Here is a 50,158-nt window from a genome sequence, read left to right as displayed (position 1 = left end):
CTCCGCCGCGGGCACGACGGCCGGGCTCGTGCTCGTCGCCCTCGCCTTCGGCGGCTTCCAGGCGGCTACCGTACTGGCCGACGCGCGGCTCCAACGGCGGATCGCGGACACCGGGCGGGCCACCCTGACCTCGGTCGCGGGACTGGGCACCGAGCTGGCCACGGTCGCGGTGTTCGGCGGCTACGCGGTGATCGCCTCACGCGGCGGACACAGCACGGCCTTCGCCGTGTTCGCGCTGCCGTATCTGGTGACAGCGTTGTTCCTGATGCTCATGAGGCCATTGCGCTCGCCGCGCGGCATTCCGTAGGGCGCGTCTCGCTGCCGGCCGGCAACACCGGTCGGCAGCCACTTCGCCCGCCCAGTCACCCGGGCGTCCTGGGGAGGGAGCCATGCACCGGCTCAGCGGCCGTCCCACCACGGTCCGCGCCCGCGTCGCCGCGCCCGCGTTGCCGCGCCCGCGTTGCCGCGCCCGCGTTGCCGCGCCCGCGTTGCCGCGCCCGCGTTGCCGCGCCCGCGTTGCCGCGCCCGCGTTGCCGCGCCCGCGTTGCCGCGCCCGCGTTGCCGCGCCCGCGTTGCCGCGCCCGCGTTGCCGCGCCCGCGTTGCCGCGCCCGCGTTGCCGCGCCCGCGTTGCCGCGCCCGCGTTGCCGCGCCCGCGTTGCCGCGCCCGCGTTGCCGCGCCCGCGTTGCCGCGCCCGCGTTGCCGCGCCCGCGTTCGCTCCGGCGCCCGCCCTGCCCACGCGGCGGCCCTCGGCATCGCGTCCGCCCCCGACACGGGCGCCGAACCGGGGGCGTGCAACGAATCGCCGCCGACCCCACGGCGGACGCAACAGTTCGCTCATGGGCGCGCAACGGCTCCTTCTTGTCCGGTCGAGCCGACCGGACGTAGCGTCTGTGAGACCCCCGAAACCCCCGCGTACCGATGAGGAAAACGCATGCGCACAGCCCTGCTCCAGAGCTCCGGCCGGCCCGGATCCGTCGCCGAGAACCTCAAGGTCCTCGACGAGGCCGCGGGCCGCGCCGCCGCGGCCGGCGCCGGGCTGCTCGTGACCTCGGAGCTGTTCCTGACGGGGTACGCCATCGGCGACGACGTCACGGTGCTCGCCGAGCCCGCCGACGGCGACGCGGCCGACGCGATCGCACGGACGGCCACCCGGCACGGACTCGCCATCGCCTACAGCTACCCGGAACGCACCGACGACACGGTCCACAACTCCGTCCAGCTCGTCTCCGCAGACGGCACCCGCCTCGCGAACTACCGCAAGACCCACCTCTTCGGCAGCTTCGAGCACGAGCACTTCACCCCGGGCGACCAGCCGGTCGTCCAGGCCGAGCTCAACGGCCTCACCGTCGGCCTGCTGATCTGCTACGACGTCGAGTTCCCGGAGAACGCGCGCGCCCACGCCCTGGCGGGCACCGACCTCCTCCTGGTGCCCACGGCCCTGATGCACCCGTTCCAGTTCGTCGCCGAATCCGTCGTGCCGGTGCGGGCGTTCGAGAACCAGATGTACATCGCGTACGTCAACCGGGTCGGCCAGGAGGGCGAGTTGGAGTTCGCGGGACTGTCCACCCTCGCCGGACCCGACGGAGTCGCCCGTACCCGGGCGGGCCGCGGCGAGGAACTCGTCCTCGCCGACGCGGACCCCGCGCTCCTCGCCGCCTCCCGTGAGAACAACCCGTATCTGCGGGACCGCCGCCCCGGCCTGTACGGGCCCCGCGGCTGAACCCCGCTTCCCCCCACCGACACCTCGAAGACCGTTCGCGCAAGGAGTCCGCACCCCATGACGTCCACGGTGCCCAACGCCGTCGAGCACGCCGACGAGCAGCAGCCGCCGATCACCATGTTCGGCCCGGACTTCCCGTACGCGTACGACGACTTCCTCGCCCACCCCGCGGGCCTCGGCCAGATCCCCGCGACCGAGCACGGCACCGAGGTCGCGGTCGTCGGCGGGGGCCTGTCCGGGATCGTCGCCGCCTACGAGCTGATGAAGATGGGCCTCAAGCCCGTCGTGTACGAGGCCGACCGGATCGGCGGCCGGTTGCGCACCGTCGGCTTCGAGGGCTGCGACCCCTCACTCACCGCCGAGATGGGCGCGATGCGCTTCCCACCGTCCTCCACCGCCCTCCAGCACTACATCGACCTGGTGGGTCTCGAGACCCGCCCCTTCCCCAACCCCCTTGCCGAGGCGACGTCTTCGACCGTCGTCGACCTCAAGGGCGAGTCGCACTACGCCGAGACGCTCGACGACCTGCCGCAGGTCTACCGGGACGTGGCGGACGCCTGGAACCGCTGCCTGGAGGAGGGCGCCGACTTCTCCGACATGAACCGCGCCCTGCGCGAACGGGACGTCCTGCGCATCCGTGAGATCTGGTCGAGGCTGGTGGAGAAGCTCGACAACCAGACCTTCTACGGTTTCCTCTGCGACTCCGAAGCCTTCAAGTCCTTCCGGCACCGCGAGATCTTCGGCCAGGTCGGCTTCGGCACCGGCGGCTGGGACACCGACTTCCCCAACTCCATCCTGGAGATCCTGCGGGTCGTCTACACCGAGGCCGACGACCACCACCGCGGCATCGTCGGCGGCTCCCAGCAGCTGCCGCTGCGCCTGTGGGAGCGCGAGCCGGAGAAGATCGTCCACTGGCCGTACGGCACCTCGCTGAAGTCCCTGCACACCGACGGCGAGCCCCGCCCGGCGGTGACGCGGCTGCACCGCACCGCCGGCCACCACATCACGGTGACGGACGCGAACGGGGACATCCGCACCTACCGGGCGGCCGTCTTCACCGCCCAGTCCTGGATGCTGCTCTCCAAGGTCGCCTGCGACGAATCGCTCTTCCCCATCGACCACTGGACCGCCATCGAGCGCACCCACTACATGGAGAGCTCCAAGCTCTTCGTGCCCGTGGACCGGCCCTTCTGGCTGGACGAGGCCGTCGACGAGAACGGGAACCCGACAGGGCGGGACGTCATGTCGATGACGCTCACCGACCGGATGACCCGCGGCACCTACCTGCTCGACGACGGCCCGGACAGGCCCGCCGTCATCTGCCTCTCGTACACCTGGTGCGACGACAGCCTGAAGTGGCTGCCGCTGTCGCCGAACGAGCGGATGGAAGTCATGCTGAAGTCGCTGGGCGGGATCTACCCGACGGTCGACATCAGGAAGCACATCATCGGCAACCCGGTGACCGTCTCCTGGGAGAACGAGCCCTACTTCATGGGCGCCTTCAAGGCCAACCTGCCCGGCCACTACCGCTATCAGCGGCGCCTGTTCACGCACTTCATGCAGGACCGGCTGCCCGAGGACAAGCGGGGCGTCTTCCTGGCCGGCGACGACATCTCCTGGACGGCCGGCTGGGCCGAGGGCGCCGTCCAGACCGCGCTGAACGCGGTCTGGGGCGTCATGCACCACTTCGGTGGAGCGACCGACGCGACCAACCCCGGTCCCGGTGACGTCTACGACGAGATCGCGCCGGTGGAACTCTCCGACGACTGAGCCCCGGAGCCCCCGGAACTTCCCGGCCCCGAAGCCTCCCCCGGAACTCCCTGGCCCCGGAGCCCGCCCGGCTCGCGGCCGCCGGACCGCCCGGGTCAGTCGGGCAGGGGCGTGAGCAGCATGCGTCCGGCGAAGCCGACCGCCATGTCCAGTCGTGCGGCGAACTCCTCGGCGACGTCCGGCAGTCCGCGCAGCGCCCACAGCGCGCGAGCCGCCGTCCAGGCGGCGTCCCGGGCTCGGTCCAGGCTCCACGCAGCGAGCAGATGGGTCATCGGGTCGGCGAGCTGGAGCAGGTCGGGACCCGGCATCAGGTCCTCGCGGATGCGCTCCTCCAGCGTGGCCAGGAGGTCGCCCACGTGGTCGAACTCGTCCTCCACACGGGCGGGTTCGCAGCCGAGCGTACGGCAGGTGTCCACGACGGCGAGCGCCAGGTCGTGGCCGATGTGCGCGTTGACGCCCGCCAGCGCGAACTGCAGCGGACGTACGCCCGGATGGTGGCGGAACTGGAACAGCGGGCGCCAGCAGGCCGGTGGGCGGCGGCCCTCGGACACCGCCTCGACGGCGGCCAGATAGCGCTCGGCGAACAGCACGTCCAGGGTGACCGCCGCCCGCGTGTCCGCGAGCAGACCGGCGTCGATGCGCCGGTCCACCTCCGTCGTCACCGCGAGGTAGACGCGGTTGAAGACCGCGATCCCGTCCCGGCGGGGCAGGGCGGAGTCGAGGGCGCGCATCCGGGAGACGACGGTGTCTACGGGGGTGCGGACTTGACGGGCTTGTTCGCATTGCGCCATGAGCGCAGAGTCGCACCTTTAGTGTGGTGCCGGTGGCGGCGGGCCCGACGTTTCCCCGGATCGGGGGAACGCGCCCGTCGTGGGGGAGGGGGAGCAGCACTGTGTCAGGCTCGCGTGCCCAACGCCTGGCTGCCCGGCGGGCCGCGCGCAGAGGCGCTGCCCGGCGCGCCGCCATGGTGGCGGTCGCCTCTCTCGTGGTGGCGGTCGGCACCGCCGCCGGGGTGGTCTCTTCGGTGGATGACGGACGGGCCTCGGACGAGGCACGGGCCGAGGTGACCGCGTCGCCGCGGCTGGAGGCACTGCCCGTCGTGCCGTCGGCGTCCCCGTCGCCCGAGGCGCCGTCCTCCTCCGCGCCGGCCTCTCCCGAGCCCCGTGCGAGGAAGACGAGTACCTCGCCGTCCGCGTCGCACAGCGCGCGGGAGCCGCGGTCGGCCCCGGTGTCCCCCCGGCTCTACCGCCACCCCGAGTCCCAGGTCCTGGACTGGGTGCGGGCCCATCCCGGCGATCCGCGCCGCGCGGTCGTAGAGTCCCGCATCGGTGACCGGCCGGCGGCCGTGTGGTTCGCCGATCACTCACCGGACACGGTCACCGCGCGGGTGCGCGCGATCACCTCGGCCGGCGCCGCACGGGGCCGGGTGCCCGTCCTCGTGCCGTACACGATCCCCGACCGCGACTGCGACGGGCACTCCCGGGGCGGGGCGCCCGATCCGGCCGCCTACGACGGCTGGATCGACCGGTTCGCCGCCGGGCTGGGGTCCGGCGAGGTCATCGTGATCCTGGAGCCGGACTCCCTCGCCCAGGTCGAATGCCTCTCCGCGGGGCAGCGCGCCGACCGCTTCGCCTCACTGGCCCGCGCCGGACGGGTACTGAAGAAGGCCAACCCCCGGGCACGCGTCTACTACGACGCCGGGCACTCCGGCTGGAACGCGCCCGCGCGACAGGCCGACTGGCTGCGGCAGGCCGGGGCCGCGTCGGCGGCCTCCTCCGACGGCGTCTTCAGCAACGTCTCCAACTTCCACGACACGGCCGACGAGATCGCTTACGACCGGCAGGTGCTCGACGCGCTCGGCGGCCCGCCCGGCCTGGGTGCGGTGATCGACACCAGCCGCAACGGCAACGGCGCCCCGGCCGACGGCGAATGGTGCGACCCCGCCGGCCGCAAGCTCGGCCGGACCCCGACGCTCAGCACCGGCGAGGCCGGGATCGACGCCTACCTCTGGGTGAAACTGCCGGGGGAGTCGGACGGCTGCAAGGGCGCGCCGGGCACCTTCGTCCCTTCGTACGCCTATGACTTGGCGCGCTGAGTGCCCCCGCCGTCCGCCTCGCCCCCGCCGTTCTCGCCCCCGTTCTCGTCGTAGGCCGAGGTGCCGGCGTCGAGCAGCGGCGGCTGGGTCTTGAGATGGGCCGGCGCGAAGGCGCGCAGCGCGTGGTACCCGGTGATGACGACGAGGGTGCCGAGCGCGATGCCGCTGAGCGAGAAGGTGTCGGTGAACTCCATGGTGACGTTGCCGACGCCGATGATGATGCCCGCGGCGGCCGGTACCAGGTTCAGCGGATTGCGCAGGTCCACCTTGGCGTTGATCCAGATCTGGGCGCCGAGCAGGCCGATCATGCCGTACAGGATGACGGTGATCCCGCCGAGCACACCCCCGGGGATCGCGGCCACGACCGCGCCGAACTTCGGACAGAGACCGAACAGCAGGGCGAAGCACGCGGCGGCCCAGTACGCGGCGGTCGAGTAGACACGGGTCGCCGCCATCACGCCGATGTTCTCGGAGTAGGTGGTGTTGGGCGGGCCGCCGACGGCGGTGGACAGCATGGAGCCGACGCCGTCGGCGGAGATGGCCGTGCCCAGCTTGTCGTCGAGGTTGTCGCCGGTCATCTCGCCGACGGCCTTGACGTGCCCGGCGTTCTCGGCGATCAGCGCGATGACGACCGGCAGGGCCACCAGGATCGCCGACCACTCGAAGGAGGGGCCGTGCAGGTTCGGCAGACCGATCCAGTCGGCCTGGCCCACGCCGGACAGGTCCAGGCGCCAGTGGTCGGTGACCTTGCCGCTCGCGTTTGCGGAGTGGATCTGGCCGAAGACCAGGTCGAGGACCCAGGAGAGCGCGTACCCGAAGACCAGCCCGAGGAAGATCGCGATACGGGACCAGAAGCCCCGCAGGCACACCACCGCCAGGCCGGTGAACAGCATCACGGACAGGGCGGTCCACTGGTCCTGCGGCCAGTACGTGGCGGCGGTCACCGGCGCCAGGTTGAAGCCGATCAGCATCACCACCGCGCCGGTGACGATCGGCGGCATCGTGGCGTGGATGATCCGCGCCCCGAAGCGCCGTACCGCGAGCCCCACCAGGAACAGCGCGGCCCCGACCACGAACACCGCGCCGGTCACGGTGGCGCTCGACCCGCCCTGGGCCCGGATGACCGCGGCGACGCCGACGAAGGAGAGCGAGCAGCCCAGATAGCTGGGCACCCGGCCGCGGGTGGCCAGCAGGAAGACGATGGTCGCGACGCCCGACATCATGATCGCGAGGTTGGGGTCCAGGCCCATCAGTACCGGGGCGACGAAGGACGCCCCGAACATCGCCACGACGTGCTGGGCGCCGAGCCCCGCGGTACGGGGCCAGGAGAGCCGTTCGTCGGGGCGGACCACCGCGCCGGGAGCCGGGGTGCGTCCGTCTCCGTGCAGTGTCCAGCGGACGCCGAGATCCATGGGCTGTCGCTTTCGTCGTTCGTGCAGCGTGTCCGGACCATTGTCGGGGCTGAGCAGGTGTGCTTCGTACACCTGGACGGGCGTACTCCGGCTGTCTGAGCGTCTGCTTAGGATGAGGGCGCGCCGTTGGTTCGTGTAGGCGGCACTCATTCCGTACGCACCAGGAGTTCCGCCCGTGACCGCCGAAGCCCCGACCGCCCCCGCCCTGTCGTACGGCCGGCTGATCCCCGTGACCGTCCACTTCGACGACCTCGACGCGTTGGGGCTGCTGCACAACGCGCGCTATCCGCTGATGGTCGAGCGGGCCTGGACCGAACTGTGGGAGGAACACGGCATCCGCTTCGAGGGCGACTGGACGGCGGCCGGCGACGCCTGCAACGCGGTCAAGGAGCTGCGGATCAGCTACGAGGCCCCGGTGACCCGGACCGGCGCCTATGCCGTCCACCTGTGGCTGGAGCGGCTGGGGACGACCGGGCTGACCTACGGTTTCCGCTTCTGCTCGCGGGACGGGGCGGTGACCTACGCGCGGGGGAGCCGGGTACTGGTACGGCTGGACGCGGAGACCCTGCGCCCGGCGCCCTGGAGCGAGACGTTCAGGGTCGCGGGCCGGGAACTGCTGCGTCCGGGCGGATGACCTTCACGCGGTCCCCGGAGCGCAGCACGCCCGCGAGGCCGGCCAGACCGCACGACAACACCGTGACCAGGACGAACGACACCATCAGACTGGTCGCCTGGGCCAGCAGGCCGATCGCGCTCGGAGCGATCAGGCCCGAGGTGTACGTGATGGTCGCGACGCCCGCGATGGCGAGGCTGGGGTTGGTGCCGCTGCGGCCCGCCGCGGCGAAGCACAGCGGCACCACCACCGCGATGCCGAGACCCATCAGCGCGAACCCGCCCATCGCCGCCGCGGGATGCGGGGCGAGGACGATCAGCAGTCCGCCGGTGACGGCGACGACGCCGCTCGTGCGCACCGTGCGCACCGCGCCGTAGCGGTCCACCACCCGGTCCCCGGCGAGCCGGGCGATCGCCATGGTGAGCGTGAACCCGGTGGTGCAGGCCGCGGCGAGCCCCGCCGAGGTCTCCAGCTGGTCGCGCAGATAGACCGCCGACCAGTCGAGGCTCGCGCCCTCCGCGAAGACCGCGCAGAAGCCGATGGCGCCGATCAGCAGCGCGGAGCGGGGCGGCAGCGCGAACCTCGGCGGCGGCTCCTCGTCCTCGGCGGGCTGCAGATCGAGCACATGGCCCGCGGCGGTGACGCCCACCACCGTCAGGACACCGGCCGCGAGCGTGTGGTGCAGCCGGGCGTCCGTGCCGAGGTGCGCGGCGAGAGTGCCGGCCGCCGAGCCGATCAGGGCACCGACGCTCCACATGCCGTGCAGCCCGGACATGATCGACCGCTCGAGCCGGTTCTCCACCTCCACCCCCAGGGCGTTCATCGCCACGTCGGACATGCCGGCCGTGGCGCCGTAGACGAACAACACCAGACAGAGCGTCAGCAGGTTCGGGGCCACCGCCGGCAGGACCAGCGCGAGCGTCCACAGGGCGATCAGCCCCCGCAGCGCGGTGCGGGCGCCGAAGCGGTGGCTGATCCGCCCCGCCAGCGGCATCGCGAGGGACGCGCCGATCGCGGGGAAGGCGAGCGCGAGCCCCAACTGCCCCGGGCTCACTCCGGCATGGTCCTGGATCCACGGCACGCGCGTGGCGAACGAACCGGTGACGGCGCCGTGCGCGGCGAACACGGCACCCACGGCGTACCGCGCCCTCCGTACCTCGCGCTGCCCGTACACCTCTGCCGTCATGGTCCCGCCCCTCCCGGTCGCCCGTGGCCCTCATGCGCCGCCGTAAACTATCAGGAAGGTTGCCTGATAGATAAGGGGATTTCCGCCAGTCTCCCGGGCCGCGTACCGATCCGGTCCCGCCGTCCACCGCCCGCCGATCACGGGCAGCCGATCTGGAAGGATCACGCCATGGCCGCATCCCCCAGCACCGCCAGAGCCATCAACGACCGGAACGCCCTACGGCTGCTCCAGCAGGAAGGTCCGCTGACGGCGGCGCAGTTGAAGCAGCTGACCGGCCTGTCCCGGCCGACCGTCGCCGACCTCGTCGAGCGGCTGACCGCGGCCGGGCTGATCACGGTGGTCGGGGAGGCCGGGGAGCAGCGGCGCGGGCCGAACGCGAAGGTGTACGGGATCGTCGCCGACCGGGCGCAGCTGGCGGCGCTCGACGTACGCACGGAGGGCGTCGCCGTGGTCGTGTCCGACCTCGTCGGTGCGGTCCTGGCCGAGGCCTACGTGCCGATCGCGGTGGACGTCGGGACCGGGCCGGCCGTGGAGCGGGCGGCGGCGCTGGTCGAGCGGACGGTGAAGGAGGCGGGCGCCGACCGGCTGTGCACCGTCGGCATCGGCATCCCCGGGCTGGTCGACCCCGCGAGCGGCGAACTGCGCGTCTCCGAAGGGCTGCCGGAGTGGCACCGCCGACTGGTGGCCGTGCTTCAGGAGCGGCTGCCCAGGGCGCATGTCAGCCTGGAGAACGAGACCAACCTCGCCGCCCTGGCCGAGCAGCGCGAGGGCGCCGCCCGCGGCCGCGACACCTTCGTCCTGCTCTGGCTGGGCCGCTGCACCGGCGCGGCCGTGATCCTGGACGGCTCCCTGCGCCGGGGCGCCTCCGGCGGTACGGGCGAGATCGGCTTCCTGCCGGTCCCGGGTACTCCCGGGCTGCCGTCGGCCACCGACTGCGTCGGCGGCTTCCACTCCCTCGCGGCCGCGACGGCGATCGTGGAACTGGCGGGGAAGTACGGGATCGTGGCCGAGCCGGACACGGAACCGGCGGCAGGGGCGGTACGGGCCGCCGCCGCGAGGGCGCGCGAGGAGCCGTCCTCGGCGGACGCGCGCTTCCTCGACGCCCTCGCCGACCGCGTCGCCGTGGGGGTCGCGGCGGTGGCGGCGTTGCTGGACCCCGGATGCGTGGTGCTCGGCGGGGAGATCGGCCAGGCCGGCGGTACGGAACTCGCCGCCCGCGTACAGGACCGGACGGCCCGGATGTCACCGCTGTCCACCGAGGTGCGCGCGAGTCTCCTGGGCGGCGGCGCGGTGCTGCGCGGTGCCCTCCTGACGGCCCGGGACCGCGCCCAGGACGAGCTCTTCGGCCCGTCCGCCGCACCTTGACGCCGGGCGCCCGCCCCGCCACCGGGCGCTCGCCCCGGCCCTCCGGCTCGCGCGCCTACTTGCCGACGCGTCCACGCCCCGCCCGTGCCGCCAGGAACTCCTCGAAGGTGCCCCTGCCCACCGCGCGCTCCGGGGCGAGGTGGCCGCCGGCGCGGAAGGCGCGGTAGGCGGCGCCCCGGAGCGGAACCCTGACCACCGCGCGGCGTCGCCCCGTCGCCCGGAGGTAGGAGCGCGCCAGGGAGTCGAGCGTCCTCACCTCCGGGCCGCCCATGTCCTCGACGCGCCCCGCGGGCCCGCCCCGGGCCAGCTCGGCCAGGCGGTCCGCGACCTCGGTCACGTCGATCGGCTGGTCCTTCACATGGGACGGCAGCAGCAGCACCGGGAGCCTGCCCAGCCCTTGGAACACCGTGAGCAGCAGGTCGTGGAACTGGGTCGTGCGCAGTACGGTCCAGTCGATCCCCGACTCCTCGATCAGCCGCTCCACCGCGAACTTGGTCCGGTAGTAGCCGAACGGCACCCGGTCGACACCGACGATCGAGATGTACACGAGGTGCCCCACCCCGGCCCGCCGCGCCGCCGCGAGAAGGTTCTTCGCCGCCTGCTCGTCACCGCCGCGCGGTGTGGTCGCGCAGTGGACGACCGTGTCCACCCCCGTGACGGCCTCGTCCAGCGTGCTGCCGCCCCGGCGCAGGTCGACGGCGTACGGACGGGAGTGCCGGCTGAGCACCCGCACCTGGTGCCCGTCCGTCCGCAACCGTTCGGTCAGGTGCCGGCCGAGGGCTCCGGTGCCGCCGGTCACCAGGATCGTGGTCATGCTGCTCAGCCCCTTGGGAGATACGGGAGCTCCCCGCTGGAGCGCCCTCGTCCACAGGGACGGATCGGCGGCCCCGGATGTGACACGGGATCACGGGCGATCCCGGCGGACGGCATGGTGAGGCCCGGCGGCGGGCAAGGGCCGTCGTCACCGCCGCCGGGCCGGTCTGTGCGGAGGCCGCATCAGACGCTAAAAGGACTAGACCACTGTGGTCAATGGGTGGGCGCCGGTCGGGAGGGCGCGTTCGACGGCGTTCAAGGGGGCAGGCGGGGCGCAGGTCGGGCTGCTGTGCGCCGATTGTGCGCCGGTGGCGCGTGGTGACCGAGGGCTGGCCGTGGGCGGGCGGCGAGTACGACACCTCCACCTGTGAGACACCCCACACTCCTCGCCTGTATGGGTGGCGGCCGGGCATGGCACACTGGGCCCAGTACCAGCAGCAGCGCACTCCGGGGTCGGTGAAAGTCCGAACCGGCGGTTACAGTCCGCGACCCGGCCACTTCCAGTGGCCGGTTGACCAGGTGAAATTCCTGGACCGACGGTTAAAGTCCGGATGGGAGGCAGTGCGCGGCGGGCGGGCATTCGTGCGCGCCGCCGTATCGGTTCGCCCTGGGGGGTGAACTCCGTCCGGCGTCGCCCCGGTGTACCTGCCCGTACTTCTGTCGTCATCGACAGCCCCGGAGTCCGTGCCCGAAGAGGCAGGAGGACCCGGGAAGTGTTCACCGGAATCGTTGAGGAACTGGGCGAGATCACCGCCGTCGAGACTCTCGACGACGCCTGTCGCTTCCGTCTGCGCGGCCCCGTCGTCACCGAGGGCGCAAAGCACGGCGACTCGATCGCCGTCAACGGCGTCTGCCTCACGGTCGTGGACCACGAGGGTGACGAGTTCACCGCCGACGTGATGGCCGAGACCCTGAACCGCTCCAGCCTCGGCGCCCTCGCCGTCGGCTCCCGGGTCAACCTCGAACGCCCCATGGCCCTGGGCGCCCGCCTCGGTGGCCACATCGTGCAGGGGCACGTCGACGGGACCGGCCGGATCCTCGAGCGCGAGCCGTCCGAGAACTGGGAGATCGTGAAGATCTCGCTCCCGGCCGAACTCTCCCGCTACGTCGTGGAGAAGGGCTCCATCACCGTCGACGGCATCAGCCTCACCGTCGTCGACGCCGGACCCGACTTCTTCACCGTCAGCCTGATTCCCACCACGCTCGCCCTGACCACCCTCGGTCTCAAGCGGAGCGGCGACCCGGTCAACCTCGAGGTGGACGTCATCGCCAAGTACGTCGAGCGGATGATCGGCGACCGGGTCATCGGTGAGGGGGCCACGCGGTGAACTGGCTGAACTCCGAGGCGTTCACCCTCTTCGACCAGCACATCAAGTGGTCGGACATGATCGGCAACGTGATCGGTCTGATCGCCCTCGCCCTCGGCTGGCGACGCTCCATCTGGACCTGGCCCGCCCAGTTCGTCTCGGGCCTGATCCTCTTCGCGGCCTTCGCCACCGCCCATCTCTCCGGCAGCGCGGGCAAGCAGATCGTCGTCATGCTGGTCGCCGCCTGGGGCTTCTGGCAGTGGAACCGCGGCCGACGGCAGGCGCAGGACGGCTCCATCGCCGTCCGGTTCGCCACCAATCTCGAACGGGTTCTCCTGGCGGGTGCCGCGGCCGTCGGCACCCTCGCGGTGGGCGGACTGTTCACGCTGTACCCGTCCCTGTCCTGGGACCCCTGGCCGGATGCGTACATCTTCGTCGGCACCGTCGTCGCCATGTACGCCCAGGCCCGCGGCATGGTCGAGTTCTGGTTCGCCTGGCTGCTGGTCGACCTCGTCGGCGTACCGCTGAACTTCGCCAACGGCTTCGCCTTCTCCGGCTTCGTCTACATCATCTACGGCGCGCTGGTCCTGTGGGGGCTGCGCGACTGGTGGCTGCGCTCCCGTGAGGACGCACGGCCCGCCCTGGAAGGAGCGCCGGCATGAGCACGGCACCGATCCTGTACAGCACCGAGGACGCCGAGGACCTGACGCTCGACCCGGTCGAACAGGCCGTCGCCGACATCGCGGCCGGCCGCCCGGTCGTGGTCGTCGACGACGAGGACCGCGAGAACGAGGGCGATCTCGTCATCGCCGCCGAGAAGGTCACCCCCGAGATCGTCGCCTTCATGATGAGTGAGTGCCGCGGACTGATCTGCGCCCCCATGGAGAGCGACGAACTGGACCGGCTCCGGCTCCCGCAGATGGTCGAGGACAACACCGAGTCGATGAAGACCGCGTTCACCGTCTCCGTGGACGCCTCCGCCGCCCACGGCGTGAGCACCGGCATCTCGGCCGCCGACCGCGCCACCACCCTCCGACTGCTCGCGAGCGGCACCGCCCAGCCGGACGACTTGGTCCGCCCCGGTCACATCTTCCCGCTGCGCGCCCGCTCCGGCGGCGTGCTCGTGCGCGACGGCCACACCGAGGCGGCGGTCGACCTGGCCCGCCTCGCCGGACTGCGCCCGGCCGGCGCCATCGTCGAGATCGCCGGCGAGGACGGGCAGATGCTGCGGCTGCCCGAGCTGATCCCGTTCGCCCGCAAGCACGGCCTGACGATCATCTCCATCGAGGACCTGATCGCCTACCGCCGCTCCCCCAAGCTCTCGACTTCTCCCCCACTCTCGGCTTCGCTCGAGCGGGGGGACCCCCATGAGCAGGGGGGACCCCCATCCGAGCCCACCGTCCGCCGCGAGGCCGAGGTCCGGCTGCCCACCTCGCACGGCACCTTCACCGCCTACGGCTACCGTTCCACCGTCGACGGCGTCGAGCATGTCGCCCTCGTCCACGGCGAGATCGGCGACGGCGCGGACGTCCTCGTGCGCGTCCACTCCGAATGCCTCACCGGCGACATCTTCGGCTCCCAGCGCTGCGACTGCGGCCCCCAGCTGGACACCTCCCTGGACCGCATCCAGAAGGAGGGCCGGGGCGTCGTCGTCTACCTGCGCGGACACGAGGGACGCGGCATCGGCCTGATGTCCAAACTGCGCGCCTACGAACTCCAGGAACGCGGGCGTGACACCCTCGACGCCAACCTCGAGCTCGGTCTCCCGGCCGACGCCCGTGACTACGGCGCCGGCGCGCAGATCCTCGTCGACCTCGGGGTGCGCGGCGTCCGCCTGCTGACCAACAACCCCGACAAGTCCGACGCGCTCGTCCGGCACGGAATCGAGGTCACCGGCCGCGAACCGATGCCCGTCACCGCCGGCGAGCACAACATCCACTACCTGCGCACCAAGCGCGACCGGATGGGTCACGACCTGCCCTGGCTGGACACACCTACCGTGCCGACCTGCGGCAACCAGTAAGAGAACCAAAAGAACCACGAGAACCAAGAGAACGCCGAGGAGAGACGTGAGCGGCAAGGGTGCACCGGAACTGTCCGTACGCGACGTGGGGGACCTCCGCGTCGCCGTGGTCGCGGCACAGTGGCACGAGAAGGTGATGGACGGACTGGTCGACGGCGCCCTGCGCGCCCTGCACGACCTCGGCATCGACGAACCGACCCTGCTGAGGGTCCCCGGCAGCTGGGAACTCCCGGTCGTCGCCAAGGTCCTCGCCGGACGCGGTTACGACGCGATCGTCGCCCTCGGCGTCGTCATCCGGGGCGGCACGCCCCACTTCGAGTACGTGTGCCAGGGCGTCACCCAGGGCCTCACCCAGGTCAGCGTCGACACCGGGGTGCCCGTCGGCTTCGGCCTGCTCACCTGCGACACCGAGGAACAGGCCCTGGACCGCGCCGGACTGCCCGGCTCCACCGAGGACAAGGGGCACGAGGCGGTCACGGCGGCGGTGGCGACCGCGGCCACGCTGCGTTCAGTATCCGAACCCTGGCGGTGAGCAGGCCCCGACACCGCGTAGGGTAAGGACCACCATGTCCAAGAAGACGTTCGAGGAGCTCTTCACCGAGCTCCAGCACAAGGCCGCGCACGGCGACCCCGCCACCTCCCGCACCGCCGAACTGGTGGAAAAGGGCGTCCATGCCATCGGCAAGAAAGTCGTCGAAGAGGCCGCCGAGGTCTGGATGGCCGCCGAGCACGAGGGCAAGGAAGCGGCCGCCGAGGAGATCTCGCAGCTGCTCTACCACGTCCAGGTGATGATGGTCGCCCGCGGCATCTCCCTCGACGACGTCTACGCCCACCTGTGATCGCAGGCACCCGCCCCACCACCCACACCGCAAAGGAAGCCGACCTCATGCTGCGCATCGCACTCCCCAACAAGGGTTCACTGGCAGGCCCTGCGGCGGAGATGCTGCATGAGGCCGGCTACCAGCAGCGCCGGGAGTCGAAGGAACTGCGGATCGTCGACCCGGTCAACGAGGTCGAGTTCTTCTACCTCCGCCCCCGTGACATCGCGATCTACGTCTCCTCCGGCCGCCTCGACATCGGCATCACCGGCCGGGACCTCCTGGTGGACTCGGGTGCCGAGGCCGAGGAGATCCTGCCCCTCGGTTTCGCCCGCTCCACCTTCCGCTTCGCCGCCAAGCCCGATGTCGTGCGGAGCGTCACGGACCTCGGCGGCAGGACGGTCGCCACCTCCTACGAGGGGATCGTCGCCCGGCACCTCGCCGAACAGGGCATCGACGCCTCCGTCGTCCACCTCGACGGCGCCGTCGAGACCGCCGTCGAACTGGGCGTCGCCGAGATCATCGCGGACGTCGTCGAGACCGGCACCTCCCTGCGCAACGCGGGCCTGGAAGTGATCGGCGAACCGATCATGACCTCGGAGGCGGTCGTCATCCGCCGCACCGACGCCGCGGCCGAGCCCGACGAGACCGTCGAGCCCAAGGTGGGGCAGTTCCTGAGGCGTCTCCAGGGCGTCCTCGTCGCCCGCACCTACGTGATGATGGACTACGACTGCCGGGTCGAGCAGTTGGAGAAGGCCGTCGCGCTGACCCCGGGGCTGGAGTCTCCGACCGTGTCCCCGCTGCACAACGAGGGCTGGGTCGCCGTCCGCGCCATGGTCCCCTCCAAGGAGGCCCAGCGCATCATGGACGACCTCTACGACATCGGTGCCCGCGCCATCCTCACCACGGCCATCCACGCCTGCCGTCTCTGACCTGGACCGATCCCGGAGCCGCACCATGCCGGACACCCCCTCGGACCAGCCGTCCGACGTACCCGCCCTGCCCGCCCTGCCCGTCACCTTCCGTCCCGGCCGCACCCGCGCGGTGCTGCTCGGCGCGGCCGCCGCGCTTTTCGGGGCCCTCTCCCTGATCGCCCTGCTGCTGGAGCAGGTCGACCCGGGCGAGCGGATCAGTTTCGTGTTCACCGGCGCCCTGCTGGCCGGGGGGCTGGTGCTGCTGGCCCGGCCGAGGGTCGACGCCGACGAGTCCGGCATCACCGTCGTCAACATCGTCGGCAGGCGCCGCCTCGAATGGGCCCAGATCCTTCAGGTGAACCTCCGTCCGGGCGACCCCTGGGTCTTCCTCGACCTCAGCGACGGCACCAGCATGCCCGTGCTCGGCATCCAGCCGGGCATCGCCAGGGAACGCGCCATCGCCGACGCGCAGGCCCTGCGAGCGCTCGCCGTGGCGCGTTCCACGGCCGACCCCGACGTGTCACGGGGCTGACCCGGGGGCATCTCGGGGAGACATCCGGGTCGTCCAACCTGACGCGGTCGCCCATGTCTTGATTAATCTGGTGGGCGGAGGCGCGCCGACAGCGCCTTCGCCCCTGCCGCCCCGCCCGGTGGCCCAGGGGCTCCAGCTAACCGAGGAGTGACCCTCTCCGGCGATGGACGGATCGTCCTGCAGTACCTGCGCCGCCCCCTGTCGACATAGCGCGAACCCGTTCCACGAGGTTCGTGACCGTGCACGAGCGGCGGCACCATGACCACCCCCCTGCTGCTCCTCGCAGCCGCATTCCTGCTGATTCTCGCCAACGGGTTCTTCGTGGCCGCCGAGTTCGGCCTGGTCACCGTCGAACGACCGGACGCCGAACAAGCCGCCGCCGACGGAGACCGACGCGCCCACCGGGTCGTCGAATCACTCAAGGAGCTGTCCTTCCAGCTCTCCGGCACCCAACTCGGCATCACCATCACCTCCCTGGTCGTCGGCATGCTCGCCGAACCGGCGCTCGCCGAGCTGCTGCGCGGCCCCGTCACCGGCACGGGTGTCCCCGAGGGTGCCGTCTCCACCATCGCCGTGGTCGTCGGCATGCTGCTGGCCTCGGCCGTGCAGATGGTGATCGGCGAGCTCGTGCCCAAGAACTGGGCGGTGTCCCGGCCGCTGCAGGTCGCACGGTTCGTCGCCGGCCCGCAGCATGTCTTCGCCCGCCTGTTCCGCCCGGTCATCGCCGGACTGAACGCCGTGGCCAACCGGGTGGTGCGCACCCTGGGCATCGAGCCGGCCGCTGAGCCGGCCTCCGCCCGCACGCCCGGCGAACTGGTCTCCCTGGCCCGGCACTCCGCGCGGGCCGGCGCCCTGGAACAGGACACGGCGGACCTCTTCGTACGGACCCTGTCCCTGGGCGAGCTGACCGCGCAGCACGTCATGACCCCGCGTGTGAAGGTCAGCGCCCTGCAGTCCTCCGCGACCGTCGAGGACGTGGTGAACCTGACCCGGGCCACCGGCCTGTCCCGGTTCCCCGTCCACACGGAGCGGATCGACGAAGTCGTCGGCATGGCCCATCTCAAGGACGCCCTCGCGGTGCCCCCGCGGGACCGGCTGCGTACCCCCGTCGGCGACATCGCCCGCCCGGCGCTGCTCGTCCCAGAGACCCTGTCCGTCCGGCCGCTGCTGACGCGGCTGCGCAGCGAGCAGCCCATCGCGGTCGTCGTCGACGAGTACGGCGGCACGGCCGGAGTCGTCACGCTGGAGGACATCGTCGAGGAGATCGTCGGCGAGATCCTGGACGAGCACGACGAGCACGGCGAGCTCTTCGGCGAGGCCCCCGAGCTCGTCGCCGCCCCGCCGGAGGGCGGCCGTCCCGCCTGGGACGTCGACGGCAGCGTCCGCGTCGACACCCTGCTCCGCATCGGCCTCGACGTGCCCGACGGGCCCTACGAGACCGTCGCCGGCCTGGTCGCCGACCTGCTCGGCCGGATCCCGGCCGTCGGCGACCACGCGGAACTGCCCGGCTGGCGGCTGTCGGTCCGCCGCGTGGGCCACTACCGCGCCGAGCGCGTCCGCCTGGTCGAGGCGGCCCCGCCGCCACTCGTGGAGGCAGCCCGATGAGCGTGCTGCACCTCCTCTTCGCCGCCCTTCTCGTCCTCGCCAACGGATTCTTCGTGGGCGCCGAGTTCGCGCTGGTCTCCGTGCGCCGCAGCCAGATCGAACCGCTCGGCACCACCCGCGCCCGCCAGGTCCTGTACGGGCTCGAGCATCTGCCGCGGATGATGGCGGCGGCCCAGTTCGGCATCACCGTCTGCTCGCTGACCCTCGGAGCGGTCGCCGAACCGACGGTCGCCCACTTGCTGGAGCCGGTGTTCGAGTGGATCCGTCTGCCGCACGGCATGATCCATCCGCTCGGCTACGTCGTCGCACTCGCCGCCGTGGTCTTCTTCCACCTCGTCATCGGCGAGATGGTCCCGAAGAACCTCGCGATGGCCACCCCCGAGAAGGCCGCCTTGTGGCTGGGCCCCGGCCTGGTCTGGTTCGCCCGGCTGTGCCGGCCCGTCACGACCGCGCTCGGCGCCTGCGCCGAGACCGTCCTGCGGGCCTTCCACGTCGAGCCGAAGGACGAGGTCGAGGCCGCCTTCACCAGCGAGCAGCTGAACCGGCTGGTGGAGGACGCCGGGCAGGCGGGCCTCCTCGCTCCCGAGGAGGCCGAGCGTCTGGAGGACGCCCTGGAGCTGGGCTCCCGCCCGGTGACGGACGTCCTGCTGCCCCGTGAGTCACTGGTGACGGTCGGCCCCGAGGCCACCCCGGCACGGATCGTGGAACTCACCACCCGCACCGGGTACTCCCGTTTCCCGGTCGCCGTACAGAGCGGCGCCTTCATGGGCTACCTGCATGTCAAGGACGTGCTCGACCTGGAGGAGACCGACCGGGCCGTGCCGCAGCGGCTCTGGCGGCGCATGCCCACCCTCCGCCCCGACCTTCCGCTGGACGACGCCCTCACCGTGATGCGCCGCGCCGCCACCCACCTGGCCCAGGTGGCCGACGCGTCCGGCCGGACACAGGGCCTGGTGGCCCTGGAGGACGTACTGGAGCTGCTGGTCGGCGAGGTAAGGGACCCGGCACACCGCGAGACACCGGGCGCGCGGCCGGACACCGGGACACATCCGGACTCCGGGATGCTCCCGGGCGCCGGGGCGGACGTCGGACCGGCCGAGTCCAGGAACGGTGCCCCGGCAGGAGCGCTCACCCGCTGACCTGCGGCGTCGCGGGATCCGCCGGTGTCAGGGCGCCGGCGGATCCTGTGGACCCCGCCCGGACAGCACCTCCCCGTACGCCTGCATCAGATCCGGCAGCCGCAGCGTCGCCAGGTCCTCCCGGGTCAGTGTGCCCGGGTACGCCGGGTACGCCGACAGCCGCAGATCCCGGTACGCGCAGCTCTTCTCGTACAGCGTCCGCAGGAACCGCCCGTTGCCCAGCTCGTCGATCCACCCCTGGTCCACCACGTGACCGGCGATGGACCGCAGTTCCTCCAGCGCCTCCTCGTCCCACACGTCGCCGTTCTCCGCGGCCAGCACCTCGCCGATCGCGGTGAGTTCGAGTGGCCGGTAGGACGGGAAGTCGACGCGCGTCGTGAAGCGGGAGGACAACCCCGGGTTGGCGCCGAGCAGACGGTCCATGCCCTCCGGGTAGCCGGCCAGGATGACCACCAGGTGGTCGCGGTTGTCCTCGGCCCGCTTCAGCAGCACCTGGAGCGCCTCGTCGCCGTACGCGTCGCCCTTGCCGTACGCGGAGTTGGAGAGTGCGTAGGCCTCGTCGACGAAGAGGACCCCGCCGAGCGCGGAGTCGATCAGCTCATTGGCCTTCACCGCCGTCTGCCCCAGATACTCGCCGACCAGATCGGCCCGCTGCGCCTCCACGAGATGGTCCCCGCCGAGCAGTCCGAGGGCGTAGAAGACCCGGCCCAGGATGCGGGCCACCGTGGTCTTGCCGGTACCGGAGGGGCCGGAGAAGACGAAGTGCCGTTTCGGCGGTTGCACCGGCAACCCCTGCCCGGCTCGTAGCCGCGCCATGTTCAACTGCGCCGACAGCGCCTTGACCTGGCGCTTCACCGGCTCCAGCCCCACCATGCGCTCCAGCTCGGCGAGCGCTTCCTCCAGTAAGGCGGGGTCGGTGGGGCCCGTGGGCAGTGACGGCACCGGGTCACCGGTCCGTTCGCGCACCGAAGGCCCCGTGGCCGGTCGCGGGGCTGCGGGCTGCGGGTCCGGCTCGGACAGCATCAGATCGCGGCCCTCGGTGCCGAACAGCGGGTCGAGTGTGTCCGGGCCGTCCAGCAGGTCCGGGCCCACCCCGCCGAGCGTGAGCGAACCGAGGTCGGCGGGGTCGTCGTAGCCGTCCCCCTCGGCGATGGCGGCGAGCCGGGCCGAGGTGTCCATGAAGGCCGGGTCGACACGGTGCACGGCCCGGTACAGGGGGACCGCGGCGGCGCTGCGGCCGGTGCCCTCGTGGGCGCGCGCCAGCCAGTACCGCAGCTCCTTGCGCTGCGGCTGCTCGCTGCGGCAGCGCATCAGGGCCGCCGACAGCAGCGGTTCGGCCTGCCCGTACATCTCCAGGCGCACCCGGGCCATACCGCCGAACAGGCCCGTCTCGATGCCGAGCAGCGGATCGCCGTGCAGCGGGTCGGTGTGCCGGACCAACTGCTCCCAGTCCTTGACCAGATAGGCGCGGCAGGCGTGCAGGAAGCGGACCTGCGGGTCGGTGTCCACGGGAGGCAGACCGGCGAGCGCGCGGTCCAGTTCGGGGACGTGGCGGCCGTCCAGCCAGTGGGAGGCGTGCGCGAGCAGCAGATCGCGGGGGCTCTCCAGCACCGGCTGCACCCACCAGCCGAGCCAGTACCAGGAGTTGAGGGTACGGCGGTGGCGGGTGCGCTGTTCGCCGAAGCGGTCCCGGTGCCGGAACATGCGCAGTAGCGAGGCCGTCGTGTCGACGCGCAGCGCGTGCAGCCCGAGCCAGCCGTCCGCCATCCCCGGGTCGATCCGCACCGCGGCCCGGAACTCCTCCTCGGCCTGCGGATAGGCGCCCATGGTGTAGGCGTCCACGCCCCGCAGCCAGGCGAGGTCGGCCGGGGCCTGAGGACCCTGCGTGCCGAAGTTCATCACGTCCCCCCACAAACCGTGCTCCGTCGGTATGCCCCACCGGCCCTCGCCCGCCGGCTGCCGTGAGGCGAACCGCTTTGCTGCGGACCGGAGTTGCACGGTGCGCGAAGCGGCGTCCGTAGGTCGCACCGAAGGCATCGTACCTGCGGCGGCGCCGCCTCCGTAGGGGTGCCGTACCCGCCGAAGAGTCGAGGCGGGCGGGAGAGCCGGAGACATGTCGTGACCGAGAGTGATCGGCATATGCCGCTCGGCGGCGAGAAAAGGCGAAGAGGGCAGAACGAAGCCCCCGATCACGGGGGAACAACCGGGGGCTTCGCGTCTGCGGGCGGCTCCGAACGGCCGCACATTGAGAACGTAAGACCTGTACGGGCCCCTGGTCAAGCGAAGTTGGAGCACTCCGGCGACTTGTCCGACAAGGCCCTTCACATATTCAGCACATTGCGGATGGCCCGTCACCGTGCGTGAGCGGAGAGGGGGGTTCAGTCGTCCCGGCAGGCCCAGCGAGCACCTCGTACCCCTCCTCGCGCTCCCGCACCAGAAGGTCGGCGAAGGGGCGTGAAGGGTCCTCGGCGAAGTGCCGGCGCTCCGCCTCGACCCACCCTTCCCAGAACTCCCGCTGCTCCGCCCCGTCCCGTGCCCGCCCCCGCGACCAGGCGGCCTCCGCGGGCAGTTCCATCCACAGCAACAGCGCCAGATGGGGCCGCAGCGCCCGGCGTCCCGCTCCGACGCCCTCGACGACGATCACCGGGGCGGGCGGCAGCGGGTGCGGCTGCCCGAAGGCGCGGGCCCGCCAGTCGTAGGGGGTGTAGTGCGCCCGCTCACCGCGGCCGAGCGGACCGATCACCTGGCTCAGCAGCCGTCCGGTCCAGCCGAACAGCTCCTGGTGGCTGGCGATGTCGTCGAGTCGCAGCACCGGGGCGCCGCCCAGCGCTCCGGCCAGCCGGCCGGCGAACGTGGACTTCCCGGAACCGGCGTGCCCGTCGACACCGACGAGCCGGACGGGTCCGCAGGAGGGGGGGAGACCGCGGATGCGGGAGGCGAGATCGTGAATGGCTGATTCCTGGGGAGGGACGGGACGGCGTACGGAGGGACGGTGACGTGAGCACTCTAGGACCTGACCGGGACCCGGCGGCCGGCGCCCGCGCCCCGGAACGAGCCGCCGGTCCCTCGATCCGCCGGTGTGTGCCATTGGTCGAGTCCCATATTGGTCGGCGTGGCACGGTTCCGGGTGCTGGCGGGGTCGGCCCCGGTGTGTTCATAGTGGGCGGGCACCCGCTCCATCCGGTGGGCGTACGCCGTACGGCCCGCCGCGCTCCGGACCTGCACCGACTCCGACACCTGGGGGTCCTCCACCCATGAGCAGAGCCGAACAGCCGTCCCGCAGAACCCTTCTGGCCGCAGCGGTCGTCGCCGCCGCCGTGTCGAGTGCCGGCCCGGCGTCCGCCGGTACCGCGACCGGCCGGTCCGCCGCAGGCCCGGCAGGCGGCTCCGCGGACCCCGAACGGGCCGCGGGGGTCCGCCCCGTGGACAACAGGGCCTGGACCTCCTACAGCGACTGGCGCGGCGGCACCGCCGAGGGGACCCGGGCCGTCGCGGGCGTCCGTCCCGGCCTGGTGATCGCCAAGGCCGCGGGCACCACCGACCACACCGACCCGCACACCGGCGACACCGCCGCCTGGGAGTACGCGACCTGGACCTCACCCGTCCACCGGCTCACCGTGCCGGCGACGGAGGCGATCGCCTCCTGGAACGCGCGCACCCCCGGCGGCACCTGGATCCAGGTCGAGTTGAAGGGCACCTACACGGACGGCACCGACACACCCTGGTACGTGATGGGCCGCTGGGCGGCCGGCGACCAGGACATCCGGCGCACCTCGGTGGACGGCCAGAGCGACGGCCGGAGCACGGTGTGGACCGACACCCTCGCCGTCGACGACTCCGCTTCAGGGCTGCGCCTGGTCTCGTACCGGCTGCGGCTGACCCTCCACCGCCGCCCCGGGACAGCACTCACCCCGACCGTGTGGCGGCTCGGCGCGATGGGCTCCGACGTCCCCGACCGTTTCACCGTCCCGGCCTCCACACCCGGCCCGGCCCGGGAGCTGATCGTCCCGCGCTACTCGCAGGAGGTCCACAAGGGCCGGTACCCGGAGTACGACAACGGCGGCGAGGCCTGGTGCAGCCCGACCTCCTCACAGATGATCATCGAGTACTGGGGCGGCCGGCTCACCGAGGGGCAACTGGCCTGGGTCGACCCGTCCTACACCGACCCGCAGGTGTGCCATGCGGCTCGCCACACCTACGACCACCAGTACGCCGGCTGCGGCAACTGGCCGTTCAACGCGGCCTACGCGGCCACCTTCGAGGGCCTTCAGGGCGTCGTCACCCGGCTCGGCTCGCTGAGCGACCTGGAGACCCTGATCGGGGCGGGCATCCCGGCCATCACGTCCCAGTCCTTCCGCGAGGAGGAACTGACCGGAGCGGGGTACGGGACGTCCGGGCACCTGATGACCGTGATCGGGTTCACCGAGGACGGCGATGTGATCGCCAACGACCCGGCCTCCCCGGACAACGAGGCCGTCCGGCGTGTCTACCGGCGGCGCGAGTGGGAGAACATCTGGCTCAGGACCAAGCGGTACAACGCCTCGGGCAAGGTCGTCTCCGGCACCGGCGGCGTCTGTTACCTGTACTTTCCGGCGCGTCCCACCCCGCGCATGCGCAAGGCGCTCGCGGCCGTCGGCGTGCGCTGAACCGGTCCGTGCGGCGGGCTCCGTCCGCCGCACGGGGCCGCCCCCGCCGTGTGACCAAGCTCTCGGCCGCAAAAGCCGCCGACGGTGGCAAGGTGGACAGCGTCGCGTGGAGGTCCAGCGCGCACCACCGAGATCCGAGATCAGCGAGAAGCCATGACCGCGAACGCAGCCACCGTCACCGCTCCTGTCGCCGCCCCCCGGTGTTCGCACCGGCGGCCCCCGGGAGGATGGCCCGGACATCCTCGAGCACATCATGGGATGGGTTCTCGTGGTGGTCGTCGCGATGCTCGTGACCCGGCTCGGAATGCTCTGACCTGACCCGGGAGACGACCTGACATACTGCGGAGGTCCGCCCCCGCAGGAAACCTGGGTCAAGATTGAACATCAGTCAGCAGCCTGCCGTGCGCCCCGGCGCGCGCAGTACCGAGCGTTCGCTGGCACGCCGTGCCGAACTCATCGCCATCGGGCGAAAACTGTTCGCCGACACGTCGTACGACGCGCTCTCGATGGACGACATCGCACGCCAGGCGCATGTCGCCAAGGGGCTGATCTACTACTACTTCCACTCCAAGCGGGGCTACTACCTGTCCATCATCCAGGACTCGGTGGCCGGCCTGGTCACCTTCGCGGCGGGCGGCGTCGAACTGCCGCCCGCGGAGCGGGTGCACCGCACCGTCGACAGCTATCTGCGCTACGCCGAGCACAACCAGGCCGCGTACCGCACGATCGTCAGCGGCGGTGTCGGCTTCGACGCCGAGGTCCATGCCATCCGGGACGGGGTGCGCGAGGCGATCGTCGAGACCATCGCCGAAGGCGCCTACGGGACCAGTGACATCACGCCGCTGGCGCGGATGGGTCTGCTGTCCTGGGTGTGCAGCGTCGAGGGCGCCACTCTCGACTGGATCGACCGTCCCGGACTGCCCCGCGAGACCATGCGCGAACTGCTGGTGAAGATGCTCGGCGGGGCCATGCGCGCCATCGAGGAACTGGACCCCGCGCACCCGGCCCCGGAGCCCGCCCGCCGCGACGGCTGACGCGTCGGCCGGACCCTGCTCGTCCTTGTGGTTTGTCTTGGCCGCGCTGACCGCCGAGGTGTGCGTCTCGGCCTTGGGGATGCCGTCGCGGTCGTGGTGCCCGCCCCGGCGAGCAGTCCGGCGCCGAGCGCGGAGGCGCACGCGGCGGACACGAGTGCCCGCAGGACGCGGCGGCGGTGGGGATGGTATCCGGCGTGTCTCCCCGTGGGGGAGTGGAAGCGGAAGTTGATTGGCATGAACGCGGCGACTTTTCCGGAGCGGAACAGTAGGAGGACTGGGCCGGTGAGGTCAATGGTGCGGACCAATTTCGACGTCCGGAAAATTCTTGTAGTAAGCGGTCGTTAACGAGTGACGTGCTCGGGTTGATCGGGCATACTCACAGCTCACAGCGGCTGGTCAGCAGCTCCCGAGACCCGGGGGCGACAGCATCGGCCAGGCACCGGAACCACCCGGCGGAGCCGCCCCCACCCAAGGCGCACGTCCGCCGATGTGCCCGAACAGGGAGGAGAGCGTCGCCATGTCCGACCACGCCCCGCAGCCGGTGGACCGGCAACTGCCCACGGACGAGGCGCGGGACCTGATCTCGCTCGTCCGCGACATCGCGCAGCGCGAGATCGCCCCGAAGGCCGCCGAGGAGGAGGACGCCGGCCGTTTCCCGCGCGAGGTCTTCACCCTGCTTTCCGAGTCCGGACTGCTCGGACTGCCCTACGACTCGGCGTACGGCGGCGGAGACCAGCCGTACGAGGTCTATCTCCAGGTCCTCGAAGAGCTCGCCATGGCGCGCCTGACCGTCGGCCTCGGCGTCAGCGTGCACACTCTCGCCTCCTACGCGCTCGCCACCCACGGCACCAAGGAGCAGCAGGCCGAGCACCTGCCGGCGATGCTCGGTGGTGGCCTGCTCGGCGCCTACTGCCTCTCCGAGCCGTCCTCCGGGTCGGACGCGGCCTCGCTGCGCACCAAGGCGGTGCGCGAGGCGGGGGGAGGCTGGGCGATCACCGGTACCAAGGCGTGGATCACACACGGCGGCATCGCCGACTTCTACACCGCCATGACCCGCACCGGTGAGGACGGCCCGCGCGGGATCACCGCGTTCCTGGTGCCCGGGGACGCCGAGGGGGTGAGCGCCGCCGCTCCCGAGAGGAAGATGGGCATGAAGGGCTCGCCCACCGCGCAGGTCCACTTCGACGGCGTACGGGTCGGGGACGACCGGCGGATCGGCGAGGAGGGCCAGGGCTTCGCGATCGCCCTGTCCGCGCTGGACGGCGGACGCCTCGGCATCGCGGCCTGCGCGATCGGCCTGGCCCAGGCAGCGCTCGACGAGGCGCTGGGGTACGCGGCCGGGCGGCGGCAGTTCGGGCGGCCCATCGCCGACTTCCAGGGACTGCGGTTCATGCTCGCCGACATGGCCACGCAGATCGAGGCGGGACGCGCGCTGTACCTCGCGGCGGCCCGACTGCGGGACGCCGGGCGGCCGTTCGCCAAGCAGGCGGCCATGGCCAAACTGCACTGCACCGACACGGCGATGCGGGTCACCACCGACGCCGTCCAGATTCTCGGCGGCTACGGCTACACCGCGGACTTCCCGGCCGAGCGCTACATGCGCGAGGCCAAGGTGCTGCAGATCGTCGAGGGGACGAACCAGATTCAGCGCATGGTCATCGCCCGCCATCTCGTGGGGCTGCCGACGAGCTGACCCGGCTTCCTCGCCAGGGTGCCGAGAGCCGGGCCCACTCCGGGTCGTGCAGGCCCGGCAGGGCGCGGCCCTTGTCGGCCCAGGTCCGCATCAGATCGCGGTAGATCGGCGGATCCGGGAGCTGCGGCGGCAGCGGGGAGGTGGTGTGCCCGGCGGGCTGCGGTACGGGCGGCGGAGCGAGAGCACGGCGTTGACGCCCGGTCGTCGAGCGTGTGGGGGTCGTCATGCCTGGGCAACGCGAGAACGACCGGGCAGGTCACCGACCGCCCGAATAGGGCGTGCGTTCGCGGACCTCCGGTCCGGCCGCCCGTGCCGGGTGACGCACCGCGCACGGAATCCCGTCGCGGTGCGCTTGACGGGCCCTGGGCCGGGCCGGGACGCCTCAGGCGGCGTGGCGCCGTATGACGGGCACCCTGATCGGGCGCGAAGCCGGACCGCCGACGTGCGAGAAGGGCTGGGTGCGCCAGTCGAGCCCCTGAGGGAGCGTCAACAGCATGGCGGCGTCCTGCTCCTGGAGCGTGGCGGACTCGTCCGCCGGCCGGGCCTCGTCGGCACTGCGGCCGGTGCCGGTGCAGACCGTGAGCCCGAACGGGTTCCACGGCGAGGTGCACAGCGCGTGCTCCGGCAGGACCTCCTCGTCCGCGAGCAGTGCGATCGGCTGCGCGCAGTCCGGGCAGACGACCCGGTACATCTCGAAGGTGTCGTACGCGTCGAGTTCGTCGTCGAGAGTGTCGGGGTCGACGTACTCGGGGACGAGCTCGACGACGGGCTGCTGCCGCTTGGGCGTGGTGCGACCAGGGCGCTTAAGACTCTGCATGGGTTCTCCCCCTCGGGCTGGGCCGTGAAGGCGCTGCGGCCTCGACCACAGCAAGCACTTCCCGTCCCCCATCGGGGGTAATCACGAGAACATCACGGAGACTGTTCTAAGGGTGTGGTATTCGTCACACAGCCCCCCCGGGGGTGCCGCCCGCGGACGGTTTCGTCCCCCGCCCGACTCGGGTCGGGCGCCCGGCACGTCACGAACCGTGCACGGCCTGGACAGCTCAGGTATCCGAGGAGATCGACGGCACTGTAGGTTCTTGCGCCATGGAGGAGCTGGACCGACAGATCGTGCAGCTGCTCGTCAAGGACGGGCGGATGAGCTACACAGACCTGGGCAAGGCCACGGGCCTGTCCACGTCGGCCGTGCACCAGCGGGTGCGCAGACTGGAACAGCGTGGCGTCATCCGCGGCTATGCCGCGGTCGTCGATCCGGATGCCGTCGGTCTGCCCATGACCGCCTTCATCTCGGTCAAGCCGTTCGACCCCAGCGCCCCCGACGACATCGCGGACCGCCTCGCGGGCGTGCCCGAGATCGAGGCCTGCCACAGCGTCGCGGGCGACGAGAACTACATCCTCAAGGTGCGGGTGGCCACTCCGCGCCAACTGGAGGAACTGCTCGCACGCGTGCGCTCGCTGGCGGGCGTCTCCACCCGGACGACGGTGGTCCTGTCCACGCCGTACGAGGCCCGTCCGCCGCGCGTCTGACCCGCGCCCGCGCGGGGAGTACGCCGCGCGTGCGCGGCGCGACCGGACGTGCGGCGCGCAGGCGCAGCGGTGCGGACGTGACGCGAAGAGCGGCCCTGGGTGCGGGCCCGGCCCCGCGAGGGGCGACACTGTGGGTCATGAGTGAACGCACCGCTCCGCCGCACACCGTCCTGCTCCGCCGCGGCGAGGTCCACAGCCCCGCCGACCCCTTCGCCACCGCGATGGTCGTCGAAGGCGGCCAGATCGCCTGGGTCGGCTCCGAGGGCGCCGCCGACTCCTTCGCGGACGGCGTGGACGAGGTGATCGACCTCGACGGGGCGCTGGTCACCCCGGCGTTCACCGACGCGCACGTGCACACCACGGCCACCGGACTGGCCCTCACCGGCCTCGACCTGTCCGACGCCCCCTCCTTGGAGGCCGCGCTGGCCCGGGTGCGGGAGTTCGCCGCGGCCCGCCCGGCCGACCGGGTCCTGCTCGGCCACGGCTGGGACGCGTCCCGCTGGCCGGACGGCCGCCCCCCGACCCGCGCCGAACTCGACGCGGCCACCGGCGGACGCCCTCTCTACCTCAGCCGGATCGACGTCCACTCCGCGGTCGTCACCACCGCGCTGCTCGACCTCGTCACCGGCGAGACCGCCCGCGAGGCACCCGGCGAGGCCCGGCCGCTCACCGGCGACGCCCACCACGCCGTACGCGCCGCCGCCCTGGGCGCCGTCACGCCCGCCCAGCGCACCGAGGCACAGCGTGCCGCCCTGGCCCACGCCGTCTCACTGGGCATCGGCACCGTCCACGAGTGCGGTGGCCCGGAGATCTCCTCCGAGGACGACTTCACCGGCCTGCTGCGGCTCGCCGCCGAGGGCGGCGGCCCGCGCGTCGTCGGCTACTGGGCCGAGCGGGACGTCGCCAAGGCCCGCGAACTGGGCGCGACCGGCGCCGCGGGCGACCTGTTCGCCGACGGGGCCCTCGGCTCGCACACCGCCTGTCTGTACGAGCCGTACGCCGACGCCGGCCACACGGGTACCGCCCACCTGGACGCCGCCGCCGTCGCCGCCCATGTCGTCGACTGCACCGAGGCGGGCCTCCAGGCGGGCTTCCACGCCATCGGTGACGCAGCCAACGGCGCGGTGGTCGACGGGATGCGCGCCGCCGCCGAGAAGGTGGGCATCGCGCGCGTGCGGGCCGCCCGGCACCGGGTCGAGCACGCCGAGATGCTGACCCCCGAGACCGTCGCCGCGTTCGCCGAACTCGGCCTGACCGCCTCCGTCCAGCCCGCCTTCGACGCCCTGTGGGGCGGCGAGGACGGCATGTACGCCCGGCGCCTGGGCGTGGCGCGGGCCCGCTCCCTGAACCCCTTCGCGGCCCTGCTGCGCGCCGGTGTCCCGCTCGCCTTCGGCTCGGACAGCCCGGTCACGCCTCTCGACCCGTGGGGCACCGTCCGGGCCGCCGCCTTCCACCGCACGCCCGAACACCGGGTCTCCGTGCGAGCCGCGTTCACCGCGCACACGCGGGGCGGCTGGCGGGCGATCGGACGTGACGACGCGGGCGCCCTGGTGCCGGGGGCTCCCGCCGACTACGCCGTGTGGCGCACCGGTGATCTCGTCGTACAGGCACCCGACGACCGGGTGGCGCGCTGGTCCACCGACCCCCGCTCCGGCACCCCCGGGCTGCCGGACCTGACCCCGGGTGGCGACCTGCCCGTCTGTCGGCGCACGGTGGTCGGCGGACGCACGGTCTTCGTACGGCCGGGAGAGTGATCTACGCGGACCGCCCGGTGACGAGCACGTGTCGAGCCCCCGTCTCGCGACCTGCGCATCCTCCCCGCCGAGCAGACACCTGAACCGCATTGCGCAGGTCAAACGTCTGTTGGCAGGAAGCAACGGGGGGAAAGCTAGGTTCGGCGGGGTCCACCATCGGACGCCCGGCCGGGGAAGTTCCGCCCACTCGAGGCAGCGCCGCTGGGTCAGGGACGGTGTGCCGCACCGGGCACCGTCACCGGGAGCCAGGCTCAGCGTCGGCGCGGCGCGAGGGAACGTTCCGGTGGGTCGGGAAGGTGTGGCCCCGGGTGGGGCCGGGCGCTCAGTAGACAACGGCTTCAGGTCGACTCGCAGCCGGCGGGTCCCAGGTCGGACCGAAGGGCGCCGGGCCCCCATCCGCCGTACACCGAGCCCGGGGCCTTCCCTGTAGGGGGGAAGGCCCACTTCTATCCGATCTTCGGAAATTAACACCATCATGTGAACGTCATGCCATGTCGGTGCAGGCTGTGACCACTATGGTGGGACCCCGAACATGACATGAAGGGGCAGTTGTGAACGACGGCGACGGGACCCGCGCGGCGGAAGCCCAGGGTAGGACTTTCGGCCCGCTCGGCAAGGCCTTGGTGATCATCCCGACCTACAACGAGGCGGAGAACATCAAGGCGATCGTCGGCCGGGTGCGCAAGGCCGTTCCCGAGGCTCACGTCCTCGTGGCCGACGACAACAGCCCCGACGGCACCGGCAGGCTCGCCGACGAACTGGCCGCCACGGACGACCACGTCCAGGTCCTGCACCGCAAGGGCAAGGAAGGCCTGGGCGCCGCATACCTCGCGGGCTTCCGCTGGGGCGCGGAGCACGACTACGGCGTACTCGTCGAGATGGACGCCGACGGTTCTCACCAGCCCGAGGAACTGCCCCGTCTGCTGACCGCCCTCAAGGGCGCCGACCTGGTGCTCGGTTCGCGCTGGGTGCCCGGCGGCCGGGTGGTCAACTGGCCCAAGTCCCGTGAGTACATCTCGCGCGGGGGCAGCCTCTACTCGCGGGTGGCGCTCGATCTGCCGCTGCGCGACATCACGGGCGGCTTCCGCGCGTTCCGCCGCGAGACCCTGGAAGGCCTCGGTCTGGACGACGTCGCCTCCCAGGGCTACTGCTTCCAGGTCGACCTCGCCCGTCGCGCGGTCAAGGCCGGCTATCACGTCGTCGAGGTGCCCATCACCTTCGTCGAGCGGGAACTCGGCGACTCGAAGATGAGCCGCGACATCGTCGTCGAGGCGTTGTGGCGGGTCACCGCGTGGGGCGTGGGGGACAGGGTCGGCAAGGTCCTGGGACGTGAGGACGCCAAACGGACCGGGCAGTCGCAGCGGGTCGAGCGGACGAAGCAGGGCGGGTAGGCGGAAGGGGCCGGCTGGGCGGACGGAGCGGGCCGCGCGTGCGTGCACCGCCCCGAGGGTCCCGCCGGTCCCGCTTATCCCGTGCTGAGCAGGGGCCAGGCACACTGGGAGCATGACGACTGGCGCTCAGATCCCGAACCCCGCCCGGCCCCGGCGCTCCCGGCTGCGCACCGTCCTGCCGCTCGGCGTCGCCGCGTGGCTGGTGCTGGAGATCTGGCTGCTCACGGTCCTCGCCGGGGCGGCGAACGGGCTGGTGGTCTTCCTGGTGCTGCTGGTCGGCCTGGTCCTCGGCTCGGTGGTGATCAAGCGAGCCGGCCGACGCGCCTTCAAGAACCTCACCGAGACGCTGCAGCAGCAACAGAGCGGCGTGCTGCCCGAGCCCCGGCCGAACAGCGAGGGCAACGGCCTGATGATGCTGGGCGGGCTGTTGCTGATCATCCCGGGTCTGGTCTCCGACGCGGTCGGTCTGCTCCTGTTGGTGCCCCCGGTCCAGAAGGCCGTGAGCCGCTGTGCCGAGCGCACCTTCGAGCGCAAGCTGCGCGAGGCCGCCCAGGGCTCCCTGGGCGGTGCCTTCCAGCAGGCGCGTATCCACCGGCCCGACGGCAGGGTGGTCCAGGGCGAGGTGATCAGGGACGAGCGCGGTACCCCGCCGGGCGACTTCCCGCAGGAGCCCCGGCCGCCGCTCCCGCGCTGAGGGCCGAGCCGAACGCACACAGGACCGCGGGCGCCGTACCAGCTGGTACGGCGCCCGCGGTCCTGTGTGCTGCTGTGCGCTGTGCTCCCGTCCGATCCTCCGTCGGGATCAAGCCGACTTTCGGCTGTCCCGGGGGTGAATCGCGATGTTCATCGCACCGGAGCGCAGAACGGCGAGACGCTCCTCGAGGACCTCTTCGAGTTCCTCACGGGTACGTCGTTCCATCAGCATGTCCCAATGCGTACGCGCGGGCTTGGCCTTCTTCTCCTCGGGGCCGTCGCCGTCAACCAGGAGTGCCTGGGCACCGCAGACCTTGCACTCCCACTCCGGCGGGATCTCCGCCTCGACCGAGAAGGGCATCTCGAAGCGGTGCCCCTTCTCGCATGCGTACTCCACGGCCTGGCGTGGTGCCAGGTCGATGCCGCGGTCCGTCTCGTAGCTGGTCACCACGAGGCGCGTGCCGCGAAGAGCTCGCTCACTCATGAATCGTGCCTCCCGGGCTTGTCGCCCACAGGACAGGTGTCGCTGTCGTCGTCATCCGGTCAACGTCCGGTCGGCGGTAAAGATTCCCGTTCCGGGCCATGTGTCGCCGTCGTAGCCGCAGCCTTGTCAACCAGTGCAGTACCCACCGGCGCCCGGTTTGTCACATCTAATGACAGATGCAACACGGCGTTTCGGCATCTTTGACGCGCAGTAACGGTACACCTGGCAGGCCAAACGCGTACACTACAGCCCTTTCGCGCCGAGTGCTAAATCTTCTCCGGAACGGGATTCCCCGCGGCGGTGACCGCCCGGCGCACCGGAACCCGCGCGAGCAGCGCGAAACCGAGGACGAAGAAGGCCACCAGCGAGATGATCGCGTCCCGGTAGCTGCCCGTCAGCTGGTAGGTGAGCCCGAACAGCAGCGGACCGAGCCAGCTCATCCCGCGATCACTCAGCTCGTACGCCGAGAAGTACTCGGCCTCCTTGCCGGGCGGCACGAGGTGGGAGAACAGCGACCGGGACAGGGCCTGGCTGCCGCCGAGGACCAGGCCGATCCCGGCGGCCAGAACGAAGAACCACACCGGCTCCCCGGCGGGCAGGAAGTACCCGGCGGCCAGCGTCAGCGTCCAGGCGACCAGCGAGCCGAGGATCGTGCGCTTGGCCCCGTGGATCCGGGCTAGCCGGCCCAGCGCCAGCGCGCCGACCACCGCCAGCACCTGGACCAGCAGCACGGCGACGATGAGCGTGGACTGCCCGAGCCCCAGCTCCTTCGAGCCGTAGACCGAGGCCTGTGAGATCACCGTCTGGATGCCGTCGTTGTAGACCAGGTACGCCAGCAGGAAGGCGAGCGTGAGCGGGTGGCGCCGCATGTCGCGGACGGTCGCCGCGAGCTGCCGGAAACCGGACAGGGCGGACGACGCCTCCCGCGCGGGGGCACGGCGGTCGCGCAGCCGCCGCAGCGGCACCAGGGTGAAGGCGCCCCACCACAGACCCGCCGACGCCAGGCAGATACGGACCGCCATGCCCTCGGAGAGTCCGAAACCGTCATGGGCGGAGTAGAGGACCAGGTTGGCGACGAGGACCAGGGCTCCCGCCGCGTAGCCGAAGGCCCAGCCCCGCGAGGAGACCGCGTCGCGTTCCTGGGGAGTGGCGATCTGCGGCAGGTAGGAGTTGTAGAGCATCATCGCCACGGACTGCGCCGCGTTCGCCACGACCAGCAGGGCGCCGCCCAGCAGATAGCGCTCGCCGTCGAGGAGGAACATGCACGCCGTGGCGGCGGCGCCCGTGTAGGCGGCGGCCGCGAGGAGCGGTTTCTTGCGGCCGGTGCGGTCGGCGGCGGCGCCCACCAGCGGCATCACGAGCACCGCCAGGATCACCGACAGGGACACCGAGTACGCGAAGAACGACCCGGCGCGCACCGGAACGCCGAACGGATGCACGAACCCGTCCGCGTCCGCCGCGGCCTCGGCGACCGACGTCAGATAGGGACCGAGGAACACCGTGAGAACGCTCGTGGAGTACACGGAGCACGCCCAGTCGTAGAAGTACCAGCCGCGCTGCTCGTACCGTCGGCCGGCCGCCTCGTCCGCTGCCGGTGATCGCACGGCGTCGTTGCCCACCCGTGCCCTCGCTTCCCCGTGAACGCGCTCAGTGGCCGGGCAGGGTCTCAGACCCACAGGCCGCGGTTCTCCATGACCGTGCGCAGTGTGTCGATGTGATCGGTCATGATGCCATCCACCCCCAGGTCCAGGAGCCGGTGCATCCGCTCGGGTTCGTTGACCGTCCACACGTGCACCTGGAGCCCGTGCGCATGGGCGGTGCGCACGAAGCGGTGGTCCACCACCGGGACGCCGGACTGGGCCTCCGGAACCTGGGCGGCGACCGCCGACCCGCGCACCGGGGCCGGCATCCCCCACGAGCGCAGCCGCAGATTCAGCACCCCCCGCGTGCCGTACGACGTCGCGAGGCGGGGCCCGGCCAGCCGCTGGGCGCGTACCACACGGGCCTCGGAGAAGGAGCCGAGACAGACCCGGTCCCAGGCGTCCGTCCGCTCGATCAGGTCCAGGAAGGGCAGGAGAGCCGGCTCGGCCTTGACGTCGACGTTCCACCGCACCTCGGGGAAGGCGGCCAGCAGCTCCTCGAAGAGAGGCACCGGCTCCTGGCCCGCCACGCGCGCGTGCTGCACGTCCCGCCACGGCAGGTCGGCGATCCGGCCCGCCCCGTCCGTCACCCGGTCCAGGGTCGCGTCGTGGAACGCGACGAGCCGGCCGTCCCGCGTGACATGGACGTCCGTCTCGATGTAGCGGTAACCCGCCTCGACGGCGCACCGGAACTGGCGCACGGTGTTCTCCAGGCCGTTCGCCGCCCCGCCGCGGTGGGCGAACGCGATCGGGCCGGGATGGTCGAGGTAGGGGTGGCGTATCCGTGAGGTCACGGACGCAGTATCACCCCGTGCGGTTGACCGGTGGCAACGACCGCGGGGCCGGCGGATGCCGAGGGGACGGCGAACACCCGCAGGAAGAGCTGGGAGAGCGGGCCGATCGTCACCGCGTACAGGAGGGTCGCCACGCCCACGGTGCCGCCGAGGACGAAGCCCGTGGCGACCACCGTGACCTCGATGGCCGTGCGCGCCAGCCGGATCGATACTCCCGTGCGCTGGTTCAGCCCCGTCATCAGCCCGTCGCGCGGGCCCGGTCCGAAGCGCGCCGCGATGTACAGCCCGGTCGCCGCGCCGTTCAGCACGATGCCGGCCACCGTCATCAGCGCGCGGAGGGCCATACCGTGCGCCTCGGGTACCACGGCCAGGGTCGCGTCCATGGCCGCGCCGATCACCAGGACGTTGGAGACCGTGCCGAGCCCCGGGCGCTGGCGCAGTGGGATCCACAGCAGCAGCACCGCCGCGCCCAGGAGGGTCACCACCAGGCCCATCGACAGGCCCGTCCGCTCGGACAGGCCCTGGTGCAGCACGTTCCACGGCTCCAGGCCGAGCCCGGACCTGACCAGCAGGGCCGAACTCGCGCCGTACAACGCCAGTCCGGTGTAGAGCTGGAACAGTCGCCGTGTGAGATGCCCGTGCCGGGGCGATTGGCTGGACAAGGTATGCCCCCCATGGTCGAAGTGGACTGGTCCGTGACACCCTGTGGTGGGAAGGGGAATGCCATCCATGGCCAATTCGAGGAAGGTGGACTGATTCAGATGGCGCAGTGGACCTCGGCAGTGGGCGCGGCGCAGCTCGCCCGGCTGCTCCACTCCCAGCAGGCCCGGCCGGCCGGCTCCGGCACCCGCCGCCCGCCCGCCTACCGGGCCCTGGCCGACGGGATCCGGCTGCTGGTGCTCGAGGGGCGCGTCCCGGTGGCCGCCCGGCTGCCCGCCGAGCGGGAACTGGCCCTGGCCCTGTCCGTCAGCCGCACCACCGTCGCCGCCGCCTACGAGGCGCTGCGCGGCGAGGGCTTCCTGGAGTCGCGACGCGGCGCCGGCAGCTGGACCGCCGTGCCGGCCGGAAACCCGGTGCCCGCGCGGGGACTGGAACCGCTGCCGCCCGAGGCCCTCGGCTCGATGATCGACCTCGGCTGCGCCGCCCTGCCCGCACCCGAACCCTGGCTCACCCGCGCAGTCCAGGGCGCCCTCGAGGAACTGCCGCCCTACGCGCACACCCACGGCGACTACCCGGCCGGACTGCCGGCGCTGCGCTCGACGATCGCCGACCGGTACACCGCGCGGGGCATCCCGACCATGCCCGAGCAGATCATGGTGACGACCGGGGCGATGGGCGCCATCGACGCCATCTGCCACCGCTTCGGAGGCCGTGGCGAGCGCATCGCCGTGGAGTCGCCGTCCTACGCCAACATCCTCCAGCTGATGCGGGAGGCCGGGGCCCGGCTGGTCCCCGTCGCCATGGCGGAGGGGCTGGCCGGCTGGGACCTGGACCACTGGCGGCAGGTGCTGCGGGAGGCGGCGCCGCGCATCGCGTACGTCGTCGCGGACTTCCACAACCCGACCGGTGCGCTCGCCGACGAGGACCAGCGCCGCCGGCTGGTGGACGCGGCGCGCTCGGCGGGGACGGTGCTGGTCGCCGACGAGACCATGAGCGAACTCTGGCTCGATCCGGATGTGGAGATGCCGCGCCCCGTCTGCGCCTTCGACCCGGCCGGATCCACGGTGATCACGGTCGGCTCGGCGAGCAAGGCGTTCTGGGCCGGTCTGCGTATCGGCTGGGTGCGCGCGGCCCCCGACGTGATCCGCGGTCTCGTCGCCGCGCGCGCGTACGCCGATCTGGGCACGCCCGTACTGGAACAGCTCGCGGTGAACTGGCTGTTCGGCACGGACGGTTGGGAGCGGGCCGTGGAGATCCGGCGCGCGCAGGCCCGGGAGAACCGGGACGCGCTGGTCGGCGCGGTGCGCCGGGAGCTGCCCGACTGGGAGTTCGAGGTCCCGCGCGGCGGGCTCACCCTGTGGGTGCGTACCGGTGGGCTCTCGGGGTCGCGGATCGCCGAGGCGGGGGAGCGGGTCGGGGTACGGGCGCCGTCGGGGCCGCGCTTCGGGGTCGACGGGGCGTTCGAGGGATATGTGCGGCTGCCGTTCACCGTGGGCGGCGCGGTGGCCGAGGAAGCGGCGGTACGGCTGGCCGCGGCGGCACGGATCGTCGAGACCGGCGGGACGTCGGGGGCGGAGGTGCCGCGCTCCTTCGTGGCGTAGCCACGGCGGACGGGCGGCGTCTGCGCGCGGTGTCTGAGAGGGGCCGGCGGCAGGCGGCGTGCGGTGTGCGGTCAGGAGGACTCGGCGACGGCCGCCTCCGCGGGCACGTTGTCCTCGGTGTGCTGGTCGGCCGTTGCCGGGGCCGTGTCCACGGAGGTCTCGTCGGCAGGGGCCTTGGACAGGAGGCCGGGCACCGGCCGTGTGCGCTCGGGCGCCCGCGCCTCCGTTTCCGCGTCCGCCGGAGTCGTCCGGGCCGGGAGCAGGTCCAGTACCGCCTGCCGGTGGGCACCGCTGGTCGCGTCGTCGTACGGGTTCGGCGTGGCCGGCACCTGGAGCCGGTGGACCGGGCCCGTGCCCAGACGGGCGTAGCCGCGACCCGGGGGGACGTGTTCGACGGGCGTGGTGTGCGGGGGAGCACCCAGGACGGCCGCCACCTGCTCCGGTGTCGCGGGTCCGAGGACGACACGCGCGCGGGTGTGCTGCCGTACCGCGTCGGTGAGGGTCTCCATGCTGTCGAGCTGATCGGCGACGACCACCGTGACGTTCACCGGGCGGCCGTGCCGCAGCGGGACCTGGAGCAGCGACTGGGGGTCCTCGCGGCCGTCCGCGGCGGCGAGGTGCGTGAACGCGCTCGGGCGGTCCAGCAGAATCCAGAGCGGCCGCCTGGTGTCCGCGGGCGGCGGATCGCCCGCCTGGTGGGCCCGGTTGGTGGCGATCAGGCGGCGCTCCGTCTCGTGCGCGGCCCACTGAAGACTCGCCAGAGCCCCCGCCAGGCCGCACTCGACGGAGAGCACACCCTCCCGGCCGGTGAGGCACGCGTACTCACCGGTGCCGCCGCCGTCGATGATCATCACATCGCCGTGGACCAGCGCCTGCAGGGCGACGGAGCGCAGCAGCGTGGAGGTACCGCTTCCGGGGTGCCCGGCCGCCAGCAGATGGGGCTCGGTGGAGCGGATGCCGGTGCGCCAGACGACGGGGGGAACGTCGCGCTGCTCCTCACCGTGGGTGAGCGGCAGGGTCCGTCGCACCCGGGTGGGATCGGTGAAACCGAGGACCGTCTCGCCGGGGGACGTGACGAAGCGCTGGGCGGCGATGTCGGCGGGCAGCGGGGAGAGGACGCGGACCGTGAGCTGGTTGCCCTCCTCGTCCCAGGCGAAGTGGTATTCGCGGCCGCGCCCCGACTTGGCGGCGAGCAGGTGCTCGATCCGGGCGCGGGACTCCGGTTCGCCGTCGGTGTAGTACGCGGGATAGCTGATCAGCAGGTGGGTGATGCGGCCGGTGCCGTCGAACTCGTACGCGGGGAAGGCGTTCTCCCACGCGCCGCCGTGGGTGTAGAGGGGATCCGGGTCCTCGGCGGACGAGAAGTACGGCACCAGGGCGTGGTACAGCGACCTCAGGCGTTTGATCTGCGACTCGTCGGGTCCGTCGGACGTGGCCGGGGCGCGGTCCCGGCCCCGCCAGGCCGCCGCCGCCATCAGGGTGATGACGGCGAGCAGCGGACCGTACGGGAGGAGCGCCACGACCAGGACCACCGACGCCACCAGGAAGAGCAGCGCTCCGCGCCGGTCCTTGGGGGTGTCGAGCCACCTGCGCCGTCCGGCCGAGGCGAGCCGGCGCAGTCCGCGCGTGATCGTGATGAGCGGATGCAGGACGTCCGTGGCGCTGTCGGCCGCCGTCCGGGCCAGCTCCCGGCTCCGGGCGAGCTGCGTGCCGCCGTTCCTCAGGATGCGGGGGAGGGGGCGCCGGGCCACTGCTGCCTCCAGTGTGTGTACGGGTGGGCGGGTACGTCGGGGAGATGGGGTGCGGTGGGTCAGAACCTGATTCCGCCGAGGAGGCCGGCCAGGCTTTCGCCGCCCGCCTTGATGCTCGGCGCGATGGCCGTACTCGCCAGATAGAAGCCGAACAGCATGGCCACCACGGCGTGCAACGGCTTCAGGCCGTCCTTGCGGCAGAAGATGAAGAGGACGATGCCGAGCAGGACCACGCCTGAGATCGAGAGGATCATGTGAGTTCTCCTGGTTCGCGGGGACAGTCACCATGAGTACTTCCAGGCTCACAGAATGTATCTATACGACAAAAGGTGCAACTGGGTTAATCGGTGCGTGTTTCGCCCGGTCGGCGGACCGTTGCGGACCGTCCCCGACCCGGCGGACGTGGGTTGTCGCATCCGGCTGGGTGCCCCGTGATCTTTACCTCGGACACGTCGGCTCATGTGCCGTGCGAGCCAGTACCCTGGCGATTCACCCGTACGGCTCTGCACCGCTCGCAGACGTACACCCTGTCCCCGATGTGCGGAGTGATCCGTGGTGAGAGGCGGTCCGGCCGATATGACTGAAGCCCCTGACCCCGAGGTCGTGGAGCTGGCGACCAAGATCTTCGATCTGGCCCGGCGCGGCCGGACCGAGGAACTCGTGGCCTACGTCGACGCGGGTGTGCCCGCCGACCTCACCAATGACCGGGGCGACTCGCTCGTGATGCTCGCCGCCTACCACGGTCATGCCGAGGCGGTCCGCGCGCTGCTGGAGCGCGGTGCCGACGCCGACCGGATCAACGACCGGGGACAGACCCCGCTCGCCGGGGCCGCCTTCAAGGGCGAGAGCGAGGTGGTCAAGGCTCTGCTGCACGGTGGTGCCGACCCTGCCGCAGGCACTCCCTCGGCCGTCGACACGGCCCGGATGTTCGGCCGCGCGGAACTGCTCGAACTGTTCGGCGCACACTGAACCGCGCAGGGGGCCGAAGCCGGACCCAGCGCTGAACCGAACGTTGCGCTGAGCGCTCCGACCGGCGAGGACACGGGAAAGCGCGGGAAAGCGCGGGAAAGCGCGGGAAACGGAGTAGGCGGTACGAGGCCGCCGGAATTCGGTCGCGGCAGATGTGACCGCCGGGTCATCATGACGACGTGATTCACGGACGCGATGGCTGGGCAGGTGTTGCCGCACCGCGCGGGCCGTGACGCGGTCCGCACGGGCCACCGACGAGAGGCAGAGGAAGATGGTCTACAGCAAGCAGGAAACGGCGGGCGCCCCGACGTGTTGGCACGCGGCCAGGTAATGCACGTCCCCGGTTGCGTCGACGCTTGATGTGAGGCTGTTTCCCATGTTCGATCCGGTCATAGCGCCCAGCGGTACGCTGCTCGGCCTGCTTCAGCGGGGCCGCGGCGACGGCACGCTGCACGCGCTCACCGCCCCGCGCTCCGAAACGCTCGCGGCGCTGAACCACTGCGTGCTGCACGATCCGCGCCACGACTGGCAGGTGGAGAACCGCTCCCTCTACTACGCCCGCCTCTATCTCGATCTGCACGGCGAACTGGACGCGATCGAGGCGCATCTCTTCGAGGCCGAGGACATCCTCGACACCGAGGAGTCACGCACCGGGCTCGCCCTCGCGGTCCTCGGGCACCTCGCCTCCTACGGCAGGCGGGACGCGCTCGTCCTGCTGCGCAGGTACGCCGCCCAGGGCTCCAACTGGGCCTGGGCCCTGGACGAACTCGCCCTCCGGGACGACGACGCGGGTCTGCGCGCCCTCGCCGTCCCGGTGCTCGCGCGGTTCCCCACCGACGCCGAGGGCGAGGCCGAACTGGCCGCCACCGTCCGCGACGCCTTCGAGCCGCGGCCCTGGCGCCTGTGGGCCGACGATCCACGCGAATCCGTCGCCACGCGCGTGCGCGGCGCCCAGGAAGCCGGCTGCTTCGACCGCTGGCAGCGGCAGATGCGTCCCACCGGTCCCCGCCCCGGGTGGAGCGTGCGGGCCGTCTTCGAATGGGCCCAGCAGGGAATCGAACGCGGCGCCGCCCTGCACGTCCCGGCCGCCCGCTGCCTGAGCGCCGTGGCGGGCCCGGAGGACCGGCCCGAGATCGTCCGGGCCGCCGAGGACGGCACCGAGGGGGCCCGCTGCACCGCCCTGCGCTATCTCGCCGACGGCAATGATCCGGACGCCCTCACCCTGATCGAGGGCGCCGTGGCCACCGGGTCGGCGCCCGTCGTGGAGACCGCCGTCGACGCGTTCGAACGCATGCGCAGTCTCGCCGCCGTCGACCGTGCGCGCCGCTGGGCCTACCGGCCCGACGCCCTGGGCGCCGCCGCCGGCCGTGTCCTCGCCCTCCGGGGCGGCACACAGGACCGAGACCTGGTCCTCGCCGCGCTGCGCGAGGCGGTACGGGGCGAGGGCCCCGACGCGCCGGCCCTGTGGACCCTCGTCGACGGCGCCGGACGCCTGGGCATCGCCTGTGCGGCTCCCGTGCTCCGCCACATCTACCGGGAGACCGCCTCCTCCCACCTGAGAGGCCGGGCCGCCCGCGCTCTCGCGGCCACCGATCCCTCCTTCGGCAGCGGCTTCGCCGTCGAGTGCCTCTGGGACTGCGAGGAGTCCACTCGCGAGATCGCCGCGCGGCACGCCGAGACCGGCGACGCCCGAGTCTTCGAGCGCCTGCGCCGGCTCGCCGTCGACCCGGCCGAGGAGGCCGAGGTGCAGACCGCCGTACGCAGCCGGATCGGTCCCGGGGAGTCCGTCGTGTGACCCGCCCGGCGCGCGCGGTGTGAACGCCGGACGACCCGCGGGACAGGAGCACATGGCCGGCGTTCGACCCCTGCGGGTGTGCGACGCAACGCTCATGGGACGTTCCCCGGCCGGAAAGATCCACGTTGACGTGGCCACGTCCGGCGCGGCGAGAACACCCGTATGCGAGTCGTCATCGTGACCGAATCCTTTCCCCCTGACGTGAACGGCGTGGCTCACTGCGCGCTCCAGACCGCACGGCACCTCGTGGACCGCGGTCACAGTCCTGTTGTCGTCGCCCCCGCCGCCGCGGGCGACGAACCCGACGACCGGGCCCCGTGCCCCGTCGTCCGGATCCCCTCCCTCCCGCTCCCGGGCTACCCCCAGGTCCGCGTCGCTCTCCCCAGCCGGCGTGTCACCGCGGCGATCACCGAGCACCGGGCCGACCTCGTCCATCTGGCCAGCCCCTTCGTGCTCGGTGTGCGCGGCATGGCGGCGGCCTCGCGTCTCGGCCTGCCGGCCGTGGCCGTCTACCAGACCGACCTCGCCGGGTACGCCCGCACGTACATGGGTGCGGGCGAGGCCGCGGCCTGGCGTCGGATCCGGTCCGTGCACTCGGCCGCCGACCTCACCCTCGCCCCGTCCGGCGCCGCGCGGAGCGACCTTCAGAAGCACGGCGTCCCCAGGGTCGAACTGTGGCCGCGCGGCGTGGACACCGTCCGTTTCCGGCCCGAACTGCGGGACGAGGCACTGCGCCGGGAACTCGCCCCGAACGGCGAGTTGATCGTCGGCTACGTCGGCCGGCTCGCCCCCGAGAAGCAGGTCGAGCTGCTGGCCGAAACGAGCGCCCTGCCGGGAGTGCGGGTCGTCGTCGTGGGCGACGGCCCCAGCCGGCCGGGTCTGGAGCAGGCCATGCCCGGCGCGGTCTTCCTGGGACGCCGCACCGGTGACGAACTCGCGAGGATCTTCGCCTCGCTGGACGTCTTCGCCCACACGGGACCGTTCGAGACCTTCTGCCAGACCGTGCAGGAGGCCATGGCGAGCGGCGTGCCCGTGGTCGCGCCCGCCGTGGGCGGCCCGCTGGACCTGGTCGCGCACGGGCGCACCGGGTTTCTGGTGCCGCCGCGCGACGCAGCCGCGGTACGGGACGCGGTGTGGTCCCTGGCCGCCGACCCCCGGCTGCGGGCCGCCTACGGGGCAGCGGGGCGCGCGACGGTCGAGGGCCGTACCTGGGCGGCCGTCGGGGACCGGCTGATCGGCCACTACACGGATGTGCTCGCCGGGCGCAGGACGGCGGTGGCGGCGTGAACGGGCCGGTGGGAACGGGGGCCCCGCCGGCCGGTGTGCCGGGTACCGGCGGCCCGCAGGGCGTCGGGTGTCCGCAGGGCGCCGACGGTTCGCTGCGGATCGTACGGCTCGCGAACTTCGTCGCGCCGGCCTCCGGCGGGCTGCGCACCGCGTTGCGGGAGCTCGGCAGGGGCTACCGGGCGGCGGGGCACGAGTCCGTGCTCATCGTTCCCGGGGAGCGGGAGAGCGACCGGGAGACCGAGCAGGGGCGGGTGATCACCCTGCCGGGCCCGCTCCTGCCCGGCACCGGCGGCTACCGCGTCCTCACCGACAAGCGGCGGATCGCCGCCCTGCTGGAGGAACTCGCTCCCGACCGGCTCGAGGTGTCCGACCGTACGACCCTGCGCTGGACCGGCAGATGGGCGCGGCGGGCCCGGGTACCCGCGGTCATGGTCTCCCACGAGACCGCCGACGGCGTGCTGCGCACCTGGGGGCTGCCGGAGGGGGTCGCGCGGCGCACCGCCGACGCCCTCAACGTCCGTACCGCCCACACCTACGCGCGTGTGGTGTGCACCACCGAGTTCGCCGAGCGGGAGTTCGCCAGGATCGGTGCCCGCAACGTCGTACGGGCACCGCTCGGCGTCGACCTGACGGAGCGGCATCCCTCGCTGCACGACCCCGGGCTGCGGGCCCGCCACGCGCGCGTGGCGGAAACACTGCTGGTGACGTGTACCCGGTTGTCCGTGGAGAAGCGGCCCGGGACGGCGCTGGACGCGTTGGAGGCACTGCTGCGGCGCGGGCGGCGGGCGGTGCTGGTGGTGGCGGGGGACGGACCGCTGCGGCCGCGGCTCGAACAGCGCGCCCGGGAACGCGGACTGCCGGTCGTCTTCCTGGGCCACGTCCTCGACCGGACGCTCCTCGGCGCACTCCAGGCCTCCGCGGACGTGTGCCTGGCGCCGGGGCCCGCGGAGACCTTCGGGCTCGCCGCGCTGGAGGCGATGGCGTGCGGCACCCCCGTGGTGGCGAGCACCTCGTCCGCGCTGCCGGAGGTGATCGGCTCCGCCGGGGCGGTCGCGGGGGACCGGGGGGAGTCGTTCGCGGACGCCGTCGAACTCCTGCTGGGACGGCCGGAGACGGAGCGGCGCGCGGCGGCACGCGCGCGTGCGGAGTGCTTCGGGTGGGGAGCGGCCGTGACGGCGTTCCTCGATGCCCACGAGGCCCCGCGGACGGCCGCGCGGGAGGGTGTGCCGGACGGCGAGCGGGAGGACACGGCGCCGGTCCGGCCCGCGTCCGCGGTACCGGGGGGCCCGAGATGAGACCCGTGCGGTTCGTGGCTCTCGGCGACTCGCTGACCGAGGGCGTCGGGGACCGCGCCGGTGACGGATGGCGGGGCTGGGCCGCGCTGCTCGCCGAGTCGCTGGGCGAGCAGCCCGTACGGTTCACCAACCTGGCGAGGAGCGGGGCGCAGACGCACGACGTGCTCGAAGGCCAACTCCCCGGGGCACTGGTCCTGCGGCCCGACCTCGTGTCGGTCGTCGTCGGGGTCAACGACACCCTGCGCCAGGGCTTCGACATCCACGCCGTGGCCAGGCGGCTGGACCAGGTGTACGCGGCCTGCGCGGCCCAGGGCGCCGTGCTGCTCACCGCGTGCCTGCCCGACCCCGGCGGCACCATGGGGCTGCCCGGAGCGCCGGCCAGGCCGCTCGCCCGCCGACAGCACGCGGTCAACACCGTCGTCCACGCGCTGTCCGACCGGTACGACGCGGTGCACCTGCACGCGAGCGACGGCGACTGGGTCACCGACCGTACGATGTGGAGCGCGGACCGGATGCACCCGGGCGAGCGGGGACACCGCCAACTGGCCGTGAGGTTCCACGCGCTGCTGGCGGAACGCGGTCTCGCCCCCGGGCCCGCGCCCTCGCCCGAGCCGGAGTCCGCGGCACCCACCCTGACGGCGAGCCTGTGGTGGCTGGCCACCGCCGGCACCGGATGGGTGGCCCGTCGGTGCACCGACCTGCTGCCCCAGCTCCTCGCACTCGCCGCCGACGACCTGCGGCACCGCGCACGCGGGACGAGCGTCCGGCTCGACCTGCGGACCTCCGCTGCGGTGTCGGCGGCACTGGCCGCGCTGACGGCGGGGGAACCCCCGGGGTTCAGGGGCGCCGCACGGCAGTGAGGGGCCGCCGTGCGGCGATGAGGTGGGCCGGGTCCTTCCGGTGCGGGTCCGGCCGCGCACGGCCCGACGCGTACCGCGTCCGGAGCGAAGCAGTCGTCAGCGGGCCCCGGCGCTCCCCGTGGGTTCGGAGCGGTGTGACAACCGTGACACCGGGGCGCATCTGCGTCGTTTGGGCTGTTGTCAGACCGAGGACCTAGTCTGTGCACCGTGACTTCACCTGCATCGACGGACAGTGCTCCGCCCCAGCTCAGCGCGGGCCCGCGGCCCGCGCCGGGTCCGGCGGCCGACGAGGGGCTGGCCCGGCGGCTGCGCGCACTCGCCTGTACCGCGCCGCTGCACGACCTGGACGCCCGCAAGGTCAATCTGGCCGGCGAGTACTCGGTGTACGGCATGGCGGAGGTCGCCCTGGCGGCCATCGACCTGGTCACGCTGAACATGGACTTCGACACCGGTGCCGACCACGACCAGATAGTCGCCCGGCTCGTCCCGCGCATCGCCGCCCAGGCTCCCCGCCGACCGGCCGCCGAGCACGAGCGGGTGGCCCGCTGGGTCCTGGAGAACCTGATCAACGTCGGCAGTGTCGACCGCGGCTTCCGCGCGGTGTACGGAGTGTTCGGCGCGGACGGCAGCTATGTCCGCCGCGACTACGACTTCAAGCTGATCGAGGAGGTCCCCGGCCCCGGCGGCACCGTCTACCTGCGGACCACGGACGAGGCGGTCAACGTCCTGGTCGGCGCCCTGGACACCGATGTCACCAGTGCCCAGATCGCCGCCGAGGTCAAACTCGAGGTGCTGATCAGCCGGGGCAGGCTCGCCGACGCCCAGCTCGCCGCCGAGCAGGCCCGCTACCGGACCGTGCAGTACTCCGAATCGCTGCGCCGCGCCCTGGACGCCACCCGGCGCAACGTGCGCGCGGTGGACTGGCTGAGCGCCGTTCCCGACATGATCGCCGAGGCCCTGGACCACGTCGCGGACCGGTACCGCCACGAGAACGCGATCCTCACCAACATCCGCAAGGCCCGTGACGAATCGGAGGACCCCGAGCACAAGCGCAGGGCCGCCGAACTGGTGGACATCGTCAAGGACTGCATCCGTCGGCACACTCAGTTGCAGTCCCGGTTGCTGGAGGCCGGCCCGCTGTTCCGGGCCGAACAGGACCGGCAGGCCTTCGCCACGCCGGCTTCGACCTCGGGCACGGACCTCTACGGACACCTCCTCTCCCCCCTGCTCCCACTGCCCCTGGAGCAGGCGGTCCGGGTCACCGACGCCTTCTTCGCCCGCGGCACCGGGCTGCGTACACCGGTGTCCGTCCGGGTCGCCGACCTCGTCGACATCCTGCTGACCCCGGCGGTGGAGCGGGAGCACCTGGGCGCCGAGATGCCGGAACCCGACCTGATCGCCACCCCCGACGACAGCCGCTTCACCGAGGAGCAGCTGGCGGCCGCGACCACCCTGCTGGAACTGCCGGCCGACGCGCCCCGACGGCTGTCCGGACTGCTCGCCGAGGCCCGCGGCCAGGACCCCGAACTTCCGTACCTGGTGGCCCTGCTGGCCGTCCACGCGGCCAGCCCGCCGGTCGGCACCGCCTACCGCCAGGGCGAGCGGCACCTGCTCTTCGCGGTGGACGACGGTGTGGAACTGGACGACCCCGAGTTCGGCGGGGCCGACCTCATCGTCGGTACGGCCCTGCTGGACGCGGCGGGGATGGCGGCGGACCGGACGGAGGCGGCCTGATGGGCGTTTTGCCGGACCTCGGGGAGCCGGCGGCGGCCGCAGGCTCCGGGCCGGCAGCCAGTACCGTCGTTGCCGCCGTCACCGTCGTTCGCCAGCGCGAGGAGGAACCGTGTCCGTGAGCGAGCATGCCGAGTGGAGCGAGGCGGAGCCCTCCACCGCACCGGCCGGCGCCGCCGTCACACCCGCCGACGCCGCCGACGCGGCGCGGCTCGTCGCCTTCGGCCTCCAGCCCAAGCTGCAGCCGGCCCGCGACCAGGAGTACGCGGACCTGCTGCGCCGCTACCGTGAGGACCCGCCGTTCGCGCGCCTCGCCGACGCCGTGGCCACCGGCCTCGGCCTGATCGTGCTCGAGGTGTCCCCGCGCGCGGGGATGGCCGTGACCGCCGCCGAGGACTCGGTGTTCGCCGTCCGCATGGGCGACTACGCGCGGCGGACCTCCGCCGACGGCGGCGACCGGTTCCTGCACGGGCTCGCACACCTCGCCGTCGCCGTCATGGCGTTCCCGCGTCCCGAGGACCTCGCCGACGACGCCTACATCGGGCGGGTCACCGTCAACGGCGTCGACGCCTTCGTACGCCAGGCCTGCCACCGTCTGGAGGAGCGGGCCGCGGAACAGGGCGAGAACACCGACCCGGCCAGCGACGCCCCGGGGCTGGAGACGGCCTGGCGGATCTGGGCGAGACGCAGCGCGACCGGCGCGACCAAGGACGCACGTCGGCTCGCGGGTTCGACCACCGGCATCGTCGCCAAGGCCGTCACGTTCCTCACCGACTCCGGATTCCTGCAGCGCACCGGCGACGACCACGGCGGCACCTACCGCACGACGGCCCGCTATCAGCTCCAGGTGCGGGACCTGGCGGGCGGTGCGGCCATGGCCGAACTGCTGGAGCTGGGCATCGTCCCGGTCACCGACGGCACCCCGACCCTGCTGCCCGCGGACAGTGGTGAGGACCTGGAACTGGTGGCCGGCGCCGGCCTGCCGTTCCATTCCGCCTGAGCCGTCCCCCGCCGCCGCACCTCCTCGCCTCCGCCCCCGTCCCCATCCCTATTCCTGCCCCCGAACCACCCCGATCTGCCGAAGACTTCGAGAGTCCGCCATGTACGAGCTGTCCCGGGTCCGCCTCTACTCCATCGGGCCCGCCGGCGCGCGCTACGCCGACACCGTGCTTGACCTGCGCGGTGTCGGCGAGACCGTGCCCGAACCCGCGCCGACGCAGGCGGAGTTCTTCGCGGAGGAGCCGGTGGGCCCGCCCCGCCGGCCCGCGCCCGCCGGGGTGCTCTTCCTGGAGAACGGCGGCGGCAAGTCCGTCCTGCTGAAGCTGATCTTCTCCGTGATGCTCCCGGGCCACCGCAACACCCTCGGCGGCGCAAGCTCCGGCGTGCTGCGCAAGTTCCTGCTGGCCGACGACTGCGGACACGTGGCGCTGGAGTGGCAGCACGTACTGACCGGCGAGTGCGTCGTCGTCGGCAAGGCCAGTGAGTGGCGTGGCCGCCAGGTCTCCAACGACCCGAGGAAGTTCGCCGAGGCCTGGTACTCGCTGCGGCCCGGCCCGGGACTCAGCCTGGACAACCTTCCCGTCGCCGAGGCCACCGCCGTACGGCCGCCCGCCGACGGCCAGTCCGGCGCGAGGGGCCGCCGCCGCACCATGAAGGGCTTCCGGGACGCACTCACGGAGGCAGGCAGGACGTATCCGCACCTGGAGGTGCACTGGGAGGAGACCCACGAGCGCTGGACCGAGCACCTCGGCGACCTGGGGCTCGACCCCGAACTCTTCCGCTACCAGCGGGAAATGAACGCCGACGAGGGCGAGGCAGCCGGCCTCTTCGCGGTCAAGAAGGACTCGGACTTCACCGATCTGCTGCTGCGGGCCGTCACGGACACCCGTGACACCGACGGACTCGCCGACCTGGTCGGCGGCTTCGGCAACAAGCTGGGCCGGCGCGCCGAGCTGATCGCCGAACGGGACTTCACCGCCGGTTCCGTCGAACTGCTCGGCAGGATCGTCGAAGCGGCCGGCGCCCGTACCCGGGCGCGGGAGATCCACACCGCGGCCGAGCGTCGCACCCGCACCCTGGCCCGCAGGCTCTCCGCGCGCGGCAACCAGGAACGCGTCCGCGCCGCCGACCTCGCGCAGCGCGTCACCGCCGCCGCCCACGCCGTCACCCAGGCCGGAACGGCACGCGAACACAGCGCACTGATCTCGGCGGAGATCGCCTACCGGCACGCCTCCCTGGCGCTCACCGCGGCCGAGAAGTCCGCCGCCGCCCAGAAACGGGAACTCGCCGACGCGCGCACCCTGTACTCGGCATGGCAGGCCGCCGAGGCGGCGCTGCGCCACCGCGCCGCCGCCGACCGGGCCGCCAGGGTCTCGGCCGCGATCCAGGAGGCCGAGCGGGACGCGGCACCCGCGCTGGCCGCCCGCGCGAAGGCCGCCGTCGACCTCGTACGCGCCCTGCACACCGCCGCGCAGAACGCCGAGAACCTCGCCAACGAGGAGGAGGAGCGGTCCGCCGCCCTCCAGGAGGTCAGCGACGCCGCCCACCGCGACGCCACCGCCGCCGCCACCGAGGCACAGCGGGCCCGCAGCGAGATCGGCCACCTCAGGCAGCGCCTCACCGAGGTCGAGCAGGAGACCACCGAGGCCGTCCGGGCCGGTTGGCTCGACGACAGCGCCCCCGACGCCGACCCGGCCCGCGCCGCCCTCGCGGCCAGCGACGCGGAGAAGACCGCGGTCGCCGCCTGGGACTCGGCCCGCGAGGCGGCCCGCCGGGCGACCGAGCACGCGCGCGAGGCCGCCGCCACCCAGGCGCGAGCGGAACTCACCGCCGCCCGCGCGGCGGACGCGGCCACGGCGGCCGACCGCGCCCACGAGAGCGAACTGCGCACCGCGCAGGCCCTGGCCGCCGAGGAACGGCCGGCCGAGCTGCTGGGCCTGACCGCCGCCGACGCACGCCCCTCGGTCCCGTGGCCCCGCCCCGACACGGATGCCGAACCGGACGGCCGCCCCGCCGAAGGCGCCCTCACCGCCACGGAACTGGACCGCTTCGCCGACGACCTGCGCGAACTGCTCGACGACGCGGTCTCCTCCGCCGAACGCCAGTTGTTCGAACTGCGTACCGCCGCCGCCGACGACGCCCGCATCCTCGGCGCCCTCGGAGACGGCGGGCTGCTGCCGCCCGGCCCGGACGTGCTGGCCACGGTCGAGTACCTCGGTGAGCACGGCATCCCCGCCCTG

General features: G+C 72.6%; 44 protein-coding genes, 1 pseudogene and 1 riboswitch (1 of these 46 cut by a window edge). Of the genes and pseudogenes, 32 read left to right on the top strand and 13 right to left on the bottom strand.

What is annotated here, in order from left to right:
• The 3 genes and pseudogenes from ACVW19_RS02210 to ACVW19_RS02200 all read left to right on the top strand — a co-directional run.
• Positions 1-307: pseudogene (locus ACVW19_RS02210) on the top strand (MFS transporter); the annotation flags it as partial.
• A gap of 626 nt (positions 308-933) precedes the next feature.
• Entirely contained in the window at positions 934-1,722 is a 789-nt protein-coding gene (locus ACVW19_RS02205; RefSeq protein WP_457456035.1) for a carbon-nitrogen hydrolase family protein, read from the top strand.
• Positions 1,723-1,779: 57 nt separating this feature from the next.
• Positions 1,780-3,492: a flavin monoamine oxidase family protein gene (locus ACVW19_RS02200; protein WP_457456033.1), complete on the top strand. Its 1,713-nt coding sequence runs from the start codon at positions 1,780-1,782 to the stop codon at positions 3,490-3,492.
• A 95-nt stretch (positions 3,493-3,587) separates the two neighbouring features.
• On the opposite strand, the gene ACVW19_RS02195 is transcribed toward ACVW19_RS02200, so the two are convergent.
• Positions 3,588-4,283, bottom strand: a complete 696-nt coding sequence (locus ACVW19_RS02195) for a DUF5995 family protein (protein ID WP_457456031.1) — start codon at positions 4,281-4,283, stop codon at positions 3,588-3,590.
• Positions 4,284-4,456: 173 nt separating this feature from the next.
• On the opposite strand from ACVW19_RS02195, the gene ACVW19_RS02190 reads away from it, so the two are divergent.
• Positions 4,457-5,587 (top strand): glycoside hydrolase family 6 protein, encoded by a 1,131-nt coding sequence (locus tag ACVW19_RS02190; protein WP_457456063.1) that lies wholly within the window; start codon positions 4,457-4,459, stop codon positions 5,585-5,587.
• Here the strand turns inward: ACVW19_RS02190 and ACVW19_RS02185 are convergent.
• Positions 5,569-6,999 (bottom strand): uracil-xanthine permease family protein, encoded by a 1,431-nt coding sequence (locus tag ACVW19_RS02185; RefSeq protein ID WP_457456061.1) that lies wholly within the window; start codon positions 6,997-6,999, stop codon positions 5,569-5,571. The two genes, ACVW19_RS02190 and ACVW19_RS02185, sit on opposite strands and share 19 nt — an antisense overlap.
• A gap of 175 nt (positions 7,000-7,174) precedes the next feature.
• On the opposite strand from ACVW19_RS02185, the gene ACVW19_RS02180 reads away from it, so the two are divergent.
• A complete protein-coding gene (locus ACVW19_RS02180; protein WP_457456029.1) occupies positions 7,175-7,633 on the top strand; it encodes an acyl-CoA thioesterase in 459 nt (152 codons plus the stop codon).
• Here the strand turns inward: ACVW19_RS02180 and ACVW19_RS02175 are convergent.
• Entirely contained in the window at positions 7,593-8,798 is a 1,206-nt protein-coding gene (locus tag ACVW19_RS02175) for an MFS transporter (protein WP_457456027.1), read from the bottom strand. The two genes, ACVW19_RS02180 and ACVW19_RS02175, sit on opposite strands and share 41 nt — an antisense overlap.
• A 168-nt stretch (positions 8,799-8,966) precedes the next feature.
• Here ACVW19_RS02175 and ACVW19_RS02170 point away from each other — a divergent pair, with 168 nt between their 5' ends.
• Complete coding sequence (locus ACVW19_RS02170) at positions 8,967-10,163, top strand: ROK family transcriptional regulator (protein WP_457456025.1); 1,197 nt, start codon at positions 8,967-8,969, stop codon at positions 10,161-10,163.
• Between the two features lie 55 nt (positions 10,164-10,218).
• On the opposite strand, the gene ACVW19_RS02165 is transcribed toward ACVW19_RS02170, so the two are convergent.
• The gene (locus ACVW19_RS02165) at positions 10,219-10,977 is read right to left on the bottom strand and encodes an SDR family oxidoreductase (protein ID WP_457456023.1); all 759 of its coding nucleotides are present in this window, start codon (positions 10,975-10,977) and stop codon (positions 10,219-10,221) included.
• 437 nt (positions 10,978-11,414) lie between these two features.
• Positions 11,415-11,545, top strand: a riboswitch (FMN riboswitch).
• Positions 11,546-11,689: 144 nt separating this feature from the next.
• Here ACVW19_RS02165 and ACVW19_RS02160 point away from each other — a divergent pair.
• The 9 genes from ACVW19_RS02160 (at position 11,690) to ACVW19_RS02120 (ending at position 19,314) form a co-directional block, all read left to right on the top strand.
• Positions 11,690-12,304, top strand: coding sequence for a riboflavin synthase (locus tag ACVW19_RS02160; protein WP_457456022.1), 615 nt, complete (start codon positions 11,690-11,692; stop codon positions 12,302-12,304).
• The gene (locus ACVW19_RS02155; protein ID WP_457456020.1) at positions 12,301-12,945 is read left to right on the top strand and encodes a nicotinamide mononucleotide transporter family protein; all 645 of its coding nucleotides are present in this window, start codon (positions 12,301-12,303) and stop codon (positions 12,943-12,945) included. Before ACVW19_RS02160 ends, ACVW19_RS02155 begins: the two co-directional genes overlap by 4 nt.
• A complete protein-coding gene (locus ACVW19_RS02150; protein WP_457456018.1) occupies positions 12,942-14,306 on the top strand; it encodes a bifunctional 3,4-dihydroxy-2-butanone-4-phosphate synthase/GTP cyclohydrolase II in 1,365 nt (454 codons plus the stop codon). Before ACVW19_RS02155 ends, ACVW19_RS02150 begins: the two co-directional genes overlap by 4 nt.
• Before the next feature lie 46 nt (positions 14,307-14,352).
• Positions 14,353-14,838: a 6,7-dimethyl-8-ribityllumazine synthase gene (ribH, locus tag ACVW19_RS02145; protein WP_457456016.1), complete on the top strand. Its 486-nt coding sequence runs from the start codon at positions 14,353-14,355 to the stop codon at positions 14,836-14,838.
• 34 nt (positions 14,839-14,872) lie between these two features.
• On the top strand, positions 14,873-15,145 hold the full coding sequence (locus ACVW19_RS02140; protein ID WP_010046365.1) for a phosphoribosyl-ATP diphosphatase: 273 nt from the start codon (positions 14,873-14,875) through the stop codon (positions 15,143-15,145).
• A gap of 47 nt (positions 15,146-15,192) precedes the next feature.
• Positions 15,193-16,056 (top strand): ATP phosphoribosyltransferase, encoded by an 864-nt coding sequence (gene hisG, locus ACVW19_RS02135; protein WP_457456014.1) that lies wholly within the window; start codon positions 15,193-15,195, stop codon positions 16,054-16,056.
• A gap of 25 nt (positions 16,057-16,081) precedes the next feature.
• Positions 16,082-16,570, top strand: a complete 489-nt coding sequence (locus ACVW19_RS02130) for a PH domain-containing protein (protein WP_457456012.1) — start codon at positions 16,082-16,084, stop codon at positions 16,568-16,570.
• A gap of 258 nt (positions 16,571-16,828) precedes the next feature.
• Positions 16,829-18,175: a hemolysin family protein gene (locus tag ACVW19_RS02125; protein ID WP_457456010.1), complete on the top strand. Its 1,347-nt coding sequence runs from the start codon at positions 16,829-16,831 to the stop codon at positions 18,173-18,175.
• A complete protein-coding gene (locus ACVW19_RS02120; protein WP_457456008.1) occupies positions 18,172-19,314 on the top strand; it encodes a hemolysin family protein in 1,143 nt (380 codons plus the stop codon). The genes ACVW19_RS02125 and ACVW19_RS02120 overlap by 4 nt, the downstream gene beginning before the upstream one ends.
• A 27-nt stretch (positions 19,315-19,341) precedes the next feature.
• Here ACVW19_RS02120 and ACVW19_RS02115 read toward each other — a convergent pair whose 3' ends face one another.
• Together ACVW19_RS02115 and ACVW19_RS02110 are read right to left on the bottom strand one after the other, a co-directional pair.
• Complete coding sequence (locus tag ACVW19_RS02115; protein WP_457456006.1) at positions 19,342-21,213, bottom strand: AAA family ATPase; 1,872 nt, start codon at positions 21,211-21,213, stop codon at positions 19,342-19,344.
• Between the two features lie 430 nt (positions 21,214-21,643).
• Positions 21,644-22,264, bottom strand: a complete 621-nt coding sequence (locus ACVW19_RS02110) for a uridine kinase family protein (protein WP_457456059.1) — start codon at positions 22,262-22,264, stop codon at positions 21,644-21,646.
• Between the two features lie 304 nt (positions 22,265-22,568).
• Between ACVW19_RS02110 and ACVW19_RS02105 the strand changes: the two genes are divergently transcribed.
• From ACVW19_RS02105 to ACVW19_RS02090, 4 genes are all read left to right on the top strand, one after another.
• Entirely contained in the window at positions 22,569-23,960 is a 1,392-nt protein-coding gene (locus tag ACVW19_RS02105; protein WP_457456004.1) for a peptidase C39 family protein, read from the top strand.
• Between the two features lie 184 nt (positions 23,961-24,144).
• Entirely contained in the window at positions 24,145-24,273 is a 129-nt protein-coding gene (locus ACVW19_RS02100; protein WP_457456057.1) for an SCO1431 family membrane protein, read from the top strand.
• A 64-nt stretch (positions 24,274-24,337) separates the two neighbouring features.
• Positions 24,338-24,994, top strand: coding sequence for a TetR/AcrR family transcriptional regulator (locus ACVW19_RS02095; RefSeq protein ID WP_457456002.1), 657 nt, complete (start codon positions 24,338-24,340; stop codon positions 24,992-24,994).
• Between the two features lie 517 nt (positions 24,995-25,511).
• On the top strand, positions 25,512-26,687 hold the full coding sequence (locus ACVW19_RS02090; protein ID WP_457456000.1) for an acyl-CoA dehydrogenase family protein: 1,176 nt from the start codon (positions 25,512-25,514) through the stop codon (positions 26,685-26,687).
• A 382-nt stretch (positions 26,688-27,069) separates the two neighbouring features.
• Here ACVW19_RS02090 and ACVW19_RS02085 read toward each other — a convergent pair whose 3' ends face one another.
• Complete coding sequence (locus ACVW19_RS02085) at positions 27,070-27,504, bottom strand: hypothetical protein (RefSeq protein WP_457455998.1); 435 nt, start codon at positions 27,502-27,504, stop codon at positions 27,070-27,072.
• Positions 27,505-27,773: 269 nt separating this feature from the next.
• Between ACVW19_RS02085 and ACVW19_RS02080 the strand changes: the two genes are divergently transcribed.
• From ACVW19_RS02080 to fxsA, 4 genes are all read left to right on the top strand, one after another.
• Positions 27,774-28,214 (top strand): Lrp/AsnC family transcriptional regulator, encoded by a 441-nt coding sequence (locus tag ACVW19_RS02080; protein WP_109379411.1) that lies wholly within the window; start codon positions 27,774-27,776, stop codon positions 28,212-28,214.
• Between the two features lie 137 nt (positions 28,215-28,351).
• The gene (locus tag ACVW19_RS02075; protein ID WP_457455996.1) at positions 28,352-29,968 is read left to right on the top strand and encodes an amidohydrolase; all 1,617 of its coding nucleotides are present in this window, start codon (positions 28,352-28,354) and stop codon (positions 29,966-29,968) included.
• A 551-nt stretch (positions 29,969-30,519) separates the two neighbouring features.
• Positions 30,520-31,359 carry a polyprenol monophosphomannose synthase gene (locus ACVW19_RS02070; protein ID WP_457455995.1) on the top strand — a complete coding sequence of 280 codons (840 nt, stop codon included), beginning with the start codon at positions 30,520-30,522 and terminating at the stop codon, positions 31,357-31,359.
• A 112-nt stretch (positions 31,360-31,471) separates the two neighbouring features.
• Complete coding sequence (gene fxsA / locus ACVW19_RS02065) at positions 31,472-32,053, top strand: FxsA family membrane protein (RefSeq protein WP_457455993.1); 582 nt, start codon at positions 31,472-31,474, stop codon at positions 32,051-32,053.
• Positions 32,054-32,161: 108 nt separating this feature from the next.
• Here the strand turns inward: fxsA and ACVW19_RS02060 are convergent, their stop codons facing one another.
• From ACVW19_RS02060 to yczE, 4 genes are all read right to left on the bottom strand, one after another.
• Positions 32,162-32,536 (bottom strand): RNA polymerase-binding protein RbpA, encoded by a 375-nt coding sequence (locus ACVW19_RS02060; protein ID WP_010046329.1) that lies wholly within the window; start codon positions 32,534-32,536, stop codon positions 32,162-32,164.
• Positions 32,537-32,802: 266 nt separating this feature from the next.
• Positions 32,803-34,155, bottom strand: a complete 1,353-nt coding sequence (locus ACVW19_RS02055; RefSeq protein ID WP_457455990.1) for an MFS transporter — start codon at positions 34,153-34,155, stop codon at positions 32,803-32,805.
• Positions 34,156-34,202: 47 nt separating this feature from the next.
• On the bottom strand, positions 34,203-34,970 hold the full coding sequence (locus ACVW19_RS02050; RefSeq protein WP_457455988.1) for a glycerophosphodiester phosphodiesterase: 768 nt from the start codon (positions 34,968-34,970) through the stop codon (positions 34,203-34,205).
• Positions 34,967-35,632, bottom strand: a complete 666-nt coding sequence (gene yczE / locus ACVW19_RS02045) for a membrane protein YczE (protein WP_457455986.1) — start codon at positions 35,630-35,632, stop codon at positions 34,967-34,969. Before yczE ends, ACVW19_RS02050 begins: the two co-directional genes overlap by 4 nt.
• 99 nt (positions 35,633-35,731) lie before the next feature.
• On the opposite strand from yczE, the gene ACVW19_RS02040 reads away from it, so the two are divergent.
• Positions 35,732-37,231, top strand: a complete 1,500-nt coding sequence (locus ACVW19_RS02040; RefSeq protein ID WP_457455984.1) for an SCO1417 family PLP biosynthesis transcription factor — start codon at positions 35,732-35,734, stop codon at positions 37,229-37,231.
• 71 nt (positions 37,232-37,302) lie between these two features.
• Here ACVW19_RS02040 and ACVW19_RS02035 read toward each other — a convergent pair whose 3' ends face one another.
• Together ACVW19_RS02035 and ACVW19_RS02030 are read right to left on the bottom strand one after the other, a co-directional pair.
• Positions 37,303-38,982, bottom strand: a complete 1,680-nt coding sequence (locus tag ACVW19_RS02035) for a hypothetical protein (RefSeq protein WP_457455982.1) — start codon at positions 38,980-38,982, stop codon at positions 37,303-37,305.
• A 59-nt stretch (positions 38,983-39,041) separates the two neighbouring features.
• Positions 39,042-39,236 carry a hypothetical protein gene (locus tag ACVW19_RS02030; RefSeq protein ID WP_457455980.1) on the bottom strand — a complete coding sequence of 65 codons (195 nt, stop codon included), beginning with the start codon at positions 39,234-39,236 and terminating at the stop codon, positions 39,042-39,044.
• A 322-nt stretch (positions 39,237-39,558) separates the two neighbouring features.
• Here ACVW19_RS02030 and ACVW19_RS02025 point away from each other — a divergent pair, with 322 nt between their 5' ends.
• The 8 genes from ACVW19_RS02025 to ACVW19_RS01990 form a co-directional block, all read left to right on the top strand.
• On the top strand, positions 39,559-39,951 hold the full coding sequence (locus tag ACVW19_RS02025; protein ID WP_457455978.1) for an ankyrin repeat domain-containing protein: 393 nt from the start codon (positions 39,559-39,561) through the stop codon (positions 39,949-39,951).
• A gap of 376 nt (positions 39,952-40,327) precedes the next feature.
• A complete protein-coding gene (locus tag ACVW19_RS02020) occupies positions 40,328-41,746 on the top strand; it encodes a HEAT repeat domain-containing protein (RefSeq protein WP_457455976.1) in 1,419 nt (472 codons plus the stop codon).
• A gap of 162 nt (positions 41,747-41,908) precedes the next feature.
• Positions 41,909-43,033 (top strand): glycosyltransferase family 4 protein, encoded by a 1,125-nt coding sequence (locus ACVW19_RS02015; protein WP_457455974.1) that lies wholly within the window; start codon positions 41,909-41,911, stop codon positions 43,031-43,033.
• A gap of 35 nt (positions 43,034-43,068) precedes the next feature.
• Positions 43,069-44,328, top strand: coding sequence for a glycosyltransferase (locus tag ACVW19_RS02010; RefSeq protein WP_457456055.1), 1,260 nt, complete (start codon positions 43,069-43,071; stop codon positions 44,326-44,328).
• Positions 44,325-45,188 (top strand): SGNH/GDSL hydrolase family protein, encoded by an 864-nt coding sequence (locus tag ACVW19_RS02005; RefSeq protein WP_457455972.1) that lies wholly within the window; start codon positions 44,325-44,327, stop codon positions 45,186-45,188. Before ACVW19_RS02010 ends, ACVW19_RS02005 begins: the two co-directional genes overlap by 4 nt.
• Before the next feature lie 207 nt (positions 45,189-45,395).
• On the top strand, positions 45,396-46,922 hold the full coding sequence (locus ACVW19_RS02000; RefSeq protein WP_457455970.1) for a hypothetical protein: 1,527 nt from the start codon (positions 45,396-45,398) through the stop codon (positions 46,920-46,922).
• 115 nt (positions 46,923-47,037) lie between these two features.
• Positions 47,038-47,919 carry a hypothetical protein gene (locus tag ACVW19_RS01995; protein ID WP_202276836.1) on the top strand — a complete coding sequence of 294 codons (882 nt, stop codon included), beginning with the start codon at positions 47,038-47,040 and terminating at the stop codon, positions 47,917-47,919.
• Positions 47,920-48,019: 100 nt separating this feature from the next.
• On the top strand, positions 48,020-50,158 hold the start of the coding sequence (locus ACVW19_RS01990) for a hypothetical protein (protein WP_457455968.1). Its footprint extends 2,496 nt past the window's final position; only the first 2,139 of its 4,635 coding nucleotides appear in the window; the start codon lies at positions 48,020-48,022; the stop codon falls past the right edge of the window.

It is taken from the genome of Streptomyces sp. TE5632 (assembly GCF_054061295.1).
The sequence above is the reverse complement of the archived record's forward strand: the minus strand, read 5'-3'. Positions and strand labels throughout refer to the sequence as shown.

What these genes read in the sequence shown, in the direction of transcription:
- ACVW19_RS02205 (WP_457456035.1), top strand. Translation starts at nt 934, where the DNA reads ATGCGCACAGCCCTGCTCCAGAGCTCCGGCCGGCCCGGATCCGTCGCC.
- ACVW19_RS02200 (WP_457456033.1), top strand. Translation starts at nt 1,780, where the DNA reads ATGACGTCCACGGTGCCCAACGCCGTCGAGCACGCCGACGAGCAGCAG.
- ACVW19_RS02195 (WP_457456031.1), bottom strand. Translation starts at nt 4,283, where the DNA reads ATGGCGCAATGCGAACAAGCCCGTCAAGTCCGCACCCCCGTAGACACC.
- ACVW19_RS02190 (WP_457456063.1), top strand. Translation starts at nt 4,457, where the DNA reads ATGGTGGCGGTCGCCTCTCTCGTGGTGGCGGTCGGCACCGCCGCCGGG.
- ACVW19_RS02185 (WP_457456061.1), bottom strand. Translation starts at nt 6,999, where the DNA reads ATGGATCTCGGCGTCCGCTGGACACTGCACGGAGACGGACGCACCCCG.
- ACVW19_RS02175 (WP_457456027.1), bottom strand. Translation starts at nt 8,798, where the DNA reads ATGACGGCAGAGGTGTACGGGCAGCGCGAGGTACGGAGGGCGCGGTAC.
- ACVW19_RS02170 (WP_457456025.1), top strand. Translation starts at nt 8,967, where the DNA reads ATGGCCGCATCCCCCAGCACCGCCAGAGCCATCAACGACCGGAACGCC.
- ACVW19_RS02165 (WP_457456023.1), bottom strand. Translation starts at nt 10,977, where the DNA reads ATGACCACGATCCTGGTGACCGGCGGCACCGGAGCCCTCGGCCGGCAC.
- ACVW19_RS02150 (WP_457456018.1), top strand. Translation starts at nt 12,942, where the DNA reads ATGAGCACGGCACCGATCCTGTACAGCACCGAGGACGCCGAGGACCTG.
- ACVW19_RS02140 (WP_010046365.1), top strand. Translation starts at nt 14,873, where the DNA reads ATGTCCAAGAAGACGTTCGAGGAGCTCTTCACCGAGCTCCAGCACAAG.
- hisG (WP_457456014.1), top strand. Translation starts at nt 15,193, where the DNA reads ATGCTGCGCATCGCACTCCCCAACAAGGGTTCACTGGCAGGCCCTGCG.
- ACVW19_RS02130 (WP_457456012.1), top strand. Translation starts at nt 16,082, where the DNA reads ATGCCGGACACCCCCTCGGACCAGCCGTCCGACGTACCCGCCCTGCCC.
- ACVW19_RS02125 (WP_457456010.1), top strand. Translation starts at nt 16,829, where the DNA reads ATGACCACCCCCCTGCTGCTCCTCGCAGCCGCATTCCTGCTGATTCTC.
- ACVW19_RS02120 (WP_457456008.1), top strand. Translation starts at nt 18,172, where the DNA reads ATGAGCGTGCTGCACCTCCTCTTCGCCGCCCTTCTCGTCCTCGCCAAC.
- ACVW19_RS02115 (WP_457456006.1), bottom strand. Translation starts at nt 21,213, where the DNA reads ATGAACTTCGGCACGCAGGGTCCTCAGGCCCCGGCCGACCTCGCCTGG.
- ACVW19_RS02105 (WP_457456004.1), top strand. Translation starts at nt 22,569, where the DNA reads ATGAGCAGAGCCGAACAGCCGTCCCGCAGAACCCTTCTGGCCGCAGCG.
- ACVW19_RS02090 (WP_457456000.1), top strand. Translation starts at nt 25,512, where the DNA reads ATGTCCGACCACGCCCCGCAGCCGGTGGACCGGCAACTGCCCACGGAC.
- ACVW19_RS02085 (WP_457455998.1), bottom strand. Translation starts at nt 27,504, where the DNA reads ATGCAGAGTCTTAAGCGCCCTGGTCGCACCACGCCCAAGCGGCAGCAG.
- ACVW19_RS02080 (WP_109379411.1), top strand. Translation starts at nt 27,774, where the DNA reads ATGGAGGAGCTGGACCGACAGATCGTGCAGCTGCTCGTCAAGGACGGG.
- ACVW19_RS02075 (WP_457455996.1), top strand. Translation starts at nt 28,352, where the DNA reads ATGAGTGAACGCACCGCTCCGCCGCACACCGTCCTGCTCCGCCGCGGC.
- fxsA (WP_457455993.1), top strand. Translation starts at nt 31,472, where the DNA reads ATGACGACTGGCGCTCAGATCCCGAACCCCGCCCGGCCCCGGCGCTCC.
- ACVW19_RS02060 (WP_010046329.1), bottom strand. Translation starts at nt 32,536, where the DNA reads ATGAGTGAGCGAGCTCTTCGCGGCACGCGCCTCGTGGTGACCAGCTAC.
- ACVW19_RS02040 (WP_457455984.1), top strand. Translation starts at nt 35,732, where the DNA reads ATGGCGCAGTGGACCTCGGCAGTGGGCGCGGCGCAGCTCGCCCGGCTG.
- ACVW19_RS02030 (WP_457455980.1), bottom strand. Translation starts at nt 39,236, where the DNA reads ATGATCCTCTCGATCTCAGGCGTGGTCCTGCTCGGCATCGTCCTCTTC.
- ACVW19_RS02025 (WP_457455978.1), top strand. Translation starts at nt 39,559, where the DNA reads ATGACTGAAGCCCCTGACCCCGAGGTCGTGGAGCTGGCGACCAAGATC.
- ACVW19_RS02020 (WP_457455976.1), top strand. Translation starts at nt 40,328, where the DNA reads ATGTTCGATCCGGTCATAGCGCCCAGCGGTACGCTGCTCGGCCTGCTT.
- ACVW19_RS02015 (WP_457455974.1), top strand. Translation starts at nt 41,909, where the DNA reads ATGCGAGTCGTCATCGTGACCGAATCCTTTCCCCCTGACGTGAACGGC.
- ACVW19_RS02005 (WP_457455972.1), top strand. Translation starts at nt 44,325, where the DNA reads ATGAGACCCGTGCGGTTCGTGGCTCTCGGCGACTCGCTGACCGAGGGC.